The 57,671-nt window shown below is 62.1% G+C and carries 45 protein-coding genes (1 of these 45 running past the window's edge); 12 read left to right on the top strand and 33 right to left on the bottom strand.

From position 1 onward, the window contains the following. From CNX70_RS22195 to CNX70_RS22205, 3 genes are all read left to right on the top strand, one after another. Positions 1 to 150, top strand: partial view of a peroxiredoxin gene (locus tag CNX70_RS22195; RefSeq protein WP_167389708.1) — the 3' portion only. 321 nt of this gene lie to the left of the window's left edge; only the last 150 of its 471 coding nucleotides appear in the window; its start codon lies beyond the left edge, outside the window; it ends in the stop codon at positions 148 to 150. Positions 151 to 450: 300 nt separating this feature from the next. Next, positions 451 to 2,268: a PhoH family protein gene (locus CNX70_RS22200; protein WP_096237162.1), complete on the top strand. Its 1,818-nt coding sequence runs from the start codon at positions 451 to 453 to the stop codon at positions 2,266 to 2,268. A gap of 149 nt (positions 2,269 to 2,417) precedes the next feature. Then, complete coding sequence (locus CNX70_RS22205) at positions 2,418 to 3,092, top strand: site-2 protease family protein (protein ID WP_279629324.1); 675 nt, start codon at positions 2,418 to 2,420, stop codon at positions 3,090 to 3,092. Between the two features lie 27 nt (positions 3,093 to 3,119). Here CNX70_RS22205 and CNX70_RS22210 read toward each other — a convergent pair whose 3' ends face one another. Continuing rightward, complete coding sequence (locus tag CNX70_RS22210; RefSeq protein ID WP_244198913.1) at positions 3,120 to 5,531, bottom strand: TonB-dependent siderophore receptor; 2,412 nt, start codon at positions 5,529 to 5,531, stop codon at positions 3,120 to 3,122. A gap of 60 nt (positions 5,532 to 5,591) precedes the next feature. On the opposite strand from CNX70_RS22210, the gene yidD reads away from it, so the two are divergent. From yidD to CNX70_RS22225, 3 genes are all read left to right on the top strand, one after another. After that, positions 5,592 to 6,029 carry a membrane protein insertion efficiency factor YidD gene (gene yidD / locus CNX70_RS29325; RefSeq protein ID WP_096237164.1) on the top strand — a complete coding sequence of 146 codons (438 nt, stop codon included), beginning with the start codon at positions 5,592 to 5,594 and terminating at the stop codon, positions 6,027 to 6,029. A gap of 363 nt (positions 6,030 to 6,392) precedes the next feature. Further along, the gene (locus tag CNX70_RS22220) at positions 6,393 to 7,334 is read left to right on the top strand and encodes a bestrophin family protein (protein ID WP_096237165.1); all 942 of its coding nucleotides are present in this window, start codon (positions 6,393 to 6,395) and stop codon (positions 7,332 to 7,334) included. An 82-nt stretch (positions 7,335 to 7,416) separates the two neighbouring features. Beyond that, positions 7,417 to 7,617 (top strand): heavy-metal-associated domain-containing protein, encoded by a 201-nt coding sequence (locus tag CNX70_RS22225; protein ID WP_096237182.1) that lies wholly within the window; start codon positions 7,417 to 7,419, stop codon positions 7,615 to 7,617. A gap of 468 nt (positions 7,618 to 8,085) precedes the next feature. On the opposite strand, the gene cueR is transcribed toward CNX70_RS22225, so the two are convergent. From cueR to CNX70_RS22260, 7 genes are all read right to left on the bottom strand, one after another. Continuing rightward, positions 8,086 to 8,505 carry a Cu(I)-responsive transcriptional regulator gene (gene cueR / locus CNX70_RS22230; RefSeq protein WP_096237184.1) on the bottom strand — a complete coding sequence of 140 codons (420 nt, stop codon included), beginning with the start codon at positions 8,503 to 8,505 and terminating at the stop codon, positions 8,086 to 8,088. A gap of 1 nt (position 8,506) precedes the next feature. Next, the gene (locus tag CNX70_RS22235; RefSeq protein ID WP_096237186.1) at positions 8,507 to 10,912 is read right to left on the bottom strand and encodes a heavy metal translocating P-type ATPase; all 2,406 of its coding nucleotides are present in this window, start codon (positions 10,910 to 10,912) and stop codon (positions 8,507 to 8,509) included. A 72-nt stretch (positions 10,913 to 10,984) separates the two neighbouring features. Then, positions 10,985 to 11,716 (bottom strand): FecR family protein, encoded by a 732-nt coding sequence (locus tag CNX70_RS22240; protein ID WP_244198914.1) that lies wholly within the window; start codon positions 11,714 to 11,716, stop codon positions 10,985 to 10,987. A gap of 19 nt (positions 11,717 to 11,735) precedes the next feature. After that, entirely contained in the window at positions 11,736 to 19,685 is a 7,950-nt protein-coding gene (locus CNX70_RS22245) for a YDG domain-containing protein (protein WP_096237189.1), read from the bottom strand. 27 nt (positions 19,686 to 19,712) lie between these two features. After that, positions 19,713 to 21,299: a ShlB/FhaC/HecB family hemolysin secretion/activation protein gene (locus CNX70_RS22250; protein ID WP_096237191.1), complete on the bottom strand. Its 1,587-nt coding sequence runs from the start codon at positions 21,297 to 21,299 to the stop codon at positions 19,713 to 19,715. A gap of 116 nt (positions 21,300 to 21,415) precedes the next feature. Next, positions 21,416 to 23,647 (bottom strand): CHASE2 domain-containing protein, encoded by a 2,232-nt coding sequence (locus tag CNX70_RS22255; RefSeq protein ID WP_244198915.1) that lies wholly within the window; start codon positions 23,645 to 23,647, stop codon positions 21,416 to 21,418. A 17-nt stretch (positions 23,648 to 23,664) separates the two neighbouring features. Further along, positions 23,665 to 25,287, bottom strand: a complete 1,623-nt coding sequence (locus tag CNX70_RS22260) for a GAF and HD-GYP domain-containing protein (protein WP_096238621.1) — start codon at positions 25,285 to 25,287, stop codon at positions 23,665 to 23,667. Between the two features lie 199 nt (positions 25,288 to 25,486). On the opposite strand from CNX70_RS22260, the gene CNX70_RS22265 reads away from it, so the two are divergent. Further along, positions 25,487 to 26,383 carry an MBL fold metallo-hydrolase gene (locus CNX70_RS22265; protein WP_096237194.1) on the top strand — a complete coding sequence of 299 codons (897 nt, stop codon included), beginning with the start codon at positions 25,487 to 25,489 and terminating at the stop codon, positions 26,381 to 26,383. A gap of 168 nt (positions 26,384 to 26,551) precedes the next feature. Here the strand turns inward: CNX70_RS22265 and CNX70_RS22270 are convergent, their stop codons facing one another. The 7 genes from CNX70_RS22270 to rpsF form a co-directional block, all read right to left on the bottom strand. Further along, positions 26,552 to 27,562 carry an inorganic phosphate transporter gene (locus CNX70_RS22270; protein WP_096237195.1) on the bottom strand — a complete coding sequence of 337 codons (1,011 nt, stop codon included), beginning with the start codon at positions 27,560 to 27,562 and terminating at the stop codon, positions 26,552 to 26,554. Between the two features lie 42 nt (positions 27,563 to 27,604). Continuing rightward, positions 27,605 to 28,231, bottom strand: a complete 627-nt coding sequence (locus CNX70_RS22275; RefSeq protein ID WP_010400015.1) for a DUF47 domain-containing protein — start codon at positions 28,229 to 28,231, stop codon at positions 27,605 to 27,607. Positions 28,232 to 28,324: 93 nt separating this feature from the next. Next, positions 28,325 to 29,710 carry a replicative DNA helicase gene (locus tag CNX70_RS22280; protein WP_071076107.1) on the bottom strand — a complete coding sequence of 462 codons (1,386 nt, stop codon included), beginning with the start codon at positions 29,708 to 29,710 and terminating at the stop codon, positions 28,325 to 28,327. Positions 29,711 to 29,856: 146 nt separating this feature from the next. Beyond that, entirely contained in the window at positions 29,857 to 30,312 is a 456-nt protein-coding gene (gene rplI, locus CNX70_RS22285) for a 50S ribosomal protein L9 (protein ID WP_034783456.1), read from the bottom strand. 27 nt (positions 30,313 to 30,339) lie between these two features. Then, positions 30,340 to 30,630: a 30S ribosomal protein S18 gene (gene rpsR, locus CNX70_RS22290; protein WP_010400024.1), complete on the bottom strand. Its 291-nt coding sequence runs from the start codon at positions 30,628 to 30,630 to the stop codon at positions 30,340 to 30,342. Between the two features lie 25 nt (positions 30,631 to 30,655). After that, positions 30,656 to 30,955, bottom strand: coding sequence for a primosomal replication protein N (gene priB, locus CNX70_RS22295; protein ID WP_034783455.1), 300 nt, complete (start codon positions 30,953 to 30,955; stop codon positions 30,656 to 30,658). Between the two features lie 20 nt (positions 30,956 to 30,975). Beyond that, a complete protein-coding gene (gene rpsF / locus CNX70_RS22300; RefSeq protein WP_034750499.1) occupies positions 30,976 to 31,365 on the bottom strand; it encodes a 30S ribosomal protein S6 in 390 nt (129 codons plus the stop codon). 276 nt (positions 31,366 to 31,641) lie between these two features. Here rpsF and lexA point away from each other — a divergent pair, with 276 nt between their 5' ends. Next, positions 31,642 to 32,277: a transcriptional repressor LexA gene (gene lexA / locus CNX70_RS22305; protein ID WP_071076106.1), complete on the top strand. Its 636-nt coding sequence runs from the start codon at positions 31,642 to 31,644 to the stop codon at positions 32,275 to 32,277. A gap of 66 nt (positions 32,278 to 32,343) precedes the next feature. Here the strand turns inward: lexA and CNX70_RS22310 are convergent, their stop codons facing one another. The 16 genes from CNX70_RS22310 to leuC all read right to left on the bottom strand — a co-directional run bounded on the left by CNX70_RS22310 (position 32,344) and on the right by leuC (position 50,336). After that, positions 32,344 to 33,585 carry a cystathionine gamma-synthase family protein gene (locus tag CNX70_RS22310; protein ID WP_096237197.1) on the bottom strand — a complete coding sequence of 414 codons (1,242 nt, stop codon included), beginning with the start codon at positions 33,583 to 33,585 and terminating at the stop codon, positions 32,344 to 32,346. Between the two features lie 109 nt (positions 33,586 to 33,694). After that, entirely contained in the window at positions 33,695 to 35,218 is a 1,524-nt protein-coding gene (purF, locus tag CNX70_RS22315) for an amidophosphoribosyltransferase (protein WP_071076105.1), read from the bottom strand. 38 nt (positions 35,219 to 35,256) lie between these two features. After that, entirely contained in the window at positions 35,257 to 35,745 is a 489-nt protein-coding gene (locus CNX70_RS22320) for a CvpA family protein (RefSeq protein ID WP_096237198.1), read from the bottom strand. A 20-nt stretch (positions 35,746 to 35,765) separates the two neighbouring features. Then, a complete protein-coding gene (locus CNX70_RS22325) occupies positions 35,766 to 36,776 on the bottom strand; it encodes an SPOR domain-containing protein (protein WP_096237200.1) in 1,011 nt (336 codons plus the stop codon). Between the two features lie 24 nt (positions 36,777 to 36,800). Then, a complete protein-coding gene (gene folC / locus CNX70_RS22330) occupies positions 36,801 to 38,099 on the bottom strand; it encodes a bifunctional tetrahydrofolate synthase/dihydrofolate synthase (protein WP_096237201.1) in 1,299 nt (432 codons plus the stop codon). A gap of 135 nt (positions 38,100 to 38,234) precedes the next feature. Further along, positions 38,235 to 39,107, bottom strand: a complete 873-nt coding sequence (gene accD, locus CNX70_RS22335; RefSeq protein WP_010400390.1) for an acetyl-CoA carboxylase, carboxyltransferase subunit beta — start codon at positions 39,105 to 39,107, stop codon at positions 38,235 to 38,237. 197 nt (positions 39,108 to 39,304) lie between these two features. Beyond that, on the bottom strand, positions 39,305 to 40,102 hold the full coding sequence (gene trpA, locus CNX70_RS22340; RefSeq protein WP_096237203.1) for a tryptophan synthase subunit alpha: 798 nt from the start codon (positions 40,100 to 40,102) through the stop codon (positions 39,305 to 39,307). Between the two features lie 86 nt (positions 40,103 to 40,188). Continuing rightward, on the bottom strand, positions 40,189 to 41,451 hold the full coding sequence (gene trpB, locus CNX70_RS22345; protein ID WP_096237204.1) for a tryptophan synthase subunit beta: 1,263 nt from the start codon (positions 41,449 to 41,451) through the stop codon (positions 40,189 to 40,191). Continuing rightward, positions 41,444 to 42,127 (bottom strand): phosphoribosylanthranilate isomerase, encoded by a 684-nt coding sequence (locus CNX70_RS22350; RefSeq protein WP_096237206.1) that lies wholly within the window; start codon positions 42,125 to 42,127, stop codon positions 41,444 to 41,446. The genes trpB and CNX70_RS22350 overlap by 8 nt, the downstream gene beginning before the upstream one ends. Before the next feature lie 22 nt (positions 42,128 to 42,149). Further along, the gene (gene truA, locus CNX70_RS22355; protein WP_096237208.1) at positions 42,150 to 42,980 is read right to left on the bottom strand and encodes a tRNA pseudouridine(38-40) synthase TruA; all 831 of its coding nucleotides are present in this window, start codon (positions 42,978 to 42,980) and stop codon (positions 42,150 to 42,152) included. Positions 42,981 to 43,026: 46 nt separating this feature from the next. Beyond that, entirely contained in the window at positions 43,027 to 45,504 is a 2,478-nt protein-coding gene (locus CNX70_RS22360) for a motility hub landmark protein FimV (RefSeq protein WP_425269205.1), read from the bottom strand. A 283-nt stretch (positions 45,505 to 45,787) separates the two neighbouring features. Then, the gene (asd, locus tag CNX70_RS22365; RefSeq protein ID WP_096237210.1) at positions 45,788 to 46,915 is read right to left on the bottom strand and encodes an aspartate-semialdehyde dehydrogenase; all 1,128 of its coding nucleotides are present in this window, start codon (positions 46,913 to 46,915) and stop codon (positions 45,788 to 45,790) included. Positions 46,916 to 46,960: 45 nt separating this feature from the next. Then, positions 46,961 to 48,031, bottom strand: coding sequence for a 3-isopropylmalate dehydrogenase (leuB, locus tag CNX70_RS22370; protein ID WP_096237212.1), 1,071 nt, complete (start codon positions 48,029 to 48,031; stop codon positions 46,961 to 46,963). Between the two features lie 11 nt (positions 48,032 to 48,042). Further along, positions 48,043 to 48,690: a 3-isopropylmalate dehydratase small subunit gene (gene leuD / locus CNX70_RS22375; RefSeq protein WP_096237214.1), complete on the bottom strand. Its 648-nt coding sequence runs from the start codon at positions 48,688 to 48,690 to the stop codon at positions 48,043 to 48,045. Positions 48,691 to 48,741: 51 nt separating this feature from the next. Further along, on the bottom strand, positions 48,742 to 48,864 hold the full coding sequence (locus CNX70_RS22380; RefSeq protein ID WP_010400408.1) for an entericidin A/B family lipoprotein: 123 nt from the start codon (positions 48,862 to 48,864) through the stop codon (positions 48,742 to 48,744). 68 nt (positions 48,865 to 48,932) lie between these two features. Further along, positions 48,933 to 50,336, bottom strand: coding sequence for a 3-isopropylmalate dehydratase large subunit (leuC, locus tag CNX70_RS22385; RefSeq protein ID WP_096237216.1), 1,404 nt, complete (start codon positions 50,334 to 50,336; stop codon positions 48,933 to 48,935). Between the two features lie 329 nt (positions 50,337 to 50,665). Between leuC and CNX70_RS22390 the strand changes: the two genes are divergently transcribed. After that, positions 50,666 to 51,727, top strand: a complete 1,062-nt coding sequence (locus CNX70_RS22390) for a S41 family peptidase (protein WP_157751230.1) — start codon at positions 50,666 to 50,668, stop codon at positions 51,725 to 51,727. Between the two features lie 258 nt (positions 51,728 to 51,985). Here the strand turns inward: CNX70_RS22390 and CNX70_RS22395 are convergent, their stop codons facing one another. Continuing rightward, positions 51,986 to 53,866: a chemotaxis protein CheA gene (locus tag CNX70_RS22395; protein WP_096237220.1), complete on the bottom strand. Its 1,881-nt coding sequence runs from the start codon at positions 53,864 to 53,866 to the stop codon at positions 51,986 to 51,988. Further along, positions 53,866 to 54,723: a protein phosphatase CheZ gene (locus tag CNX70_RS22400; RefSeq protein WP_096237221.1), complete on the bottom strand. Its 858-nt coding sequence runs from the start codon at positions 54,721 to 54,723 to the stop codon at positions 53,866 to 53,868. The genes CNX70_RS22395 and CNX70_RS22400 overlap by 1 nt, the downstream gene beginning before the upstream one ends. Positions 54,724 to 55,189: 466 nt before the next feature. Between CNX70_RS22400 and CNX70_RS22405 the strand changes: the two genes are divergently transcribed. From CNX70_RS22405 to CNX70_RS22415, 3 genes are all read left to right on the top strand, one after another. Next, positions 55,190 to 55,657 (top strand): universal stress protein, encoded by a 468-nt coding sequence (locus CNX70_RS22405; protein WP_096237223.1) that lies wholly within the window; start codon positions 55,190 to 55,192, stop codon positions 55,655 to 55,657. A 159-nt stretch (positions 55,658 to 55,816) separates the two neighbouring features. Then, a complete protein-coding gene (locus CNX70_RS22410) occupies positions 55,817 to 56,461 on the top strand; it encodes a response regulator (RefSeq protein WP_034750556.1) in 645 nt (214 codons plus the stop codon). Between the two features lie 326 nt (positions 56,462 to 56,787). Continuing rightward, positions 56,788 to 57,594 carry a Crp/Fnr family transcriptional regulator gene (locus CNX70_RS22415; RefSeq protein ID WP_034750901.1) on the top strand — a complete coding sequence of 269 codons (807 nt, stop codon included), beginning with the start codon at positions 56,788 to 56,790 and terminating at the stop codon, positions 57,592 to 57,594. The last annotated feature ends 77 nt before the right edge of the window (positions 57,595 to 57,671 follow it).

Raw genomic sequence — 57,671 nt, forward strand, 5'->3', positions numbered from 1 at the left:
ATGAAACAGATGTATGGCAAGACGGTCCGTGGCGTTGAACGCAGCACGTTTGTGATTGACGCCCAGGGCCGATTGGTGAAAGAATGGAGAGGCGTGAAGGTCGCAACTCACGTGGAAGAAGTGCTGGAATTCGTGGCGCGTCTGAATTGATCATCTGTTCTGATCGCATGCGCGTTGTCGGCATCCAGCCAGCTTGGTTAGACATTAGCTCAACCGCAGTTCAGTTCACGGTACCTATCGCCATTTTGAGTCAACGAAGCGCCTCCACCCACTCCGCCAGGCGGGCCTGCTGCCCGCCGATGGCGTCCATGACCAGCCATGTTGCCGGCCTCCCGGCAGTCTCTCGTCCTGTAGCATTGTTGTTCCCCCGCATCCACCCCATGAGAAGTGCCGCCAGAAGCTGGCTGCCCATGGGCGATTCATTCCAGAAATTTTTTGATTGAGATCCTGATGCCACTCCCAAAATTACCGAGCAAGCCAGCCACCATCCTGGCCACCCAAGATTACCCAACCGCAGGCGCAGCGCGCCCGGCCACCAAAACCCCGGCAGCCAAGAAAGTGGCTGCACCGATCATTGAAGCGGCGATCGCCGAAGTTGCCAAGCCGGTCCGCAATGCGGCCACGAAGATCAAGCAAGTGGCGGCCCTGATGGTCGCCAAGCCGGCACCTGCGCCGGTTGCGGCCGCGCCTGTCGCCGCGCCGGCAGCCATACCTGCGCCTGCGGCGAAAGCCAAGCCGGCGGCAAAAGGCAAGGTCACGCCGATCAAGCCCGTCCAGCAAGCCGAGCAGCCGCATCCCGCCAAGCACAAGGCGGTCGAAGTGCAGCTCAAGTCGTCCGCCAGCCGCGCCGCCGACCAGCGCGGCATCAGCAAGCTGTTCGTGCTCGACACCAACGTGCTGATGCACGATCCATCGTCGCTGTTCCGCTTCGAGGAACACGATGTGTACCTGCCGATGATGACCCTGGAAGAGCTGGACAACCATAAAAAGGGCATGACGGAAGTGGCGCGCAACGCACGCCAGGTCTCGCGCACGCTCGACGCCCTGATCAGCAACACGGACGACGACGCCATCGAACACGGCATCTTGCTGTCCAAGCTGGGCAACAAGGATGCCAAGGGCCGTTTGTTCTTCCAGACGCGTTTGCAAAGCGCCGACCTGCCGGCAGGTTTGCCAGTGGGCAAGGCCGACAACCAGATCCTCGCCGTCGTGCGCTCGCTGGAATCGGAACAGGAAGGCCGCCCCGTCGTGCTGGTGTCGAAAGACATCAACATGCGCATCAAGGCGCGCGCCCTGGGCTTGCCGGCCGAAGATTACTTCAACGACCATGTGCTGGAAGACACGGACTTGCTGTACTCGGGCATCGTGCAACTGCCGGACGACTTCTGGAACAAGCACGGCAAGGACATGGAATCGTGGCAGGAAAGCAAGAACGGCTACAGCTCGACGTTCTACCGCGTGACGGGCCCGTTCATTCCATCGCTGCTGGTCAACCAGTTCATCTACCTGGAACCGAAAAACGGCGAAACGCCGTTCTACGGCCAAGTAAAACAGATCAACGGCAAGACGGCCGTGCTGCAAACCCTGCGCGACTTCAGCCACACGAAGAACAATGTGTGGGGCGTGACGGCGCGCAACCGCGAGCAGAACTTCGCGCTGAACTTGCTGATGAATCCGGAATGCGACTTCGTCACCCTGCTGGGCCAGGCCGGTACCGGCAAGACCCTGCTGGCCCTGGCCGCTGGCCTGGCGCAAGTGCTGGAAACCAAGCTCTACAATGAAATCATCGTTACTCGCGTCACGGTACCGGTGGGTGAAGACATCGGTTTCCTGCCAGGCACGGAAGAAGAAAAGATGTCGCCATGGATGGGCGCCTTCGACGACAACCTGGAAGTGCTGAACAAGTCCGACTCCGATGGCGGTGAATGGGGCCGTGCGGCAACGCAAGACCTGATCCGCTCGCGCATCAAGATCAAGTCGCTCAACTTCATGCGCGGCCGCACGTTTGTGAACAAGTTCCTCATCATCGATGAAGCACAGAACTTGACGCCGAAGCAAGTCAAGACCCTGGTCACGCGCGCCGGTCCCGGCACGAAGATCCTGTGCCTGGGCAACATCGCGCAGATCGACACGCCGTACCTGACGGAAGGCTCCAGCGGCCTGACCTACGTGGTCGACCGCTTCAAGGGCTGGACCCACAGCGGCCACGTCACCCTGGCCCGCGGCGAGCGTTCGCGCCTGGCTGACCACGCCAGCGAAGTGCTGTAACGTGCTGTAACTTAAAGCGGGCGGCGCAAGCTGCCCCAGTCATTCGAAGCCCCGGCTGCAGCGATGCAGGCGGGGCTTTTTTCATGTGCGCGACTTTTTCCTGCGACATGGTCTAATACTGCTCTCTTTCCTCCAGAACAGCGTATCCGATGCCTCCCGCCTTTCAGTTGCTGCTTTGCCTCCTCATCTTCATGTTGATCCACATTTCCGTCATGGCGGCCTGCGCCAGGCTGTTCGGCATCACGGTGCGCAGCATCAGCTACGGCGTGGGCCCGACCTTGCTGAGCTGGGGGAAAGTACACGTCAAACTGCTGCCCTTGGCCGGCAATGTGGTGCTGAAAGATACGCGTGAAGAAACGCTGTATGACGACGACCCCTGCCTTGACACCTATAACTTCCAGCCGCTGTGGAAGCAGTTCGTGTTGCCGCTGAGCGGCGTGGTCGTCTTGCTGGCCTTGTCGCTGGGCATCATGGGCGCCTCGGGCTGGAACAGCTTTGTCGCCGCCTTCGGGCAAATCGTCCACGGCGCGCTGGCGCCGCTGTCGACGGCGCAGGAATTGCTGGGTGAAGGGGAAACGTTTGCCCGTACGCACGGCTTTGCGCTGGTATTCGCCCTGTTCTCATTGAAACTGTGCGCCTTCAACCTGCTGCCGTTCGCCGGCTTGAACGGCGGGCAGGCGCTGCTGGCCATCGCACGCGGCGGACGCGCTTTTGTGGCGTGGGAAGAAACGCTGACGAAATGGATGCTGTTGCCGGGGCTGGCGATCTTGCTGGCGTGGGTAGTGGCACTGGCCGTGTATTGCTGGCGCATGCCGGGGCTGTAATCGCACGGCCCCGGCTCTGGCTACCGTCTAGAAATACACCTTCAGGCTCAACAGGGCTTCGCGTTCCGCGCCACGGAAGATGCCGCCAAAGTATTTTTTGTCGAATACATTGCCGATATTCAAGGCCAGGCGGTAACGCGCCGTTTCGTAGGCCACGGCGATATCGGCCAGCGTGTACGGATCATTCATGTACAGCGCGTTGGCGGCGCCATTGTAGGGAGAACTGCCACGGTAACGCAGACCGCCGGCGAGCATCAGGCCGGGCACGGCCATGGGCCGGTAGTCGAGCCAGACGCTGGCCGCATGACGTGTCGTCTGCAGGGTCTGGCGGCCGATTTCATAGGCGTGGTTGCTCTTCGTCGTGCGCGGGTCAAGATAGGTGTAGCCGGCCAGCACGCTCAGCTCGGGCAAGAGTTTGAACGTGCCTTCCAGTTCCAAGCCCGTCGAACGCACCTCGCCCGTCTGTATCGACGCACGTGGGTGCAGCGGATCTGGCGTCGTGACATTCGTCTGCGTCAGATCAAACAACGACGCCGTCAGCATGGTCGATGTACCCGCAGGCTGGTACTTGATACCCAGCTCCACCTGCTTGCCCTTGCGTGGCTGAAAAGCTTTGCCGTCAAAGTCGCGGCCCGTGGCCGGGTCGAACGACGTGGCATAGCTGGCATACGGCGCCACGCCATTGTCGAACAGATACAGCACGCCGGCACTGCCCGTGGTGGCATGCTCGTCGATGCGCGTCGTCGCGGCATTGACCTGCGTGCTGCGCGCACGGTCGTGGCGCAGGCTGGCGTTCGCCACCCATGGTCCCAGTTTGAACTGATTCAAGGTGTAGATGCCCGTCTGCTTGAGGTCAGTATCCGTATGGTCGAGTTCAGGCACGGCGATCGCCTGATGGTACACCGGCAAATAAATATCCAGGTTCGGCACGTCCCAGCCGAAGCCCAAACCGTCATTCTCCTTGTATTTCAGGTAATCGATGCCCGCCACGAAACGATGTTCGATCTCGCCCCAGCGAAAGTCCTTTTGCGCGCGGCTGTCCACCGTCCAGGTCCTGCCGTCCACTTTTTCCGCCAGACTGCCGCGCGTGGCCGTGCGGCCGTCCGCCAGCAAAGCCATGGCGTAGATATGCTGGTAATCGACCTTGATGGTGGCATAGCGCAAGTTTTGCGTCAGCTTCCAGCCATTCCCTGTTGCATGCTCGAACATATAGCCCAGGGCGCGCGTATCGCGGTCGAAAGAGTCGAAGGACGGATCGCCCGCCGTGCGGCTGACGGGCAAGTCCTTGATTTGCGGATAGACAAACAGGCTGGGCCACCATGGTTTCGGCGTGCCCCGCTCTTGCGAATACGTGCCCAGCACGGTCAGGCTGGTGCGCGCCGAAAGGTCCCAGCGCAGCGAGGGCGAGATGGAAACGCGGTTGTTCTTCGACTCGACGGGACGGTCGTTGGCATCGCGGCCCGTCAGCGTGACGCGGTACAACAAGTCATCCTTGCCCGCGACGGCGCCGCCCAGGTCGGCATTCATCTGATAGCGTTGGTAGCGCCCTGCAGAAACGCCCACGCTATTGACGTGGTCGGCACTCGGCAGCTTGGAAGTGACGTTGATCATGCCGCCCGGACGGCCCTGGCCGTAGAAGACGGACGCGGGACCCTTGATGACTTCGACGCTGTCAAGGTCTTCCATTTCGCTGTTCCAGGAACCATAACTGCCCGCCGACAACAGCTTCAAGCCATCCTGGTAGTACGAGCTGCCATCGCTGAAGCCGCGGATGGTGGCGCCCGACATGCGCACGTCGGCGCCCGTCACGTCCGTCAGCACGCCCGCCGTATAGGCCAGCGCTTGTTCTATGCTTTTCGGTGCCTGCGTCTTGATCTGTTCACGCGTGACGACGGAAATGGCGCGCGGCGTCTCGATCAATGGCGTGCCCATCTTGGTGGCGGCCACGCTGATGGGCACATAAGCGCGCGACACCGTGCCCTCGCCCGCGTCAGCCGCCGCCTTGACGGTAATCAATGGCATGACGGCGTCGGGCGCCTTGCTGGCCACGGCAGGCGCGGCGCGCAGCACATAGCTGCCTGCCTCCAGTTCGACTGCCTGCAAGCCCGTGCCCGCCAGCAAGGCCGCCAGGGCAGCCTGCGGCGTGTACTGGCCTTGCAAGCCGGCCGTGCTCTTGCCGCTGGCCTGGTCGGGCGTGTAACTGAGCAAGACATTCGCGGCGCTGGCCAGGCTGCGCAGCGCGGGCGCCAGCGGACCGGCAGGGATGCTGTAGGCCAGGCGCGTAACGCCAGCCTGCTGGGCATTGGCTGCTTGCGCCTGCGCCAGGACTGGCATGGCAACGTATAGCGCCAGGCTGCACACGGCCAGCGACACGGCACGGGCGATGGGAAGGACTTTTGGTGCAGAAATATGGTGGTGTTGCTTGCGACTGACGGACATGGTGTAAAGCCTCTCTGGTGACTGCTGAAATGGTTCCCCTACTTAGCAGGTGCCTTGAGAATGCGAATCGGTCAGCCTTGGCGCGAAAAATCCTGCCCCTGCTGGCGCAGCGGCTTTGAGCCGCTATTATTTTTTGGATACTTATCGTATGCTCGCACCACTGTCTTGACGCCATCAGCAAAAGGAGCTGGCATTTTCTCATTCGACACCTGCGGCAAGCACCTGGCCCTGTGGGCGATCCGCGCCTACCAACGCTATGTATCGCCCCGGAAAGGCTTTAGCTGTGTCTACCGCGTGCTGACGGGGGGCACTAGCTGTTCCAACTATGGCTACCGCGTCATCGCACGCCACGGCTTGCGCCCGGGACTGGTGCTATTGCAACGGCGCTTGTGCGCCTGCGGCGCAGCGCGCGCCGCCAGGCCCAGGCGGGGTATTGCGACTGCGACGTACCCTTGGTCGACTGCGCCTGCGACTGCGCCGACGTGGCAAATGTGCTGAGCTGCAATTGGCCGGGTCGCAACAAACATACAAGCTGGTTTCGAAACAGCTATACAACAAGCGAGACATTGAAACAGCAGCAGGCAGCACACCGCAAGAAGCTCAGGCAGGGACAGGATCCAAATAGCTGAAATTCACACAAATAATTACAAATGAAATATTCATTCATGAAGTGAATAACCGCTATCACCACTGTGAATTGGCTGGAAACAGGTCTGCGGCCTATACTCAAGCCGTTTCCCCTACATTGTTTCCCATGCACACCCTGCTCAGCCCGCACACACAGCGGGCTTTTTGTTCCCGGTATTTGCCATTCTGTCTTTCCCCCCTTGCCAATCACCAGCCCCAAACCGGGAGCACAGCATGATCGTGCGCGAGCGTCCTTCGGCGCTAAGGCTGTTCCTGGTGGTGCGCGGCTCCGTCCTGCCGCGCATCCGCACCACTCTCATCGTCAACACCCTGATCGCCACCCTGGTCACCTGGTGCCACGGCACGCTGTTCGACCACAAGATCATCCTCACCACCATCCCGTTTACCCTGATCGGCTTGCCGCTGGCCATCTTCCTGGGCTTTCGCAACACGGCCGCCTACGACCGCTACTGGGAAGCGCGCAAGCTGTGGGGCGAACTGGTGTTGCGTAGCCGTAATTTCTCGCGCCAGTGCCAGACCATGATCCGCAGCGATACGCCAGCCCACGCCCGGCTGGGCCTGGACGATGTGCGCGTGCGCATGATCTACCGCACCATCGCCTTTTGCCACGCCCTGCGCCACCAGCTGCGCGACACGCGCGGACCGGACGACTTGCAGCCGCTGCTGCGCCCGGCCGAATGGGAAGCGGCCTGCAAGGCCTCGAACCCGTCCGACTACCTGATGCTGCAGATGGGCCACGACCTGGCCGACTGCGTCCGGCAAGGCCGTATCGACAGCATCCTCACCGCACAGATCGATAACACGGTCTCGGCCATGGTAGCGGCGGGCGCCTCGTGTGAACGCATCCGCAGCACGCCGATACCCTTCTCGTATTCGCTGCTGCTGCACCGCACGGCTTATCTGTACTGTTTCCTGCTGCCTTTCGGCCTGGTCGACTCGCTGGGCTTCATGACGCCGTTCGTCGTCGCCATCGTCGCCTATACCTTCTTTGGCCTCGATGCCCTGGGCGACGAGATCGAGGAACCGTTCGGCGAAGATGCCAACGACCTGCCCCTGTCGGCAATGTGCCGCGCCATCGAAATCAGCTTGCGCGAATCCGTGCAGGATGAGCATGTGCCGCCACCCATGCAAGCTGACGATTTTCTGCTGAATTGATCCGTACGGCAGCTTTTCCCTTGACCTTACCATCGGGGGAAGGCTTACAGTGGAAGCACTTAATCATTCAAGGAGTGCTTGCATGTATCAGTTACAAGTTGAAAACATGAGCTGCGGCCATTGCATCGGCTCGGTCACGAAAGCGGTGCAAGGCGTCGATCCTGCCGCACAGGTGCAGATCGACCTGGCCAGCAAGCGCGTCACGGTGGAATCGCCCGCCGAACTGGGCGCCATCAGCGCCGCCATCGTCGAGGCGGGCTACCCCGTCACCAGCGCGCAATAACAGCAGTGGCATCCATAAAACAGCCGGCCTTCGCGCCTAATCCCGTTCAGATAGCGCCCCTACGCGACCAGTAGAGCTGCAAAACGGATTAAAGCCCCAACCGCCCGCACAGGTGTACCGGGCCAAGCGAGCCTGAAAAATGTCGAGGGCAAGGCGCAGCGACGAAGACAGTACGCATGTACGGCGAGGAGCTGCAACGCCGCCATCGGCATTTTCTCGGGCTCGCGTCTCCGGCCCGCCATTTTTACGTTTTTACGCCTGACACCTTTGCCTTTAAATGCGTCGGACAGCTTAACTGAACGGCATTAGGCCTTCGCGCCGGCTGTTTCTGTTTACCCGCCCAGTTCCGGATAGTGACGGAAAAGGCCTTCCTGATTGAAAGCAATCCTGGGTTTCAAATATGCGGCCGTGCCCCGGTATCGTGGGCCGGTGACGGTGCATACGCCAAACTAGCCCCTTGGATTTATCTCAATGGCAACAGGCTTTCGCTTCCGTATCGCCGGCCAGCCCCAGGCTTTGCAGGATGGGACAATCGGGCCTGTCATCGCCATGGCACGATTGCGCCAGGTGGGCCAGGGTGTCGCGCATTTCCGTCAGTTCGGCGATGCGCTTGTTGAGCTCGGCGACGTGGGCCAGGGCGATGCCTTTCACGTCCGCGCTGGCGCGCTGATCGTTTTGCCACAGCGACAGCAGTTCGCGGATCTGTTCCAGCGAAAAGCCCAGGCCCCGCCCGCGTTTGATAAAACGCAAGGCGTGCAAGTCGTTCGGCGTGTAGATGCGGTAGCCCGCGTCGCTGCGCGCGCTGGGTTTGAGTAAGGTAATGCTTTCGTAGTAGCGTATCATTTTTGCCGATACGCCCGTTTCACTGGCTGCCTGGCCGATATTCATGCTATGACTCCTTGGTATGCGCGCTGCCTGCATGACTGCGGGCTTTCCAGCGGCGCAGCAACAGGGCATTGCTGATCACGCTGACGGAACTGAAAGCCATCGCCGCGCCCGCCACCATGGGGTTGAGCAGGCCGAAGGCAGCCAGCGGAATGCCGATCATATTGTAGATAAATGCCCAGAACAGATTCTGCCGTATCTTGCTGTAAGTGCGGCGCGAGATATCGATGGCGTCCGCCACCAGGGCCGGATCGCCACGCATCAGCGTGATGCCGGCCGCATGCATGGCCACATCGGTGCCCGTCGACATGGCGATGCCCACGTCGGCTGCCGCCAGCGCAGGCGCATCGTTGATGCCGTCGCCCACCATGGCCACCCTGGCGCCCGCGCCTTTCAGTGCGGTGATTTTAGCGGTTTTATCGGCCGGCAGCATTTTCGCCGCCACCGTGTCGATGCCCAGCAGCTTGCCGACGGCGTCGGCGCTGCCCTGGTTGTCCCCGGTCAACATCACCGTGCGGATGCCCAGGCTGTGCAGATGGGCAATGGCCGCCTGCGCATTCGGCTTGACCTGGTCGCTGAAGGCAAATAGCCCCAGCAATTGCGTACCCGAGGCCAGCCAGGAAATCGTGTTGCCCGTATTTTCCAGAGACAAGGCCTGTGCCGCCAACGGCGTCATGTCCACGTGCAATTCCTGCATCAGGCGCGAGCTGCCCAGTTTCAATTCCAGGCCATCGACCTGGGCCGCCAGGCCGCGGCCCGGCAAGGCCGACAGGCCCGTGGCTGGCAAGGGTTCGATATGGCGCGCGCTGGCCGCATCCAGCACGGCGGTGGCCAGGCTGTGCTCGCTACCACGCTGGATGCTGGCCGCCAGTTGCAGCAGCCGTGCATCGTCGATACCATGCGCATGCAGGGCCGCCAAGGCAGGCTTGCCCACCGTCAGGGTGCCCGTCTTGTCGAACACGACGGTATCGACGGCGTGCGCCACTTCCAGCGCTTCCGCATCCTTGATCAGGATGCCGTAGCGGGCGGCCACGCCCGTGCCGGCCATGATGGCCGTCGGCGTAGCCAGGCCCAGCGCGCATGGGCAGGCGATGACCAGCACGGCCACGGCATTGATGATGGCATTTTCCAGCTCGCCGGTCGCAAACCACCAGCCCAGCATGGTCAGCAGCGCCAGCACCAGCACCACGGGAACAAAAATCGCGCTGACCTTGTCGACCAGATGCTGGATGGGCGCCTTGGCCGCCTGCGCGTCTTCCACCAGGCGAATGATGCGCGACAGGGTCGTCTCGCCGCCCACGGCTTGCGTGCGCACCAGCAACAAACCATCGGCATTGATGGCGCCGCCCGTGACCTTGTCGCCCGGATGCTTATCGACCGGCAAGCTTTCACCCGTGATCAGGGATTCGTTGACCTGGCTGGCGCCTTCCACCACCACGCCATCGACAGCCACCCGTTCACCGGGGCGGATGACCACCAGGTCGCCCACCTTCACCTGTTCCACGGGCAAATCGATCTCGACGCCGTCGCGGCGCACGCGGGCCGATTCCGGACGCAACACTTGCAGCGCGCGGATGGCCGAGGCCGTCTGACGCTTGGCGCGGCTTTCCAGCCATTTGCCCAGCAACACCAGAGTGATGACGACGGCTGACGCTTCGAAGTACAGGTGCGGCAAGATCTCGCCCGCCGCCAGCCATTGATAGACGGACAAGCCATATGCGGCGCTCGTGCCCAGCGCCACCAGCAAGTCCATATTGCCGCTGCCGGCGCGCGCCGCCTTCCAGCCCGCCTTGTAGAAGCGCGCGCCAAAGTAAAACTGCACGGGTGTGGCCAGCGCGAACTGCAGCCAGCCTGGCAGCATCAGATGGATGCCTGCCCATTCCAGCAGCATGGGCAACATCAATGGGAAGGCCAGCACGGCCGCAAAAGCCACTTTCATGCCGTCGCGGTTGGGCACGGCGGCAGGCGCGCCGGCCTGGCTGGCGGCGGGCAGCGTGGCGGCATAGCCAGCCTTGTCGATGGCGGCAATCAGGGTGCCCGCTGTCACACCGCCCGTCACCTTGATGCGTGCGCTTTCCGTGGCCAGGTTGACACTGGCGGCCAGCACGCCCGGCACCTTCAGCAAGGCTTTTTCCACCCGGCCCACGCACGAGGCGCACGTCATGCCGGCCACCAACAGGTCGATGTCCGTGCTGGCCAGCGCATAGCCGGCCTTGTCCACCGCCGCCTGCAAGGTAGCCAGCGGAACGTTCTGGCTGGACGCCACCCTGGCCGTATCGGTGGCCAGGTTGATGCTGGCGCTGGTCACGCCCGGCACGGCCGCCAGCGCTTTTTCAACGCGGGCCACGCACGAGGCGCAGGTCATGCCTTCGACCGTGAACGATTGCACATAAGGGGAAGCTGGCTGCATGGCGCGGATCCTGTAGACGAGAGATGATGTCTACAGGATCGTCCCTACCATGATGGGAAGGTCAAGCGAAACTTAGCGTACTTCGCAGTCGACGTTGTTCGACTTGCCCGGCGTGGTATTGCTGGCGCTCGGACCCGTGCTGGCATTGAACACCGGCGGCAGCGTAAACGGAATCCCCGGATTGGTCGGCAGCAGCACCGGTGGCTGCCGGAAATTCGGCGTATAGCCGAACTGGCCAGCGCTGAAATTGAGCGTGCCGCCTGGATTGCTCACCACGATTTGTCCGGTGGTCACCGACGTGTACAGCCCTGGCGCAAGGGTCGCCCCTGGCGGCGATCCCGTTTTGGGTAGCGACGAGCCTGGTACCGCATAGCCACCGGCACCGATATACTCGGCAGTGAAATACGTGCCGCGAATGCCGATGGTGGCGACCGGCGTTTTCAGGGAAAACTTTTCCTTGCTGCGCTTGCCCAGCAAACCCGACAGCGAACGCAAGCCTCCCTTGACCAGGTTGAACGAGGCCTGGTCGCCCTCGGGATGATCGGCCTGGTAGGCGAACTGCTCGACCACGAAGGTGGTACTTGGCTTCAGAGTGATCTCGCTGTTGTCGATGAATTTCACCAGGGCATAGGTGTTTTTCTCCGTCACCAGCGTATCGCCCGCCTCCACCTCGGACTTGAGCGACAATATCTTGACCTTGCCGTCGGCCTTCTTCGCCATCATCGGCCCGCTCAGCTGCGTCACCGTGCCCGCCACCTGGGCGAACGCATGCAGGCTGATGCTCATCAGCACCAGCCATAGCATGGCGCCCGCCAGCATCGGCCTAGTTGCAAAAGGTCTTCTTGATACCATTTTGAGGATCATCTGTTGCTTCCTTCGTCGATTCTTTGGATGTAGCGCCCGCCAGCAGCGGCGCGGTCACGTTGTTGGGCGTAGTGAGTTGGTTGAGCGGGTTGTATTGCTCGCTGAGCGCCGGCAAGGTATTGACGGCGCGGATGATGGTGCTTGGCGGCACCACGGGCGTCGTCACCGGCTGGGCCACCAGCACCGAGGCCGGCACGTTGACCCGGCCATTCGGCGCCAGCAGCGACACGGGCGCGCCGCGGCTGTCGATGCGCACGGTCCCGGCGGCGGTCAGGTCGCCGTTTTTCGCCAGCACGGCGATGCCGCCCGTGGCCTGCACATCGAGCCTGGCTGCGCCAGCAAAGGTGACGCTGGTACCGGCCGTGACCGCGATGGCGCGTGCCGCATTGACGCGCGCGCCGTCGCCGAAGGCCACATCCGTGCTGGCGTCGACGGTGACGTCGTTGCCGATGATGGCGCCCTGCACATTGACGGGGCTGTGTGCGATCAGGCTCACATTGCCGCTATTGGCATTGATCGCATGGCTCTCGATGCCGCCCGTGCTTTCGATGCGCACATCGCCGGAACCGGTGGACAGGCCGCCCAGCACCAGCACGTCAGGCGCACTGTTATTGGTCAGGGCAATGCCACCGGCACCCCTGTTGCCGGCGCTGAAGTGCTTGACACGGTTGCCGGCGTCGTTCAGCACGGTACCGGTTTGCGATTGCGTGGCCAGGCTGCTGGCAACCACGGCGCCGCTCTGGCTGATAGCGCCCGCGTTAGCGTTCAGGCTGATGGCATTGGCGGTCAAGGCCGCGAAACGCAGGTCGCCGGCGGCCTGGGTCACGGCCAGGTTGCCGCCGATATGGATGGTGCCGGCGCTCTGGCTGAAGCTGTTGCTGACCGTAACATTGCCCAGGCCGCCCAGCAAGCCGCCGGTCTGCGCATAGTTGGCCACCGTCAGCGCATTATTGACCAGCAGGCTGCCGCCGGTGAGATTCAGGCCGCCGCGCGAGCTCAAGCGATCAAGCACGGTGTCGCCGGCCGCCGCCGTGTACACCACGTTGCCGGTGCTGGCCGCGAAATCGGCCGCCAGCACATTGGCGCCGCTTGGCGCCACGCCGCCTTCCCAGTTGGCGGCGTCGCTCCACAAGCCACCGGCCGCGCCGATCCAGGTCGACAGGGCGCGCTGGGCAATGCTGGCCTGCGCGACGCCGCCGGTCGAGGTCAAAGCGTAGTTGCCGGCATCCGCGCCCGACAGGCCAAAGCCGCTGACATTGACCGTCTTGCCGCTGCCATAGTTGCGGTCGGCAAACGTGCCGCTGCCGCCCACCAGGCTGACGGCATCCTGGCCGATCACGCCCGCCACGGTGCCGCTGACATTGGCCAATTGCGTGCCATCGTACACCTTGTCACTGGCGCTGACGCTGGCCAGGGTCAATGCCGCGCGGGCAATAGTGGCCGTGGTCGCGCCAGTCGTGTCGCCCAGGCGGTAGTTACCAGCATCGTTACCGGACAGGCTGGCATTCTGTACCGTGATCGTCTTGCCGCCGCCGGCATTCTTGTTGGCGAAGGCCGCGTTGGCCGATGCGCTCAGCGCATCGCCGGCGATGCGGTCGTCGCTGATCGCCACCTGCGCGCCGGTCACGCCGTCATACACCTTGTCGACACCCGTATAGCCCAGGTTCAGCGTACGCTGCGCGATGCTGGCCGTTGCCGTGCCACCGGTCGTGCCCAGGGTGTAATTGCTTGCGTCAAGGCCGGACAGGCTGGCGTTTTGCACCGTCACGACTTTGTTGCTGCCGGCATTCTTGTCGGCAAATGCGCCGCTGGCCGTTGCCGTCAGCACGTCGTTGGCGATACGGTTGTCAGTGATGGCGAGCGTGGCGGCGGTGTTGCCGTCATAGGTCTTGCCTGCGGCCGCAAAGCCCAGCGCCAGCTCACGCTGGGCAATGGTGGAGCTGGCAGCGCCGGTGGTCGAGGTGAGTACATAGTTGGCCGCATCGGTGCCGGACAGGCTGGCGTTTTGCACCGTCACGACTTTGTTGCTGCCGACGTTCTTGTCAGCGAATGCGCCGCTGGCCGTTGCCGTCAGCACGTCGTTGGCAACACGGTTGTCGGTGATGGCGAGCGTGGCGGCGGTGTTGCCGTCGTAGGTCTTGCCCGCGGCCGCAAAGCCCAGCGCCAGTTCGCGCTGGGTAATGGCGGCGCTGGTGGCGCCGGTGGTCGAGGTGAGCACATAGTTGGCCGCATCGGTGCCGGACAGGCTGGCGTTTTGCACCGTCACGACTTTGTTGCTGCCGGCATTCTTGTCGGCGAATGCGCCGCTGGCCGTTGCCGTCAGCACGTCGTTGGCGATACGGTTGTCGGTGATGGCGAGCGTGGCGGCGGTGTTACCGTCGTAGGTCTTGCCTGCGGCCGCAAAGCCCAATGCCAGTTCGCGCTGGGTAATGCTGGCGCTGGTGGCGCCGGTGGTCGAGGTGAGTACATAATTGGCAGCATCGGTGCCGGACAGGCTGGCGTTTTGCACCGTCACGACTTTGTTGCTGCCGGCATTCTTGTCAGCGAATGCGCCGCTGGCCGTTGCCGTCAGCACGTCGTTGGCGATACGATTATCAGTAATCGTCAATGACGCGGCGGTGTTGCCGTCATAGGTCTTGCCTGCGGCCGCAAAGCCCAGCGCCAGTTCGCGCTGGGTAATGGTGGCGCTGGTGGCGCCGGTGGTCGAGGCCAACACATAGTTGGCAGCATCGGTGCCGGACAGGCTGGCGTTTTGCACCGTCACGACTTTGTTGCTGCCGGCATTCTTGTCCGCAAATGCGCCGCTGGCCGTTGCCGCCAGCACGTCGTTGGCGATACGGTTGTCGGTGATGGTGAGCGTGGCGGCGGTGTTGCCGTCATAGGTCTTGCCTGCGGCCGCAAAGCCCAGCGCCAGTTCGCGCCGGGTAATGCTGGCGCTGGTGGCGCCGGTGGTCGAGGTGAGCACATAGTTGGCCGCATCGGTGCCGGACAGGCTGGCGTTTTGCACCGTCACGACTTTGTTGCTGCCGGCGTTCTTGTCAGCGAATGCGCCGCTGGCCGTTGCCGTCAGCACGTCGTTGGCAACACGGTTGTCAGTGATGGTGAGCGTGGCGGCGGTGTTGCCGTCATAGGTCTTGCCGGCCGCCGCAAAGCCCAGCGCCAGTTCGCGCTGGGTAATGCTGGCGCTGGTGGCGCCGGTGGTCGAGGTGAGTACATAGTTGGCCGCATCGGTGCCGGACAGGCTGGCGTTTTGCACCGTCACGACTTTGTTGCTGCCGGCATTCTTGTCAGCAAATGCGCCGCTGGCCGTTGCCGTCAGCACATCGTTGGCAACACGGTTGTCGGTGATGGCGAGCGTGGCGGCGCTGTTGCCGTCATAGGTCTTGCCGGCGGCAGTGAAGCCCAACGCCAGTTCGCGCTGGGTAATGCTGGCGCTGGTGGCGCCAGTAGTCGAGGTGAGCACATAGTTGGCGGCATCGGTACCGGACAGGCTGGCGTTTTGCACCGTCACGACTTTGTTGCTGCCAGCATTCTTGTCAGCGAATGCGCCGCTGGCCGTTGCCGTCAGCACGTCGTTGGCGATACGGTTGTCAGTGATGGCGAGCGTGGCGGCGGTGTTGCCGTCATAGGTCTTGCCTGCGGCCGCAAAGCCCAGCGCCAGCTCACGCTGGGCAATGGTGGAGCTGGCAGCGCCGGTGGTCGAGGTGAGTACATAGTTGGCCGCATCGGTGCCGGACAGGCTGGCGTTTTGCACCGTCACGACTTTGTTGCTGCCGGCGTTCTTGTCAGCGAATGCGCCGCTGGCCGTTGCCGTCAGCACGTCGTTGGCAACACGGTTGTCGGTGATGGCGAGCGTGGCGGCGGTGTTGCCGTCGTAGGTCTTGCCCGCTGCCGCAAAGCCCAATGCCAGTTCGCGCTGGGTAATGCTGGCGCTGGTGGCGCCGGTGGTCGAGGCCAGCACATAGTTGGCGGCATCGGTACCGGACAGGCTGGCGTTTTGCACGGCAACCACTTTGTTGGCACCGGCATTCTTGTCGGCAAATGCACCGGACGCTGTTGCCGTCAGCACATCGTTGGCAATACGATTATCGGTAATCGTCAATGACGCGGAGGTGTTGCCATCGTAGACTTTATTGGCGCCGGCAAAGGCCAGGTTCAAGGTGCGTTGCGTGATCTCGGCCGTGCCGATGGCGGTGGCAGCCAGGCTGTAGTTGCCCATCGCGCTGCCGGACAAGGTCAGTTCGCTGAGATTGACGGCCTTGCCGCTGCCGGCGTTCTTGTCGACGAACTGCGCGCTGCCGGTCACGCCCACGGTATCGCCGCTGACCGTGTTGCCCAGGCTGAAGGTCGCGTTGGCAAAGCCGAGCTGACCGTCATACACCTTGCTGCCGCTTAAAATAACGCTGAGGGCGCGCGGCGTGATGGCCACGGTGGAGGTACCGGCATAGCTGATATCGTATTGGGTCGACCACAGGCCGCCCAGCGCATAGTTGCCGACATTGCGAGCGTTGCCGTAACTGGCCGTACCGCTGGCTGCCAGGTCGCCATTGAGCAGTCCAATATAGCTGAGCTGGCCGACGCTGGCCACCTGGCCATCATAGACCCGGCTGGCCGCGCCGCTGGCGGTTACTGTCAAGGGTGTGAGGAAAGCCTTCAGCAGCGGCGTGGTATGGCCATCGTAGATGCGCCAGATGGCATTCTCGCCAAAATTGAAGCCGCCGAAGCTGCTTTGCTGCTTCATTTCGGCCGTACTGCGCCCGGTGGAGCCGCCGTAGTCGTTCACGGTGCCGGCGCTTTGCGCGTCGAAAAAGGCAGGCCCCACAACCGCGCCCGAATCTGCGCGTCCGACCACTGCACCCACCGTGCCCGACGCAAAACCGCTGCCCGATACGGTACCTGCGAAATACAGGCGGCTGGCGCTGCTGCCCGCCACGCTCCAGCCAATCACACCACCCAGATTCTGCTGGCTCGCCGCGCTATTGGCGGACAAGCCGATGGCGCCGGTCGCATAGGCGTCTTCGATAGTGCCGCCATTGCGTCCGACCAGGCCGCCGACACTGGCGCCGCCGCCCACGGCACCGGTGGCATACGCTTGCGAGATGGCGCCATTGTTATCGCCCACCAGGCCGCCGACCCGTTCGCCGGAAGCCGTGACGCCGCCGGTGGCGTACGACACGGCAATGCGGCCCTGGTTGATGCCCGCCAGGCCGCCGACGCCATCCTGGCCGGCCACGCTCATGCTGCTGTGCACCTGCTCTATCGTGCCGCCCGCAGCGACCACGCCGGCCACGGCGCCCACATTGTTGTTGCCGCTGGCATTGCCACCCAGCAGGTTCAACTGGCGCACCGTGCCTGTCGTGCCGTTACCCAGCTTGCCGAAAAGGCCGGTGTTCAGGTTACCGTTCGGCGCGCTCTCACCGTGGATTTGCAAGCCGCTGACGGCATAGCCGGCGCCGTCCAGCACCCCGGAAAAACCGCCCGAATCGCTATGCGCGATGGGACGAAAACCGGCGCCGTCATTCCAGGCGCCCGTGCCGCTGGCGTCGATATTACCGGCCAGGCGATAACTGTTACTCAGGTCCAGGCTGGCGATGCCTTGCAAGCCATACACGTCGGCGATGACATACGGTGCGCCCGCGCTGCCGTCGCCGTTTGTAGCGCGCAAGAAACTGGCGCCGGGAGCGATGATGAAATTACTGGCTGAAAAGGTTGGCAGGCCGGCCGTATTTTGCGTCCAGGTGCCGCTGGCCAACCTGAAGGTCGCCCCCACATTCACGGCGCCCGCCGCACTGACTGTCGATCCCGCAGTGAGCCTCAGGCTGCCGGCCACAGCGAGCGCATGATCGATCGCGATGGCGCCGCCCGTCACCAGCTGCAAAGTAGCCGGCCCCGTGGCGCCGCTCGCCACCGTCACCGCCTGGTCGACGCCGATGGCGCCTGTCATGGCGGCATGGCCGAGCGTGAGATTCGCTGCGGAAATGGCATTCAGGTCGGCGCTGGACAGGCTGAGTTTGCCAAGCGCCTTGCTGCCGAGATTGATTTCACGGTTGGCCGACTCCGCGCGCAAGGTCACCGCAGCGCCGCCCGCCGCACCGCCGTAGGCCACGCCGCCCTGCAAATTCATGTTATCGGCCTGCAACAGCAATGTCTGCCCCACCGCCGTGCCGACGATCTGTCCGCCGCTGCCATCGAGGACGATGCGTCCGTCGAATTTGTTGGCGCGCAGTTCCGCATTGCCGCCGCCGACATGCAAGCTGCCCGCCACGCCGAAGACGATATCGGCGCCCGTCAGCGCAACGCTGCCACCCTGGCTGGAAAGGGCCGCATCGATATGCAAGACGGCCGAGCTGCCTTGTGCCGTGGCGCCGCCATTGTCGTTGGCCGACAGGATCAGCGCGCCGCCATTGGTGGTAATGGCCTGGTTGACGTTGATGCTGTTGCCAGCCTGCGCCGTGAGTCCCACGCTGGCCTGAGTGATGGCGACGGCTGCGTTGAAGTTGATGTCGTGCTGCGCCTGCAGCACCACATTGCTGGTGGCCGCCGAAATCAGGCCGGCACCGATAGTGGTGGTGCCCGTCGTCGGCGCATCCGTAAAATCGTTGACGCCGCTCAGCGCGCCGCCATTGCCGGTGACCACGTCGATATCGTAGGGATCGAGCAGCCAGTCGCCCGTCTTGCCGCGCGCCGCGCGGGCGCGCGTATCGACCCTGGCGCCGTCGACGGCCAGGTAGTGCCCCGAGGTTTCCACGAAACCGCCATCGCCCGAGGCCGCGCCGCCGCGCGCCGAAATGCTGCCGAACACGCGCGCCGTCTCGTTGCCCCAGACGATGACCTTGCCGCCGTCGCCGCTTTGAATCGCGTCGGCGGCTATGCTGGCATCCTTGCCGACGGCCACCTGGCGCGCATTGGCAATCGCCACGTTTTTGCCCTGGTAGTCGCCGCCCAGCAGGACCGTACCGCCCCCAAGGGCGCCGCTGGCGTCCACTTTGGCGTTGCCTTGCATGCCGACCTGGTCGCCCAGCACGGTAATCTCGCCGCCCTTGCCCACCGCACTGGTGGCGCTGGTGACGCTGCCGTTTTCCAGCAACGTCTTGCCGCTGGCCTTCAGCACGATCTTGCCATTTTCGCCGAGCATCGCGCTATTGGCGTTGAGCACGCCACGCTGGTTCAGCAGCGCGCCGAGCATGCCGATGCGCCCGCCCTGCGCCACGATCTGGCCCACATTGATGGCCTGGTCCGCGGGGGCAGACAGCACCACGCGCAAGTCGGGGTTGGCGGCGTCGGCCAGTTGCACACTGTGGCCGGCGGCCAGCAACACGTCACCGTTCGGCGCGGTGATGATGCCGCTGTTTTCCACGTTCGGCGCGATCAGCAGAATCTGCCCGCCGCTGGCGGCATGGATGGTTCCCTGGTTGATAACGGCGCCGGCCTGCTCGCCGGCATTGAAATGCATCTTGCCGGCCAGGAAATCCTGGTTCGACAGCGCCAGGCTGGACGCCACCAGGCCCGCCACGTCGACCCGCGCATCACGGCCGAACAGCACGCCGTTCGGATTGATCAGGAAGACCTTGCCGTTCGATTGCAGGGAGCCGAGGATCTTGCTGGGGTCTTGTCCGGTGATGCGGTTGAGTACGCTACTACCGGCATTTTGCTGGAGAAAACGCGTGATTTCGCCCGGATTGACGGAAAAGCTCTGCCAGTTGATGATGGTATTGGGCGTGTTGGTGATCGTAAACAGATTGCCCTGCTGGTTGAACGTGGCCTGGCCATGCACCACTTGCGGCAAGACCGGATTGGCGTGGGCGGCGCTGAAACAGGCGGCAATCAGGAGCGCCAGCGCGGTGCGGCGCAGCGGCGGCTCGACAGGGCCGCCAGCAGGCACGCTGCGCAGTGGTTTTTGTTGGGTCATGGTGTTTTATCCTTGGAACTCAGTACATCAGTACGACAGCGCAACTCTGAAATGCAGGCGGTTGGCGTCGCGGCGCCCCGTCTGGCCGGGGTTGACCACATGCGCATAGTCCAGTTGCAGGTTGGCGTAGCGGTTCAGCAGGATGCGCAGGCCCAGGCCGGTTGAACCGATCGCCATGCTGTCGATTTCGCCGGGCAAGGCATGATTGCGGCGCACCCAGCCCGTGTCATAAAACGCCAGCGCGCGGCACTGGTAGCCGCCATCGCCGCACCAGTTCGGTGTGTACAGTTCCAGATTCAGGTTGGCGCCGGAATCGTTCGCCACTTCGCGTTCCAGGAAGCCGCGCACGGTGGCCGCGCCACCGACGCCGAACTGCTCGCCCGGCACCAGCGCATCGGGCGTGTACTGGCCGTTGAACAACGCGCGCCATTGCCAGTCGTTGTCCAGCACCTGGGCATGACTGGCGCTCAGGCGCAAGGTGCTGTAGCCGGCCTTGGCGCCGAAACGTGCCAGCGTAAAATCCTGCTGGCTGCCATTCTTGCCGCCGGGAATATTGCGCGCCAGGGTCAGGCCCACGCTGGCCTCGCCACGTGGCAAGCTCCAGGCGCCGATGTAGGCGATGCTGACGGGATGCACCGTCACATCGGTGCCCAGCTCCATGCCGAAGAACTGCAGGCTGTTGCGGTAGGCCTTGAAGTCCAGGCCATACACCAGCTTGGGTTCATAGTTGTCGCGCTTGCCGAAGTTCTGGTTGTAGCGCGCGCCGGCGGTGGTGCCGCGGCCACTGACGGCCAGGTCGAAGATACCGGCCGCGACGCTGCCCGAATCGACGTTCGAATAACTGGCAAAAAAGTCCAGCGAGTCGCCCAGCGCATACAGCGGCACATGGTAGCCGAGGCCGTACACACCGACCTGGTTGGCGTGCTCGATCGAAGTGGTGTATTGCAGACTGGCCACATGATCGCGGCCCCACAGGTTGGCATGCTGCAGCACCACGCTGGCGTGGGTCTTGCCGGAGTCCTTGCTGCCGGTATTGTCGAGGTTGAGCGTGGCTTTCCAGGCGCGTTCGTCCGCCACCGCAATGCTGGCGTCGAGCGTGCCGTCTGCCTCGCCGGTAGCCAGCTTGACTTCGAGCTTGCGCGCCGGATTTTCATTCGCCAGCTTCAGGCTTTGTCCCAGGGCCGGCATGTTCGGCGTCTGCCCTTCGAGCAGCGCCGGCAAGGCGCGCCGTACATTGGCGTCATCGACATACTGGTTGCCGCTGATGGCCACCTTGCCAAGCTGCATCTGCAACACTTCCAGGCGCACGGCGCCATGCGCCAGCTCCTGTTCCGGCAAGGCCACCTGCACCAGGGTGTAGCCGCGCGCGCGGTAGGCGTTTTCCAGCGCCTCGACGGCTTGCTGGATGGCGCCAAAGTCGCGCTGCCGGCCGGCGAACGGCGCCACCAGCGATTGCACCAGTTGCGGCCCCAGCAGGGTATCGCCGCTGACCTCGTAGCGGGCGATATCAAACAGCGGGACGGCACTGTCGGCGGCGGGGGTTTGGGCGTTTGCGCATGCCGCGCAGAACAACAGCGCGGAACCTGCAAGCAGGCGCACCAGACGATAATTCATGAGAGAGAGTTCTTGTGGTTGCATGGCCAGCCAGGCGCGGCTGGGCCATCAATTAATTAAAAACAAAGTTTAGACGGATTTTGATTTCCAGTCAGAAATATCTCCGCTGGCGATGGTTACTTGGTCTGGAAGTTGGTCACACCATCCCAGTCTTCGCCAGGCGGCGTTGCGCGATACTGGCGCAGGCGCGCGCAATACAGCCGGCGCAGCCCATCGTCCGGCAGTTCCGACAAGATTGCCTCTGCGCCATCCCAGTCGCGCGCACGCAGCAGTTCCAGCACGCGCGACCAACGCGCCAGCAGCGCCAGTTCGCCGGCATCGGCGTCGGCCAGCAAGCAGCGCGGCTCGAAAATGGCCACCGGTTCGGTCTTGCCCTTGACCCGCACGCGGTCCAGTTCGCGGTAGGCGAATTGCGGCGCCTGCGCACGCGTGAATTCGCTCACGGCGATGCCCACGCCATACACCTTGGTCATGCCTTCCAGGCGCGCGCCCAGGTTGACGGCGTCGCCCATCACGGTGTACGCGCGGCGGATGCGCGAGCCCATGTCGCCCACATGCATCACGCCACTGTTGAGGCCGATGCCGATCTGCAGCGGCGGCCAGCCACGCGCCTGGAATTGCTGGTTCAACCGACCTGCGCTGCGCTGCATCAGCAGGGCGCTGGCCACGGCACGGCCCGCATGGTCGGGAAACGCCACCGGCGCGCCCCAGAACGCCATCACGGCGTCGCCGATATACTTGTCCAGCGTGCCGCCGTGGCTGTCGCGGATGTCTTCCGACATGGCCGTCAGGTACAGGTTGATATATTCGCGCAACTCCTGCGGCGTCATCTGTTCCGAAATGGCCGTAAAGCCGCGCACGTCGGCAAACAGCACCGTCAGCTCGCGGCTCTCGCCATCCATGCTGTAGCGGCCGGGATTGTCGGCCATCTGTGCCACCAGTTCCGGCGCCACGTACTGGCCGAAGCGCGCCACCAGCGCCCTGCCCTTGCGCACTTCGAAAAAATAGCCCCAGGCCAGATTGGCGACGAACAGCGCCGCGATCAACAGCAGCAACACGGCAACATCGAGCGCCGCGTCGAAGTAGCGATACAAGCACCAGTTCAGGCCCAGCGCGCCGGCCAGCGCCGCGCCGGCCAGCAACACGGCCGCCGCCGGCGTGGCCAGCGCCAGTGCGCCGCCGAGCAGCAAGCCCACCAGCACCACCTGGCCGAACTCGATCGCCAGCGCATAGTCGGGGCGCGACTTGAAATGGCCGTCAAGGATGGATTTGATCAGGTTGGCGTGCACTTCCACACCGGGAAACTCGGCATTGACGGGCGTGGCGCGAATGTCGTTCAGGCCGGCGGCTGTGGTGCCCACCAGCACGATGGCGCCGTACAGCACGTCCGTCGGCACCGCCCCCATCAGCACGTCGGCCGCCGACACATAGCGGAAGGCGCCGCCGTCCGGGCCGCCCTTGCCGCGAAACTCGATGGTGGTGGTCAAGGCTTCGCCGACCGGAATATCGAGGCGTCCGCGCGGCGTAAATACGGCGATGCGGTCCAGGCCGCCGTGCTCGCGCTCGGCCTCGGACAACTTGTCGGCGGTCTGGCCGAACACGGGCGCGATCGCGCGCGCCTTCAGATACACGCTGGCCGTGGCCAGCGACAGCGACGGGTAATACGCGTCGCCGATGCGTTGCAACAGGGTCGATGAGCGCAGCACGCCGTCGCTGTCGGTCAGGGCCGTGAAGATGCCGGCCCCTTGCGCCGCCTGTTGCAGCTGCGCCAGGTTGGCTGCATAGCCGGGCGACGTAAACGCCGTCACCGTGCGCCCATTCAGATCAAGCACGCTAAACGCCGGCTTGGGCAGCATGCCTTTCTTTTGCCGGTCCGACACGCTATAGCCCAGCACCACCGGCTGGCCGCGCATCGCCTCGGCAAACAGGGCGTCGTAATCCATCTGCGGTTTCAGGCGTTCCAGCTGGTCACTCAAGCCCGGCACGCCGGCCAGTTCGCCCTTGGCCAGTTCGGCCAGCACGCCATAGCCGGAACTGCTGTCGGGTTCGGGAAACGAGATATCGAAGCCGAGCGCCGCCACGCCATAGTGGCCCGTCAATTGCGTCACCAGCCGCGCCTGGACGTCGCGGCCCCAGGGATAGCGGCCGATCTGGTTCAGGCTTTTTTCATCGATATCGACGATCACGATGCGCTTGTCGAGCTGCGGCGCTTCGGCACGCATGCGCATGTCGCCCAGCATGGCGTCCAGCCGGCCCAAGGTATCGACGCCGAACAGGCCGATGCTGGCGCAGGCGGCCAGCAGCGTCAACAGCGCGCCCAGCAGCAGCCGGGCGCCATGCTTTTTCATGACCGCAAGCGAGCGCATCAGGGCACGTAACCGGGAATGGCCGCCTCGTCGACGGCATCGATCTGGCTCGGATGCAGGTGCTTTTCAGCGAAGACCAGATAGACTTTGCTGCGGATGAAAACGTCGAACAGCTCCGGGTCGATATGCCCGTTCAGGCTGAAATTGCCAAGGATGCGCAGCGATTCGGACAGCGACTTGCCCTTCTTATACGGCCGGTCGCGCGCCGTCAAGGCCTCAAAAATGTCGGCAATCGCCATCAGGCGCGCCGGCACCGACATCTGCTCTTTCGTCAGCCCGCGCGGATAGCCCTTGCCATCCATGCGCTCGTGGTGGCCGCCCGCATATTCGGGCACCTTCTGCAGGTGCTTGGGCCACGGCAGCGCTTCGAGCATGCGGATCGAGACGCTGATATGGTTGTTGACGATGGCCCGCTCGGCCGCCGTCAGGGTGCCGGCGCGGATGGTCAGGTTTTCCGTCTCGTCGGCGTCGAGAAAATCGCGCAGTTCGCCATCGGCCGCGCGCCAGCGGCGCCGGGCGATCCGCCGCACTCTTTCCTGGTCGGCCTGTGCCATGCTCTCGCCGCCGATGTTGACCGTGCGGATGAAGTCGCGCTCCTCACGCAGGGCCGCCTGTTCCAGCTCCAGCGCGCGGGCGATGGCGTCCTTCTGCTGCGGCTGCGCCGCCTGCTGGCGCAGGGCCGCGATCTCGGCATCGCGCAGCAGCACTTCGTAACGCGTGTCGATCAGGGCGATCCGATCAAAAATGGTTTCCAGCTTGGTGGCCTTGTCGACCACGTGCACGGGCGTGGTGATCTTGCCGCAATCGTGCAGCAGGCCGGCCAGCCACAACTGCTTGCGCTCGTTGTCGCTGAGCCGGAAATCGGCCAACGGACCAGTCTCGGTCGCATGCGCGGCGTCGGCCAGCAGCATCGTCAGCTCGGGCACGAACTGGCAATGCCGTCCCGTGTAGGGCGACTTTTCATCGATGCCGATATTGATCAGGGTAACCAGCGATTCGAGCAGCTCCTCCAGCTGCGAAATGAGCAGCTGATTCGTCAGCGCCACGCCCGCCTGCGCGGCCAGGGCCTCGATGAAGCGCTGGTCGGTGGAGGAAAAGGGGCGCACCTGGCCTGTGTCGCCATCCTTGGCATTGACCAGTTGCAGCACGCCGATCAGATCGCCCTCGTGGTCGCTCATGGGCACCGTCAGGATCGATTGCGTGTGATAGCCATGGTGACGGTCAAAGTCGCGCATGCCGGAAAAATTGAAGCCCTCGTCGTGGTAGACATCGGCGATATTCACGCTGCGGCGCATGTTCGCCGCATACGCCGCCACCGAGGCCAGGTTGGGCTGGCCCGCGCCATCGAACAGGGGCACGCCCGGCAAGCCCATGTCGGTCCCCTGCGCGATGCCCAGGCTGTCGTTGACGCTGATGTCGAACGCCAGCTGGCGGCCATCGGCCATGGGCCGGTACAGGGTGGCGCCATCGGCACCGCTCATGCTTTTTGCCAGCAGCACGATGCGCTGCAACAGCGGTCCGATATCGCGCCCCTGGCCACCGAGGCCGTGGCCGAGCGCGACACTGAGTTCGGTCAATTGCTCCAGTCGGTGGGCGATTTTCTCAGGGTGCAGCTGAGGCATGTTGATGGCAATCAGGTAATGGGCAAGCAAAAAAAGGGGAAGTCGGCAAGCGCCAGTGTAACGGCCACCCAGCGCACTGTACATTACTAAGTTACAACAAAACGAAATAACTTTCCGTATTGCAACATACATAAATGTTGCCGCCAATTTCATTAATTAGAATAGAATCAACAATAATTACACTGTAACAAGGTACTGAATGAAATTCACGTTCAGGGGCGTGCGCGGCTCCATCCCCTCCCCCGGCCCGCGCACGGCGCGCTATGGCGGCAATACCACATGCATCGAAGTACGCACCAACGACGATAGCCTGATCATTCTCGACGCGGGCAGCGGCATCTTCTCGCTGGCGCAGCAACTGCCGCCCGGCCTGCCCGTCGATGCGCACGTCTTCATCACGCACAGCCACTGGGACCACATCCACGGCCTGCCCATGTTTTCTCCCCTGTTCGTGGCCGGCAACCGCATGCGCCTGCACGGCGCCTACGATGCCGTCGCCGGACGCGGCATCGAACACGTGATGGCGGTGCAGCTGCAAGGCAGTTATTTTCCCGTCAGCGAAGCGGCCATGGCGGCCAGCATCGACTACCGCACCCTGGCGCCCGGCGAAACCGTCGAGGTGGGAGGTGCTTGCGTGCGCGGCGCGGAAATGAACCATCCGGTGGTCAACCTGGGCTACCGCATCGACTGCGGCGGCGCTTCGCTGTTTTTCAGCGGCGACCATGAACCATTCTACAACCTGCATCCGCCCGGCCATGCCGAGCATGCGGCCTGCGCCGAGCGCAATGTGCAGCGCCAGGCCGGTATTGACGCAGTGGTCGCCGGCGTCGATGCGCTGATCATGGATTGCTCGTACACGCGCGAGGAATACCCGGCCAAGCAGGGCTGGGGCCACGGCACCTTTGACGCCGCCTTCGACCTGGCCCTGCGCTGCGGCGCGCGGCGCCTGTACTGCACCCACCACGAGCCAACCCGCAGCGACGAGCAGCTCGAAGCCGTGTTTGCCGACGTGATGGGCCGCTATGCGAGCCGCCTGGGTGGCTTGCAAGTGTTCCTCGCCTGCGAGGGACTGACGGTGGAACTGGCAGGCGCATAAAAAAAGGAACCTTGCGGTTCCTTTTTTTGAATGTGTTCAGTTGGCCCAAGGCCCTCTGAAAACCGTAGCGAGCAAGCCCGATATCGGATTGAGTAGCGCAGCTGTACTTTAGTACAGCGAGCAACGGAGATTCGATAGTGGGCTGCGCAGTAGGTTTGCAGAGGCGCCTTACATGATGTGGTGGCCAATCCACCATGCGACTGCGGCGACAAAGGCCGAAGCGGGAATCGTGAAGATCCAGGCCCAGACGATGTTGCCCGCGACACCCCAGCGCACGGCCGACATTTTTTGTGCCGAGCCGACGCCGACGATGGCGCCCGTGATGGTGTGTGTGGTCGACACGGGAATGCCCAGCGCCGTCGAGACGAACAGGGTGATGGCGCCGCCCGTTTCGGCGCAGAAGCCGCCCACGGGTTTCAACTTGGTGATTTTCTGGCCCATGGTCTTGACGATGCGCCAGCCGCCGAACAGCGTACCGAAGCTGATGGCCGTGTAGCACGAGATGATGACCCACAGCGGCGGCATCTCGTCGGCCACGTTCGAGTAGCCGGCGGCGATCAGCAGCATCCAGATGATGCCGATGGTCTTTTGCGCATCATTGCCGCCGTGGCCCAGGCTGTAGGCGGCTGCCGATACCAGTTGCAAACGGCGGAACCATTTATCGACCTTGCGCGGCGTCGAGCGCACGAAGATCCAGGACACCAGCAGCATCATGATCGAGCCGAACACGAAGCCCAGCACGGGTGCGATGACGATGAAGGCCACGGTTTTCCACAGGCCGGCCGCGACCAGCGCGCCCGTGCCCGACTTGGCGACAGCGGCGCCCACCAGGCCGCCGATCAGGGCGTGCGAGGACGACGATGGAATGCCGTAGTACCAGGTAAACAAATTCCAGAAGATGGCGCCCATCAGCGCGCCGAAGATCACGTACTGGTCGATCACTGTCGGGTCAATGGTTCCTTTTCCCACCGTGGCGGCCACGGTCAGCTGGTGGAACACGAAAATGGCGACGAAGTTGAACGTGGCGGCCATGGCAACCGCGGTCTGCGGTTTCAATACGCCCGTCGAGACCACCGTGGCGATCGCGTTGGCGGCATCGTGGAAGCCGTTCATGAAGTCAAACAGCAGCGCGAGGGCGATCAACAGGCCTAGCACGTAGATGCTGATTTGTATGGTCATTGTAGTTTCTTTTCTGATTCTGGTTCAGGACAGGCCCAACGCTTACGCGTTTTCGACGATGATGCCTTCGATAATATTGGACACATCTTCGCAACGGTCGGTCACGGTTTCCAGAATTTCGTAGATCGCTTTCAGCTTGATCAGGTTACGCACGTCCGGTTCGTCGCGGAACAGTTTGGACATGGCGGCGCGCATCACGTGGTCGGCGTCCGATTCCAGGCGGTCGATTTCTTCGCAGATGGCGACGATCTTGCGCGAGTTGTCCATGTTGTGCAGCATGGCGACGGCGTCGCGCACTTTTTCGGTACAGGCCAGCACCAGTTCGGCCAGGCGCTTGGCTTCCGGCGTGACGGCTTTCAGGTCGTACAGCGAGACGGTTTGCGCCGCATCTTCCAGCAGGTCGAGGATGTCGTCCTGGCGCGTGATCAGCTGATGGATGTCGTCGCGGTCGATCGGCGTGATGAAGGTCTTGTGCAGCATTTCCACGGTGGCGTAGGTGACTTTGTCCGCCTGTTTCTCGATGCTTTCGATCGCATGCACGCGGTTTTCCAGGTCATCGAAATTGGTCATCAGGCCGAGCATTTCTTTAGCGCCCTTGACGCACAGTTCCGCGTGCTGGTTAAACAATTCAAAAAACTTGCCCTCAGTGGGCATCAAGCGTCCAAACATGTCATTCTCCGTTAAGCATTGAGTCGTGTTATTTACTACAGAAAGCCGCCCCGTATGAGGGGGCGGCCAATGGAATATCAGTGCTGCTGAGTCTTAGTCGCCTTGGTAAAGCGCCAGGCCACCACTGTAATTGCCAAATTTGGTGTACTGCCCCATGAAGGTGAGGCGGATGCTGCCGATCGGACCGTTACGTTGCTTACCGATGATGATTTCGGCCGTTCCCTTGTCTGGCGAGTCGGGGTTATACACCTCGTCACGGTAAATGAACAGGATCACGTCGGCATCCTGCTCAATAGCGCCCGATTCGCGCAAGTCCGACATCACGGGACGCTTGTTCGGCCGCTGTTCCAGCGAGCGGTTCAGCTGCGACAACGCGATCACGGGACAACCGAGTTCTTTCGCCAGGCCTTTCAAGCCCCGTGAAATCTCGGAAATCTCCGTGGCGCGGTTGTCGCCCGGGCTATTGGCCGACATCAGCTGCAAGTAATCGACGATGATCAGGCCCAGCTTGCCGCATTGACGCGACAAACGGCGCGAGCGGGCGCGCAATTCGATCGAATTCAAGGCCGGCGTTTCATCGATGTACAACTGGGCGTCGTTCATCTTTTGAATCGCATTCGTCAGGCGTGGCCAGTCTTCGTCGTTCAGGCGGCCCGTGCGCAGGCGGTGCTGGTCGAGCTGGCCGACGGAGCCAAGCATACGCATGGCCAGCTGGGCGCCGCCCATCTCCATCGAAAACACGGCCACGGGCAAGCCGCTGTCGATGGCCACGTTTTCGCCGATGTTGACGGAAAACGCCGTCTTGCCCATCGAAGGACGGCCCGCCACGATCACCAGGTCGCCCGGCTGCAGACCGGAGGTCATGCGGTCAAGGTCGATGAAACCGGTGGGCACGCCCGTGATTTCACTCTGGTTGTCGCGGCTGTACAGCTCGTCGATACGCTCGACCACCTGCGTCAGCAGGGGCTGGATGGCGGTCCAGCCCTGGGCGCCGCGCGCGCCTTCTTCGGCGATGGCGAAAATCTTCGATTCGGCCTCGTCAAGCATCTGCTTGACTTCCTTGCCTTGCGGGCTGAAGGCCGTGCCGGAGATATCGTCGGCGACGGTGATAAGTTTGCGCAGCACGCCGCGGTCGCGCACGATCTCGGCATAACGCCGGATGTTCGCGGCCGATGGCGTATTTTGCGCCATGGCGTTCAGGTAAGCGAGTCCGCCCACATCATCGGCCTTGCCGAGCTGGGTCAGGGTTTCAAAAACAGTAATGACATCGGCTGGCCTGGAGCCGTTAATCATCTTGACGATTTGCTCGAAGATGATGCGATGGTCATAGCGATAGAAATCCTCCGCATGCATGAAGTCGGCGATGCGGTCATACGCTGCATTGTCGCGCAACAGACCACCGATAACGGATTGTTCTGCTTCGATCGAATGCGGCGGAATACGGAGGGAATCCAGTTGCGGATCAGAGGGGGCGTTCATGGCGCGAATTATACCCGCTTCGGCGTCCGGGCAAAAAAAAAGGGCTGAAAATCAGCGAAAAATACACGAAAAAAAGGCCACAAAAAAGCCGGGCGAACCCGGCTTTTCATCGTGCGGCAATGCTTGCGGGCCAGGCCCGCAGACAATTACGCGTTCGCGTCTGGTACGACAGCGATAACAACTTCCACGACCACGTCGGTATGCAGAGCAACCGAAACGTTGTGCTCGCCAACGATCTTCAGCGGGCCGGTAGGCATGCGGATTTGTGCTTTTTCAACAGCAAAACCTTGCTTGGTCAGCGCTTCAGCGATGTCGAAGTTGGTGACGGAACCGAACAGACGGCCATCAACACCAGCTTTTTGAGCAACTTGAACGGTCAAGCCGCTCAGTTTTTCGCCCTGGGCTTGCGATGCGGCCAGTTTGGCGGCAGCAGCTTTTTCCAGTTCGGCGCGCTTGACTTCGAATTCAGCCACAGCGGTTGCCGTGGCACGACGTGCCAGGCGTTGCGGGATCAGGAAGTTACGTGCGTAACCGTCTTTGACTTTGACGACTTCGCCGAGGTTACCGACGTTAACAACTTTTTCTAACAGAATGATTTGCATAGTTCTTCTCCAGGAATATCTGACCGATTAAGCGTGGTGCAGATCGGTGTATGGCAGCAGCGCGAGGAAGCGAGCGCGCTTGATTGCGGTGTCGACTTGGCGCTGGTAGTGCGCTTTGGTACCGGTCAGGCGTGCTGGCATGATCTTGCCGTTTTCTTGGACGAAGTCTTTCAGCGTGTCGACGTCTTTGTAGTCGACTTGCTCAACGTGAGCTGCGGTGAAGCGGCAGAACTTCTTGCGTTTGAACAACGGATTTTGCTGTTTGCGTTTTTCTTTAAGCTTGAGCTTATTTTTGTCGAACTTTTTACCGAATGCCATGTCAGGCTCCTGTATCTAAAATGCGCTAGTCAGAATTGACTGCACTAAAATCAATGATGTGAAACACCAAACTCTTGCTGTTGCGGCTCTTCCTGGCCAGGAAACCCGTGAACTGATACACCCCACCCAAGCTTGCCTGGCTGAACCGGCCTGAAATTTCGCCAGCGGCTAGCGCGGCAACATCAAACTCGGTCAAACGGGCAATCCCTGCTTCCATCTGCTGCGAACTGTGTTGCAATACTGCATTCACAATCGGCAGCCCTGCCGGGGTATAGCGCAATATTTCGCGCTCGGCAATGATGGCGGTTACTTGTAGCTGGTTCAGCGCACGATCCTGGTCAAGAATTAAGCTGCTGCTGCGGCAGGAGCGGCTGCTGGTGCTTCGGTGCGGTGGCTTTTGGCCGCGTCTTCGCGTTGTACCGATTTCATCATCGGCGAAGGAGCTGTTTCAGCTTTCTTCATTTTAACGGTCAGGTGACGCAACACGGCATCATTGAATTTGAATGCTGTTTCCAACTCGACCAGGGTCTCGTTGTCGCATTCGATGTTCAGGCAGATGTAGTGTGCTTTAGGCAGCTTTTGGATCGAGTAAGCCATTTGACGGCGGCCCCAATCTTCCACGCGGTGAACCGAACCGCCGCGGGTGGTTACGCTGGCTTTGTAGCGTTCGATCATCGCGGGCACTTGCTCGCTTTGGTCCGGATGGACGATAAATACTATTTCATAATGACGCATGCAAACTCCTTCAGGTCGGATTGATAATCGCCCACCCCGGCGTCAAGACGGGTGTGGGAAGGTCAGCCGAAGATTATAACCGCCTTTTGCAAACGTTTCAATCATTCCTTCAACAAGCGGCCCGCGCACGGGGCAGGCCAGGCGTTTTTTCCTGCCCATTCCAGTATTTCGCACGAAATTCGCGCAAATAACCGAAATCCCCTTGCATAGTGGGCGATACTGTACAAAAATACAGACTGTTCATATAGACAGCATTTTAGTATGCACCCACCGCTCATGATCAAGCTGACAGCACGACAAGAACAAATCCTGAACCTGATCAAGGACGCGATTGAAAACACGGGTTTTCCTCCCACCCGTGCCGAAATCGCCAATGAACTGGGTTTCAAATCGGCCAATGCGGCCGAAGAACATTTGCAAGCCCTGGCCCGCAAGGGCGCGATCGAGATTTCGCCCGGCACCTCGCGTGGCATCCGCCTGATCGGTGCGGCGGCCGAAGCGCCGGCATCGAAAGTGCCGGCAGCACTGCTGATGTCGCTGCCCCTGATCGGCCGGGTGGCGGCAGGCTCGCCCATCCTGGCACAGGAAAACCTGGAAGCGAGCTACAACGTGGACCCGGCCCTGTTCTCGGCCAAGCCCGACTTCCTGCTGAAGGTGCGCGGCTGGTCCATGCGCGACGCCGGCATCATGGATGGCGACTTATTGGCCGTCAAGAAGGTCGACAGCGCCAAGAACGGCCAGATCGTCGTGGCCCGCATCGGCGACGAAGTCACCGTCAAACGCTACAAGAAAACGGGTTCCGTCATCGAACTGCTGCCGGAAAACCCCGACTTCAAGGTCATTACCGTGTCGCCGGAAGATGAGTTTGCATTGGAAGGTTTAGCGGTAGGCTTGATGCGCAGCTGGCATTAAACCACCGCATGTAAGAAGGGCCGCAACAGCATGACTGTTGCGGCCCTTTTTTATTGTCCAGGCGTTTTATGCATCCAGGGCACTACGGAAATCCTCGAGCAAATCGGCTTCATCCTCAATACCCACCGACACGCGGATCAAGGACTCGGCAATGCCCATGCTGGCGCGGCGTTCGGCCCCCATCTCGTAAAAGATCGTGTGGGCGACGGGAATGACCAGGGTGCGCGTGTCGCCGAGATTGCTTGCCGGAATAGCCAGATTCAGGCGATTCAGGAAATCGAAGCAATCGATGCCCTCTTTTAATTCAAAGCTGAACAGCGAGCCATAGCTGCGGAACAAGTCCGTCGCCAGCGCGTGCTGCGGGTGCGACGCCAAGCCCGGGTAATGCACTGCCGCCACGCGCAGGTCGGCGGCAAGCATGGTGGCCAGCGCCAGGGCGTTGGAGCAGGTGCGGTCCATGCGCAAGGCCATGGTTTCCGCGCCGACGGCGATATGGTGCGCCGCTTCCGGGCCCAGCGATGCGCCGAAATCGCGCAAGGCCTTGGCGCGGATTTGCGCGATGCCCCACTGCGCTGGCGCCGCCTTTTTATAATTGTCGAAAATGTTCGGGTACTGCGTCCAGTCGAACACGCCTGTGTCCGTCAAGCTGCCGCCCAGCGCATTGCCGTGGCCGCCGATGGATTTCGTCAGCGCATTGACCACCAGGCCCGCGCCCACCGCTTTCGGGCGGAACAGGTAAGGCGTCGTCATGGTGTTGTCGACGATGTACAAAATGCCGCGTTCCTTGCACAAGGCGCCAATCTTTGCCAGATCGGCGATCTGCGTGCGTGGATTGGCGATGGTTTCCACGAACACGATGCGCGTGGCCGGCGTGATGGCGGCCGCCACATTGGCCACCTCGGTGGCGTCGACGAAGGAGACGGCGATGCCCTGCCCCGTCACCGTCTGCCACAGGCTGTTGGTGTTGCCAAACAAAAAGGCCGACGACACCACATGGTCGCCCGCGCGCAGCAGCGACTGCACCACGGCGCCGATGGCGCCCATGCCGGTCGCGAAACACAAGGTGGCCACACCATCTTCCATCTTGTTGACCTTGTCTTCCAGCGCGGACACCGTCGGATTGCCCTGGCGGCCGTAGCGAAAACCGGGCTCCTTGCCCTGGAACACGGAAGCGAGCTGGCGTGCGTCGCTGTAGCCGAAGGCGACGGAGGTGTGCACGGGTTTGTGCAGCGAGCCGTGCTCGATACCCTTGCGGCGGTCGTTATGCAGGATGGTGGTGGTAAAGCCGTAGTTTTTTTTGGTGGTCATGGTGGAAGTTCCGGATATTCAATTTGCCGCTTAACCCCAAGGCAAATGCCGGGGTCAGACCTGAAGGTCTGACCCCGAAAAAAAGCCCGGCATCGGCCGGGCAGGTTACTTATGCTTCTGTCGTCGCCAGGTTCAGGTTCAGCTGGGAACGTGGCGTATCTTCCGGCGCTGCCGCCTTCGGATGGTGGCGCGCATATTCCAGGCGGTCCAGATACTCCTGCGACACGTCGCCCGTCACGTACACGCCATCGAAGCACGAGGCCTCGAAGTTCGTCAGTGCCGGGTTGACGTCGGCAATCGCCTGCTTCAGCGCGCCGATATCCTGGTACACCAGATAGTCGGCCGTGATTTCGCGGCACACTTCTTCCGTCGTGCGGCCATAGGCGATCAGCTCGTCGCGCGTCGGCATGTCGATGCCGTACACGTTCGGGTAGATCACCGGTGGCGCAGCCGAGGCGAAGATGACTTTCGTCGCGCCCGCTTCGCGTGCCATCTGCACGATTTCACGGCTGGTGGTGCCGCGCACGATGGAATCGTCGACCAGCAACACGACTTTATCCTTGAATTCGGACGGGATCGCGTTAAGCTTCTGGCGCACGGATTTCTTGCGCGCCGCCTGGCCCGGCATGATGAAAGTACGGCCGATGTAGCGGTTCTTGATGAAGCCTTCGCGGTATTCCAGGTTCAGCGCCAGTGCCAGCTGGATGGCGGCAGGACGCGAGGAATCGGGAATCGGCATGACCACGTCGATATGCACGTCCGGCAATTCGGCACGGATCTTTTCAGCCAGGTATTCGCCCATTTTCAGGCGCGTGGCGTACACCGAGGCGCCGTCGATGACGGAGTCGGGACGGGCCAGGTAGACGAATTCGAACACGCACGGATTCAGGCTGGCATTGTCGGCGCACTGGGCGCTGTGCAATTTCTTGTCGGCATCGATGAAGACGGCTTCGCCGGGACCGATGTCGCGCACGAAGCGGAAGCCCATGCCTTCCAGGGCCACGGATTCGGAGGCGATCAGGTATTCGGGGCCTTGCTCCGTTTCATTGATGCCCAGGCACAGCGGACGGATGCCGTGCGGGTCGCGGAAGGCCAGCAAGCCCACGCCGGCGATTTGCGCCACGGCAGCGTAGCCGCCCTTGACGCGGCGGTTCAGCACGGTGATGGCCTTGAAGATGGCTTCCGGGTCCAGGTTCAGGCCCGTCGTCGCTTCCTGGATTTCATGCGCGAGCACGTTGAGCAACACTTCCGAATCGGAATCGGTATTGATGTGGCGGCGGTCATTTTTGAACATTTCCTGTTTCAACTGTTCCCAGTTGGTCAGGTTGCCATTGTGCGCCAGGGTGATGCCGAACGGCGCATTCACATAAAACGGTTGTGCTTCCTCTTCGCTCGACGAACCGGCCGTCGGGTAGCGGCAATGGCCGATGCCCGTCGTGCCTTGCAGCGAACGCATGTTGCGCGTACGGAAGACGTCACGCACGAGGCCATTGGCTTTGTGCATGGAAAACATACTGCTGTGATTGGTCGCAATCCCTGCCGCGTCCTGACCGCGATGTTGCAAGAGCAACAATGCATCATAGAGCAATTGATTGACAGGTTGATGGGAAACGACGCCGACGATGCCACACATGGTGTGCTCCTAAACTGTGCTACTGATTTTAAAAAAATTCAAAATTTCACATGCTGCGCGTAAGCGGCAGGCAGATAAGGCTTGATGGCACGCGCGCCCTGCTCCGCGAACGGGCTGAGCAGCGCATTTTTCCAGAATGACTGCTGCGGTATGGAAGTCATGCCGCACAAGATGACGGTGGTCAGCACAATCACCAGGCCGCGCGCCACGCCGAACAGGCTGCCCAGGGTGCGGTCGGCCAGGCTCAGGCCCGTCACCTTGACCAGTGCGTCGACCGTCATGGACAGCAATCCCATCAAAATGCGCACGCCGATGAACAGCACCACGAAGGCCAGCAACAGGCGGACAGCTTCGCCCGGCACGGCTTCCGGCAGGAATTTCGCCAGGGTGGCGCCATACGCGTTGGCGATGACGAAAGCCACGATCCAGCTGACCAATGACAGTATTTCCTTGACCAGGCCGCGCATCATGCTGATCAGCACGGACGTCACCAGCACGAACAGCACCAGGTAATCGAAGATCGTCACGACCGTTCAGCCTTGCAACATCACGCCGGCACCAGGCTGCCGCCCAGGCCCAGCTTCTGCAGCTTGGCGCGGGTCTTTTCGGCGTCTTCACGGCTGCCGAACGGGCCCACGCGCACGCGGATGCGCTCGCCCGCCGGGCTGGAGACTTTCTGCGTATAGGACTTGATGCCCGCTTCGCGCAGCTTGTCCTGCAATTCATCGACCTTGTCCTGCGTCGCCAGGGCCGCCACCTGCACCACGAACTTGCCGCTACCGGCGTCGTGTGCCTTGTCTTGTGCTTTCTCTTGCGGCCTGTCCAGCGCCTTGCCTTCCAGAATCGCCATGGCGCGCGCGGCATCGTCGGCCGATTGCGCCGGCTTGGCAGGCTTCGGTTCAGGCTTGGCTTCCGGTTTTACCTCATGCTTGGGTTCCGGCTTCGATTCCACCTTGACCTCGTGCTTCGGTTCCGGCTTGGCTTCATGTTTCGGCTCAGGCTTCGGCTCGACCTTGACCGGCTTGGGCTCAGGCTTGGGCTCGGGTTTCGGTTCCACATAGGCCGGCTTGGCAGGCGCCGGCTGGACGGCGGCCAGCACGGGCGCCGGTACCGCTGCTGGTGCCGGCGTGGGCCTGGCCGCAGGCGGCAGGGGCGCGTCGATAATTTCCTCGGACTGGTCCAGGCCATTCTGCGCAGCCGCCTGCGCGGGCGCGGCCGGCACGGGTGCCGGCGCAGGCACTGCAGCCTTTTCTTTCGAGGGAATGTCGATGGCGATATCGTTGAATGGCGCTTTCGGCTCGGAATCGAGCAGCATCGGCAAGCCGACAGCCACACCCAGGGCCAGGGCGATGGCCCCGACCAGGCGGCGGCGGGCGCGCTTTTTCTCAGGCAAGACCGGGTCCGGCGCTTCCTTGCCGCCACGGCGCGAACCGCCGCCACCGGAGGTGTTGGCGGCGCGTTTGCGGGTCGGCGACTGTGCTTCGCCAGGGACATAAAAGCCGCTGTCTTCGCCAGAGGATTCTTGCTTGTTTTTAAACAGTTTCGAGAACAAGCCCATGCGTGATTTTCAGTCGAGTGCGTTTCAGTGAAGTGAGGATTTTCGGGCCTTCATCACGCCGGCGACGGTGAGGAAAGAACCAAAGACCACAATTCTATCATTCTCACCGGCCCGGCTCATTGCATTTGCAAAAGCTTGTGCCGGATCATCGAAAATAGACACAGTATGCTCACTGCTGTCGGGCTTATCTTCGAGCATGATCTGCACCTTGGCCGCCAGTTCGGAAGCCGTGGCGGCGCGCGGCGACGGCAAGCCCGCCAGGCACCAGTGGTCGACATGTTCGCTCATCGCGGCCAGCACGCCATCGATATCCTTGTCGTGCATGGAACCGAACACGGCATAGGTGTATGGGTGAAACCCCATGTTGCCCAGGTTCTGGTTCAGCGCCGCAGCCGCATGCGGGTTGTGCGCCACGTCGAGGATCACGCTGGGGCGGCCAGGCAAGACCTGGAAGCGGCCCGGCAATTCCACCGTCACCAGACCCGTGCGCACTTCCTGCGCGCCCACGGGCAGTTTCAGCCTCAGCACTTCCAGCGCGGCCAGCACGGCCGTAGCATTCAGGATCTGGTTGGCGCCGCGCAAGCTTGGATACGCGAGCGAATTGCGGCGCTGCTCGCGCCCGCCATAGTTCCACTGCTGCTTGTCGCCCGAATAATTGAAATCACGGCCCATCAGCCACAGGTCGGCGCCGATGGCGGTCGCATGGTCGATCAGCGACTGCGGCGGCACGGGGTCGCTGCAGATGGCCGCCTTGCCTGCACGGAAGATGCCGGCCTTTTCAAAGCCGATCGCTTCACGCGTGTCGCCCAGGTAATCCGTGTGGTCGATGTCGACGCTGGTGACGATGGCCACATCGGCGTCGATCACGTTGACGGCATCGAGGCGCCCGCCCAGGCCCACTTCCAGGATGGCCACGTCCAGCTTGGCCTGCGACAGCAAATGCAGGATGGCCAGGGTGGTGAATTCGAAATACGTCAGCGGCGTGTCGCCGCGCACGGCTTCGACGGCATGGAAGCTGGCAACGAGCTGTGCGTCGCTGGCCATCTCGCCCAGCACGCGCGCGCGCTCGTTGAAATCGAGAAAGTGCGGCTTGATGTACAGCCCCACTTTGTAGCCGGCACGCAACAGCACGGATTCCAGCATGGCGCAGGTGGACCCCTTGCCATTCGTGCCCGCCACCATGATCACGGGGCAAGTAAACGCCAGTTGCATGCGCGCCTTGACGGCTTGCACGCGGTCCAGGCCCATGTTGATCTGGGTTTCCGAATGACGGATTTCCAGCATGGCGAGCCAGTCTGGCAATGACGTAGGGAGGTTTTGCATGGGAGACTTCTTGAGGTAAGGATGCGCGAGGCAAAGAAACAGCTAACCCTAAACAACATCTGGGGTCGGACCCTTAGGGTCCGACCCCAGCGGCTCACGGGTTCGGGCAAATGGACATTACTCCATTCAATACAATTACGCCAAGACTTCCACAGCCTGGTTTTGCAACAAGGCCAGCAGACGGGCGATTTCTTCGCGCATCTTGCGGCGGTCGACGATCATGTCGACGGCGCCCTTGGTGACGAGGAACTCGGCGCGCTGGAAGCCTTCCGGCAGTTTTTCGCGCACGGTGTTTTCAATCACGCGCGGGCCGGCAAAGCCGATCAGCGCTTTCGGCTCGGCGATCACCACGTCGCCCATGAAGGCGAACGAGGCGGATACGCCGCCCATGGTCGGGTCGGTCAGCACGCTGATGAATGGCAGTTTCTTTTCCGACAACTTGGTCAGCATGGCCGTGGTTTTCGCCATCTGCATCAGCGACAGCAAGCCTTCCTGCATGCGCGCGCCACCGGTGGCGGTGATGCAAATGAACGGCACTTTCTGTTCCAGCGCGATTTGCGCGCCGCGCACGAAGCGCTCGCCCACGACGGAACCCATGGAGCCGCCCATGAATTCGAATTCGAAGCACGCCACGACGACTGGCAAGCTCATGATGGCGCCGCCCATGACGACCATCGCATCCGTCTCGCCCGTCGCTTCCATGGCGGACTTCAGGCGGTCCGGGTATTTCTTGCTGTCCTTGAACTTCAAGGTATCGACAGGCAGGATTTCCTGGCCGATTTCATAGCGGCCGCCCGCGTCGAGCAGGCTGTCGAGGCGCTCGCGCGCGCGGATGCGCATGTGATGGTCGCATTTCGGGCACACGTGCAAATTCGATTCCAGGTCCGTACGGTACAGCACGGCTTCGCACGACGGGCACTTGACCCACAGGCCTTCCGGCATGGTCTTGCGTGCGGCAGCATCCGAACGCTGGATGCGCGGTGGCAGCAGTTTTTCCAACCAACTCATATTTTCTCCTTGGGCCCTTGTAGGGGTAGCGTCGGTGGACGCCCCCGGCAGACGGTAAACGGCGACGCCCCGCAGGGCGCCACCAAAAATTTTATCTATTGCACAATAACAGGCAAATCAGTGGCCGAAGTGTAGCCGTTTATCGCCGGGCTGTCGAACTTTGCCGTCAACGCATCTTACGTAAACGGCAAGCTTGCTCAGGCATCCAGGGCGGCACGGATGCCCGCCGTAAAGCTGCGCACGGCGTCCACCGCGCCGCCTTCCGGCGCATTTTCTATCTCCTGGATGATGCGGCTGCCGATCACGACGGCATCGGCCACCTTGGCCACGGCCTTGGCCGTGGCACCATCGCGGATGCCGAAGCCCACGCCGATAGGTAATTTTACATGCTGGCGGATGGCCGCGAGACGTTCCGCCACCTGTTCCGTATCAATGTTACCCGCACCCGTGACACCCTTGAGCGACACATAATAGCTGAAGCCGCCGCCAACCTTGGCCACTTGCGCGATGCGCTCTTCGGTCGAGGTGGGCGCCAGCAGGAAGATCAGGTCGAGGCCGGCTTCGCGCATGGCGGCCCCAAACTCCTCGCACTCTTCCGGCGGATAGTCGACGACGATGGCGCCATCGGCGCCGGCCGCTTGCGCTGCCGCAATAAAAGCGGCGCTGCCGATGCGCTCGATGGGATTGGCATAGCCCATCAGTACCACGGGCGTCGTCTGGTTCGTTACACGGAATTGGCGCACATAGCCGAACACATCGTGGATGCCGACATTGAATTTCAAGGCCCGTTCGCAGGCGCGCTGGATGACGGGGCCTTCGGCCATGGGGTCGGAAAACGGCACGCCCAGTTCCAGTATGTCGGCGCCGCCCTCGACGAGCGCGTGCATCAGGGGCACGGTGGCGTCAGGGCCGGGATCGCCGGCGGTGATGAAAGTGACCAGGCCGGTCTTGTTGTTAGATTTTAAATTGGCAAAGGTGGTGGTGATACGGGACATGGGGAGCTTTCTTTATCGGTGGGGGATGTCGGATTACGCGCTTGCGCGCTAATCCGACCTACGCGTTATTGAGAATTGACAGTTGCTTAACTGAAATTCAATCCCATGCGCTCCGCCACGGTATGCATGTCCTTGTCGCCACGGCCCGACAGGTTGGCCAGCACGATCTGGTCTTTCGGCAAGGTGGCCGCCAGCTTGGCCGCGTAGGCCAGCGCGTGCGACGATTCCAGGGCCGGGATGATGCCTTCGATATGGCAGCAGTCGTGGAACGCCTGCAGCGCCTCGTCATCCGTGATGGACACGTATTGCGCGCGGCCCAAGTCTTTCAACCACGCATGTTCCGGCCCCACTCCGGGATAGTCCAGGCCGGCCGAGACGGAATGCGTCTCGATGATCTGACCGTTTTCATCCTGCAGCAGATAGGTGCGGTTGCCATGCAGCACGCCCGGGAAACCGGCCGCCAGCGAGGCCGAGTGCTTGCCCGTATTCAATCCTTCGCCAGCCGCTTCCACGCCGATCAGTTTCACATCCTTCTGGTCGATATACGGGTAAAAGATGCCCATGGCGTTCGAGCCACCGCCGATGCAGGCCACCACATAGTCTGGCTGACGGCCCGTCATTTCCGGCATCTGCACCAGGCATTCCTCGCCGATCACGGACTGGAAGTCGCGCACCATCATCGGGTAAGGGTGGGGACCGGCCACGGTGCCGATGATATAAAAGGTGTTTTCAATGTTGGTGACCCAGTCGCGCATGGCTTCGTTCAGCGCATCTTTCAAGGTCTTGGAGCCGGATTCGACCGGTACGACGGTGGCGCCCAGCAATTTCATGCGGTACACGTTCTGCGCCTGGCGCTTGACGTCTTCGCTGCCCATGTAGACCACGCATTCGAGGCCGAAGCGGGCACAGATGGTGGCCGTGGCCACGCCATGCTGGCCCGCGCCTGTCTCGGCAATGATGCGCGGCTTGCCCATGCGTTTGGCCAGCAAGGCCTGGCCGATCACGTTGTTGATCTTGTGCGCGCCCGTGTGGTTCAAGTCTTCGCGCTTGAAATAGATTTGCGCGCCACCGGCCATCTCGGACCAGCGCTTGGCGTGGTAGATGGGCGATGGACGGCCGACGAAATGCTTGAGCTCATAGCGGAATTCTTCGAGGAATTCCGGGTCGACGCTGTAGCGGGCGTAGGCATCCTTCAGCTCGGCCAGCGCATGCGTGAGCGTTTCGGCAACAAAGGCGCCGCCGTACGGGCCGAAGTGGCCACGCAGGTCAGGAAAAGGATAATCGGTGGCGTGGAACAATGCGGCGGCGGCGCCGGGCGCGGCGCTGTGGTCATTCGTGTGGTCATTCATGGTGGTTTCCTCTGGCAATGATGGCATCGGCATCCTGCACCGCAGCGATAAACGCGCGGACTCTGGATGCGTCCTTGATGCCCTTGGACGCTTCGACACCACTGCTGATGTCGACGGCGTAAGGGCGCACGCGCACCACTGCGTCAGTCGCGTTTTGTACGCTCAAGCCACCACTTAAAACGACCCGAGGCGCGAGTTCTTCTGGAATGAGGGACCAATCAAATACCTTTCCTGCACCGCCGTAGGCATCCACATAGGTATCGAGCAAGAGGCTCGAGAACAAGGGACTGGCGGCGCGATAGCGCTGTTCGTATTCTAGCAAATCTTCACGGGAGGTGTCGGGTTTGACGCGGAACACTTGCGTGAACGGCATATTGACGGCGCCGGCCAGCGCAGCGCTGTGTTCCGGCGTCTCGTCGCCATGAAATTGCAGCAGAGATAACGGCGCCACGGCCCTGGTGGCCCGCACCTCTTCCACGGTGGCGTTGACGAACAGGCCCACCGTCGTCACGTAGGGCGGCATGGCGGCGATCAGGGCCGCCGCCTGCGCGGGCGTCACGTAGCGGGGGCTTTTCGGATAAAACACGAAGCCGATGGCGTCGGCGCCCGCCGCCACGACAGCCTGGATGTCTTCAACGCGGGTCAGGCCGCAGATCTTGATGCGTGTGCGAGACATGCTATTCCTTTATTGATGCAGATCAAAACCAGGGCAAGGCGCTGCTACTATCTTGCGGCAACTCCCACTTGGGATCGTAATCGATCTGCGCCAGGTACAAGCCGTCCGGCATGAAGGTGGGCGCGGCCGCGTGGCGATCCTTACTTTCCAGCAAATGCCCCAGCCAGTCCGGCTTTTCCCGTCCCGTGCCGATGTAGACGAGCGAGCCGACCAGGTTGCGCACCATGTGGTGCAAAAAGGCATTCGCCGTAATGGTAAAAATGACGCAATCGCCGCGCCGCTCGATGCGGATGTCGTGCATCAGCTTGACGGGCGACTTGGCCTGGCATTGCGCGGCGCGAAAGGCCGTGAAGTCGTGCCAGCCCAGGAGCGGCTGCACGGCCTGGCGCATCAGTTCCACGTCCAGCGGACGGAAAAAGAAGCCGGCACGCCCTTCCACCAGCGGCGAACGGGTGGCGTTGTTGTACAACACATAATGATAGGTACGCGCGCGCGCGCTGAAGCGGGCGTGAAAGAAATCGTTGACGGTGGGGTCGCCGGCCAGCTCCTTGGCCCAGCGCACGGCAATCGATTTCGGCAGGAAGGCGTTGACGCCGCGCACCCACGAGTGCACGTCGCGGTTCAGTTCCGTATCGAAATGCACCACTTGCTCAAGCGCATGCACGCCCGTGTCCGTGCGGCCGGCGCAGGTGGTGGCCAGGCGCACGCGGGCAAACTGCTCCAGCGCGTTTTCCAGCTGGTCCTGCACCGTTTGCCCGTCTTCCTGTTTCTGGTATCCATGCCAGGCCGTGCCATCGTACTGCAGGCCGAGGACGATACGCTTGAATGGCGTTGCTGTCGTAATATTTTGCATCGGAGCATTATACCGGCGCGGCAGCCTGCCGCGCCGGCGGGTATTGCTAGCTGAGGAGAGCTCTCATGGTGTTCGCCTTGGCAACTTGTTCCGCGCTGCCGCCTTTGATGACCTCATCGATCAGCTCGCGCGCGCCTTCCTTGTCGCCGATTTCCTGGTAAGCGATCGCCAGGTCCAGCTTGGTATCCATTTCCATGTGGATGGCCGACAGCGGGTCGTCCACGCCCACGCTGGCCGTCTTGCCATCGTTGAGGTCCAGGTCGATGCCGGACAGGTCGAATTCTTGCGCGGGCGGTATGGCTTCCGGCAAGGTCGCTGGCGTTTGCGCATCGTCGAACAGGCTGTCGAGGGAAGGCTCGGCCGCCGCCACCGGCGCGGCAGCAGGCGCCACCGGCTCGTCGAGGTCGAAATGGGCCAGATCCACATCCTTCAACGGGTCGGGCAAAGGCGTCAAACCGGCGCCCACGCCATTCACGGGGCCGGCTGGCGGCTCCAGATCGAGGCCGAAATCCATGCTGGCGTCATACTGCGCATCGTGCGCGGGGGACTGCGGCTTGCTGTCCGGTCCCGGCATGACGATCGGGTCGCTGGTCGAGACGGGCTCGAAATCGAGGCTGTCGAGGTCAAAATCGAGAGGATCGCGCGCATCGCGGGCGCTCACGGAGGAAACTGGCTCTGCCGGCGCCAGGTCGGCCGCTGGGGCAGGCAGGTCGTCGGGCAAGTCCATGCTCTGGCCGCGCAAGTCGTCGCCGGCACCCTTGCTCAGGCTGACGACTGCATCGTCTTCCGTATCGCCATACAGGGGGTTGGTGGGATCGAGCGCCAGGCCCAGCGCGGCCGCCTGCGGCCACTCCTCGCCCTGGCCCCGCGTCAGGCTGTACAACTCGCTGGCCTGGTCTTCAAACGCGCGTACGTCGTTGCGGGCCGAATAGATTTCCAGCAACTTCAGGCGCGCCGCATGGCGCTCCGGGTGGATGCGCAAGGCTTCCTTGAGGATATCTTCCGCCTGGCCATCGCGGCCGTAGGCAATATACACGTCCGCTTCGGCGACGGGGTCCGTTTCATTCGCATCGAGCATGCTGGCGCCCGCCGCCGCGGCCACGCCGGCAGCGGCGGCGCCCGTGCCGAACAGGTGGTTGCTCGCTTCGGACTGCTGGTCTTCCGGCGCCAGGCCCGATGGCGGCGTCACCGGCGCTTCCGGTTCCAACACGGGAGCCACGTTCTCTGGCGCAGGCGGCACGTCCTTGCGGCGACGCGCGACCACCAGCGCAGCCACGGCGGCCAGCAATGCGGCGAGGCCGATGCCGATGGCCCCCAGGTGGTCGCTGATCTTGTCGGTGATGGTCGGTTCCAGCGGCGATGTTTTTTTCACCAGCGGCACCGGTTTCGCCTTGGGTACGGGCGGCTGCGCTTCGGCAGGCGCGCTGGCGATGGCGCTGGCCGGTGAGTTTGCCGATGCACTGGCAGCGACCTCGGCCGGTTTGGCGGGTGCCGGCGCGCTCTTGTCGGCCATGGCCTTGCTCTTGACCGCCATCAATTTTTCCAGGTCGCTGACGTTCTTTTCCAGCTCCTTGACACGCGCGGCCGCTTCATCGACCTGTTTCGCCTTGGCAATCTTGTCTTCCTCGCTGGCGACAGCGCTCTTGCCGGCCGACTTGGCCGCCGGCTGCGCCTTCGACAGTTTCAGCTTGTCTTGCGACTCGCTCACGGCCGTCGGCTTTTCCTGGACCTTGGTCGCGCCGATCTTGCCAGCCGTGCTTTGCGTCGGCTGCGCCGCCTTGGCCGGCTTGCTTTGCGATACCTGCCCCGCCAGCTTGTTGCGGTAGGCTTCGAAATCGATGGCGTGCGCCGTCACGACGCCCTTCGCTTCGGCCGCGTCGGTGGCGCGCACCGCATCCGCGCCCGGCACGGCCAGGATGCGCCCGGCCTGCATGCGGTTCATGTTCTCGCCCCTGAAGGCATCGGGATTGGCGCGGTACAGGGCGACGAGCATCATGTCGAGCGACACGCCCGAGGGTTTCAGTTCGCTGGCGATGCGGCTCAGGGTGTCGCCCGCCTTGACCTTGTATTCGCCAGCCGGCTTCTTGCGTGACTCTTGCGCCGCCGTCGGCTCCACATTGCGCCCGGCCCGGCCAGGTTCGGCCGGGGCCGTCACTTGCGCGCCGCGCGTCTGGCGCGCTTCGGGCGTGTCGAGCACGAATGCATATTCGCGTACCTGGCGCCCGCTCTTGCTGCTCAGTTCCAGCAGCAAATCCACCATGGGTTCGGCCACCGCTTGCGCCGAGCTGATGCGGATGAAGGACTTGCCGTTGCGGCTTTCCACGGCAAACGTCAGCGCATTCAGGGCCGGATTGAATTCCACGTTGGCCTGGCGATACGCATCCGGCGGCGCCAGCTTGGCCAGCAGGCTTGAAGCCTCGCCTGGCTTGACGGCCGATAATTCGACCTCGGCGCGCAGCGGCTGGCCGGCAGCGGACAGCACCGTAATCTTGCCCAGCTCGGCTGCGGATACCGCCGGTGACAACAACACCGCACAGGCGACAGCGCTGCTGAGTGTTTTAATGGCAAGGGAGGCGACCCGGGGACGAGTGTGTACAGGCATAGTTGGCGGCATCTTAGTTGACATGGGAAAACTGTTACTTTTCCAGAGGTATCAACATATCATCATGCCCAGAGCTATGCAAGCTCCGCATGGTTGAGCCTTGACGGGCTCAGGACGAAAAAAAAGCCGGGAAAACAGCCCCGGCTTGATCTGCATCAGCGATTTATAGCTGATTTATTGCTGATTTATTGCTGATTTATTGCTGTTAAGCGTCCAGCAAAATACGCAGCATGCGGCGCAGCGGCTCGGCCGCGCCCCACAGCAATTGGTCGCCCACGGTGAAGGCGGACAGGTATTCGCCGCCCATGCTCATCTTGCGCACGCGGCCCACAGGAATCGTCAGGCTGCCCGTGACAGCTGCCGGCGACAGGTCGCGCACGGACGCTTCGCGCGTGTTTGGCACCAGCTTGACCCATTGATTGTTGCTGGCGATGATGTCGTTGATTTCATCGAGCGGCACGTCTTTTTTCAGCTTGATGGTCAGCGCTTGCGAATGGCAGCGCATGGCGCCGATGCGCACGCACAGGCCGTCCACAGGAATTTCCCTGGTGCCGAAATCGATGCCGCGACCGAGGATCTTGTTCGTTTCCGCGCCCGCTTTCCACTCTTCCTTCGACTGGCCGTTGCCCAGGTCCTTGTCGATCCACGGGATCAGGTTGCCGGCCAGCGGCGCGCCGAATTGCTTGATTTCATCCGGGGAATAGCCGTGCTGGGTGGCCAGCACCTGACGGTCGATTTCCAGGATGGCGGAAGCGGGGTTCTCCAGCAGCGCCTTGACGGAGCTGTTGATGGTGCCAAACTGCGTCAGCAGTTCGCGCATGTGCTGCGCGCCGCCGCCCGATGCCGCCTGGTAGGTCATCGACGTCATCCAGTCGATCAGGTCGTGCTGGAACAGGCCGCCCAGGCCCATCATCATGCAGGAAACGGTGCAATTGCCGCCGATGTAGTTCTTGACGCCCTTGCCCAGCGCATCCTTGATGACGTGCAGGTTGACGGGGTCGAGCACGATAACGGCGTCTTTTTCCATGCGCAAGGTCGATGCCGCATCGATCCAGTAGCCATTCCAGCCGCTGGCGCGCAGCTGCGGGAAGACGGCACTGGTGTAGTCGCCGCCCTGGCAGGAAATGATGATGTCGCACTTGGACAGTTCGGCGATGTTATTGGCATCCTTGAGGATGGTTTCATTCTTCGCCATGGCCGGCGCCGCGCCGCCCGTGTTCGAGGTGGTGAAAAACACCGGTTCGATATGGGCGAAATCGCCCTCTTCCTGCATGCGCTGCATCAGGACCGAACCGACCATACCGCGCCAACCTACCAAGCCAACTAATTTCATTACCATTCCTCAAGATGAGACGGCGACTGCCGTCATTAGACTATTTTATCCCAGCGCTTTTACAACTGCATCACCCATCGCCTCGGTACCGACCAAGGTGGTGCCCGCTTCATGGATGTCGGCCGTGCGCAGCCCCTGCGCCAGCACTTTTTTCACGGCCGCCTCGATGCGGTCTGCCTGCTCTTCGCGGTGCAGCGAATAGCGCAACATCATGGCGGCCGACAAAATCGTCGCCAGCGGATTGGCAATGCCCTTGCCCGCGATATCGGGGGCCGAGCCGTGCGATGGCTCGTACAAGCCCTTGTTGTTGGCGTCCAGCGAAGCGGACGGCAGCATGCCGATCGAGCCCGTCAGCATGGCGGCCGCGTCCGACAAGATGTCGCCGAACATGTTGCCGGTCACCATGACGTCGAATTTCTTCGGCGCCCGCACCAGTTGCATGGCCGCGTTATCGACATACATATGATCGAGCGCCACGTCCGGGTATTCCTTGTGCACGTCGATGACGATGTCTTTCCAGAACTGGAAGGTTTCCAGCACGTTCGCCTTGTCCACGCTGGTGAGGCGCTTGTCGCGCTTTTGCGCCGCCTGGAAGGCCACGTGGGCGATGCGGCGGATTTCGCCTTCCGCATAGCGCATGGTGTCAAAACCTTCGCGCTGGCCCTTGAACGGACCGTCCGGGCACTCGCGCACGCCGCGCGGCTGGCCGAAATAAATGTCGCCCGTCAATTCGCGGATGATCAGGATATCGAGGCCGGAGACCACTTCCGGCTTCAGGGTCGAGGCGCCCGCCAGTTCCGGATACAAAATGGCCGGACGCAGGTTGGCGAACAGGCCCAGGTTCTTGCGCAAGCCCAGGATCGCTTGCTCCGGGCGGAACTGGCGCTCCAGATTATCGTATTGGTAGTCGCCCACGGCGCCGAACAGCACGGCATCGGCTGCTTTCGCCAGCGCCAGGGTGGCTTCCGGCAAGGGGTGGCCATGGGCCGCATAGCCGGCGCCGCCCACGGGCGCTGTTTCCAGCTCGAACGATTCGCCCAGCACGTTCAACACCTTGACGGCTTGCGCGACGATTTCAGGACCGATGCCGTCGCCGGGTAAGATTGCAATTTTCATATTTTTATCGATTAGATGACGTTGGCGAGCCAGGGCTGACTATTTAAGTGACGCTCTTCGAAGGCGCGGATATCGTCCGCATGGCGCAGAGTCAGGCCGATATCGTCGAGGCCATTCATCAGGCAATACTTGCGAAAGGCGTCGATCTCGAACGGGTACGAGACGCTACCATTGCTGGTGCGCACGCACTGCTGTTCCAGGTCCACCACCAGCTTGTAGCCGGGGAAGGCCTTGACTTCATTGAACAGGTGCTCGACCTGGCTTTCCGACAGCACGATGGGCAGCAAGCCGTTCTTGTAGCAGTTATTGAAGAAGATGTCGGCAAACGAGGGCGCGATGATGGCGCGAAAGCCATACTGATCCAGCGCCCACGGCGCGTGTTCGCGCGAGGAGCCGCAGCCAAAGTTCTTGCGCGTCAGCAAAATGGACGCGCCCTGGTAGCGCGCCTCGTTGAGCACGAACTCGGGGTTCAGCGGGCGGCGGCTGTTGTCCTGCCCCGGCTCACCATGGTCGAGATAGCGCCATTCGTCGAACAGGTTGGGGCCGAAACCACTGCGGTGGATCGATTTCAGGAATTGCTTCGGGATAATCGCGTCGGTGTCGACGTTGGCGCGGTCCAGCGGGGCGACCAGGCCTTCGTAAATCGTAAATTTATCCATGCTGTCTCTACTCGGTAGGACGAGCGGCGCACTGCGCCGGCACGTCACGGTTTATTTTCCGCCGGCGCCAGTGACGACCTGGCCGACTTTCTGCACATCGCGGCCGATGCCGGAGACGGTGTTGCAGCCGGACAAGATGACGGTGGCGATGAGGAGGGCGAAGAGTTTTTTCATGATGATTTCTTGATAGTAAGTAAGGGACCGGAAACGCTAGTGTACGCCAGCGGCGCCGGTCCCTGCCCTCATCGCAAGCCCCGCACGTCGACAAAGTGGCCGGCGATACCCGCCGCCGCCGCCATCGCGGGCGACACCAGATGAGTACGGCCGCCCTGCCCTTGCCGGCCTTCGAAGTTGCGGTTCGAGGTCGAGGCGCAGCGCTCGCCAGGTTCCAGACGGTCTGCATTCATGGCCAGGCACATGGAGCAGCCCGGCTCGCGCCACTCGAAACCGGCATCCTTGAAGATGCGATCCAGGCCTTCGCGCTCGGCCTGGTCCTTGACGAGACCGGAACCGGGCACCACCAGCGCCAGGGTGACGTTCGAAGCGCGGTACTTGCCGCGCACCACGGCAGCGGCCGCGCGCAAGTCTTCGATGCGCGAATTGGTGCAGGAACCGATGAAGACCTTGTCGATGCGGATGTCTTCGATGGCGGTATTCGGTTTCAGGGCCATGTAGACCAGCGCCTTTTCCATCGCATCGCGCTTGACGCTGTCTTTTTCCTGGTCAGGATCGGGCACGCGGCCATCGATACCGACCACCATCTCGGGCGAGGTGCCCCAGGTCACTTGCGGCACGATGTCTTGCGCGTTGAGGGTGACGACCAGGTCGAAGCGGGCGCCCGGATCCGAATGCAGGGTGCGCCAATAGGCCACGGCGCGTTCCCAGTGCGGACCGGCCGGCGAAAACGGACGGCCCTTGACGTAATTGATGGTGGTGTCGTCCACGCCGATGATGCCGGCGCGCGCGCCCGCCTCGATGGCCATGTTGCACACCGTCATGCGTCCTTCCATCGACAGGGCGCGGATGGCCGAGCCGCCGAACTCGATACAGTAGCCCGTGCCGCCGGCCGTGCCGATCTTGCCGATGATGGCCAGCACGATATCCTTGGCCGTCACGCCGGCCGGCAAGGCGCCGTCGACCTGCACCAGCATGGATTTGGATTTCTTTTGCAGCAAGGTTTGCGTGGCCAGCACATGTTCCACTTCGGACGTGCCGATGCCGTGCGCCAGCGCGCCGAAGGCGCCGTGCGTGGAGGTGTGCGAGTCGCCGCAGACCACCGTCATGCCGGGCAGGGTCGCGCCCTGTTCAGGGCCGATCACGTGCACGATACCCTGGCGCTTGTCGTTCATGTTGAAGTAGGTCAAGCCGTAATGCTTGGCGTTCTTGTCCAGCGTTTCCACCTGCAAGCGCGAGACCGGATCGGCAATGCCGTCGATGCGGCTGGTGGTGGGCACGTTATGGTCGGCCACGGCCAGGTTGGCGGAAATGCGCCACGGCTGGCGGCCCGCCACGCTGAGCCCATCGAAGGCTTGCGGGCTGGTGACTTCGTGCAGCAGGTGCCGGTCGATGTACAAAATTGTCGTGCCATCATCTTCGGCCCGCACAACGTGGGATTCCCAGAGTTTGTCGTAAAGCGTCTTCATCATGATTTATGCAGCGTTGCCACAGCCTGTTTAAGTGATCAAGTGATACCAAGTCGTACGGTGATCCACAAGGATTATGCCATATATTGACCAACACAGAACCGAAACAGGCAAAAGCGTGGTATTGGCGATACAAAGTTTGGCCAAATTGTTAGATATGAGCTGGAAATTGCCGATATCGGCACATTGGCGGCATGCCGGCCTCATCCTCAGGCGGGCTGCCGAACGAGTCACGGCGCGACCATAAATTGATATTTTTTCCTCAATCTTTCGTGTATTGTATTGCGATAACAATAACCGGCACATACGCGCCACCCGACTTGGGAACCTCGATGAAACTGAACTTGTTGGCGCTGGCCGCCCTGACCATGGCCGCGCTGCCCTTGGCCGGCGCCAATGCGGCGGCGGCCACGCCGGGAGAAACCTGCGCGCAGGACTTGCGCGCGATTGCGCCTTTCCTGCTGGAAAACGACACGGGCGCGCGCCAGCACCTGAAGCAAAAGGGACAGGTATATTTCGACCTGACGCTGGCAACCGCAAGCGATGCCGCGAAAAACACTAACGATGAGCCTGCTTGTGATGTAGTACTGGCCAATTACCTGAGTAATTGGCGCACAGGCCATCTGCAAATCGTGCCCAGCACAGCATTGAAGCACAGCAAACCGGCGCCGCCCTCCACGCCAACAGCAGATACTGATCAAAGAGAGCCGTCGCTGCAGCTCCTGTCACCTCGGACCGCGTTACTGACACTGCCCAGTTTTTTTCCTCGGTACAGCAAGGCAATCGCCGATCTACTGACAAGCAAGCGCCACGATCTTGCCACCCACCCCAACTGGATCATTGATGTCAGGCTCAATAATGGCGGCAGTGATAGCACTTATGCGCCACTACTGCCATGGATCAGTTCAGGCGAGGTCGTCAGCGTGGGTGGTGAATGGCTGTCCACGCCAGCCAATATCGCCGGACAGGAAGGTATCTGCGCTCTGTTCGCCCCCGGTGATGCCTCGTGCACAACATACAGTGAGCAAGCCATCGCCCGTATGCGCAGCGTCCAATCAGGCCAGTTCGTGACGCAGCAAGCCGATGGACCTGTCAGCTATGGAAGTTTTCCCAGAAAGAAAGCGCAGCCGGCCCGCGTAGCGGTGCTGGTCGATCGCGATTGCGCGAGCTCCTGCGAAGAATTCCTGCTAGTGGCACGGCAAAGTTTTCGAGTCAAACTGATAGGGCGCAACAGCCATGGCTCCCTCGACTACTCGAATTTGCGCCTGCATGCCCTGCCCTCAGGAATACGCCAGTTAATGTACGCCACCTCGCGCTCGGCCCGCTTGCCGCAGTTGCAGGTCGACTTGGGCGGCATCATGCCCGACATCTATCTGGCGCCACCGAAGGACTAGGCGGAGCGCGCCCAGGAAATCGTGCGCGTGCAGCGCTGGCTGGAAGGCGGTAGTTTACGCCCCGGCGGCGCTTGATTACACAATGAAAAAAGCCCACTACGCATAGTGGGCTTTCCAATGAATACAACGATACTAACAGCACCTGAGAAAACCGTAGCGAGCGGAAGGGAGAGGTGGCTAAGAAGCGCAACCGTACTCTAGTACGGTGAGCATCGCAGGCCGCCTATACCGACGCGCAGTAGGTTTTGTCAGGTGCAATCATGCAGCCATGCGCACACTTCCCCTGCAACCATCCATCAGGAACGATAGGCCCACGACCAGCACCAGCTCGCCTTCGGCCGAGCGGGCGGTACCGGTAATGCCTTCCACGGTGATGGCCGTCATCGGTTTGATCACCAGGTCGGCCGTACCATCGACGGCTGCCACGGCAAGAATGTACGGCTGTGGCGCAGCGACAACAATGCCCACGCGTTCGCTGCACGCTTCGTAACCCAGGGCGCCGGCCAGCGAACGCACGGGCAACGGACGGCCCTGGTCTTTCAGCACGGGCGCGCCGCCCACTTCCATGAAGGTTTCCGGCAATTCGACGACGCGCTGCACCACTGCCATCGGCAGCGCCAGCGCGGCGCCCGAGGTCGACACCAGCATGGTCGGCACGATGGACAGCTCGATCGGCAGGCGGATGGCAAACTTGGTGCCCTTGCCCAGCGTCGACTCGATGTGGATAGCGCCGCGGTTCTTTTCCACCGCCGTCTTGACCACGTCCATGCCCACGCCGCGTCCGGAGACGCTGGAAGCGACTTCCTTGGTCGAGAAGCCCGGCAGGAACACCAGCTGGAAGCATTCGTCGTTGCTCAATTGCGCGTTTTCGCTGATCAAGCCCTTTTGCTGGGCCTTGCTGCGCAGGAAGGCCGGGTCCATGCCCTTGCCATCATCCTGCAGCACGATCATGACACTGTTCGCTTCCTGCCAGGCCTTCAGCGAAATATACGATTTGGCAGGCTTGCCGGCGGCCAGGCGCGCTTCCGGCGATTCGACGCCATGGTCGAGCGAATTGCGCAGCATGTGCACCAGCGGATCGTACAGACTGTCGACCACCACGCGGTCGACTTCCGTCTCCGCGCCCTCGATGGTCAGCTCGACATCCTTGCCCAGGTCTTTTGCCAGCTCGCGCACCAGGCGCGGGAATTTCTGGAACAGGCGGCCCACGGGCTGCATGCGCGTGGCCAGCGTGGCCCGCTGCAGTTCCGTCGAGTAGCGCGACGCGCGTTCCAGGGTTTCCGCCAGGGTCGCCATCAGAGTGGCGGCCTGGCCTTCGAATTTGAATTGCAGCAAGCGTTCGAGCAGCACGGCAGCCTGGTTGGCAGCCTGCACCGACTCGCCGGCCACTTCCAGCAACGCGTCGAGCTTGACGGCGTCGACGCGGATACTGTCTTCCTTGACGGGCGCGGCATGGCGCACTTCCGGACGCTCGTCGCGGCGTTCCGCGCCATCCCAGGCCTTGGCGGCCGGTTTGGCAGCGGCTGCAGCGGCAGGCGCGGCGGCCACGGCGGCCGGCGCAGCGGCGACGGCGGCGGCCGGTGCGGCAGCGATCTGGCTGCCCGCCGGCACGACAGCGTTATACATGCCTTCCCAGTCCAGGCCATCAGCGCTGGCGGTGGAAACAGCGGCGGCTGGCGCCGCCACGGCCACCTCGGCAACCACCACGGCGACTTCCGCCACCACGGCGGCGGCCGGCGCGTGTGCGTCCATGCCCTTGCCTTCGATGGCGTTCGTCAGAATGTGTTCCAGCTCTTCCGGCATGGCCGGCAAGCTTTCCGGCGCGGCACCGTTGGCCAGTTCCGTCAGCTGGTCGGCGACGAAACCGGACGCTTGCAGTGCCGCCTCGATGGCGATCGGGGTCACCGGCGCGGCGCCGGTGCGCAGGGCGTCGAACAGGTTTTCCGTCAGATGGCAGGCCGCCACCAGTGCGGGCAGGCCCATGAAGCCGGCGCCACCCTTGATGGTGTGGAAGGAACGAAACACGGCATTCAGTGTTTCCTTGTTGTCAGGATCACGCTCGAGGCGCAATAAGTGCTCTTCAACATTAACCGCAAGATCCATCGCCTCAACGACGAAATCCTTGAGCATATCGTCCATTAGAATCCCAAATCCGCAAGAAGGTCGTCTACATTATCCTGGTCCAGTGCCACCGACGGCACGGATGGGCCCTGCATCAGCGGCACCGGCTTTTGCGCCAGTTTTTCGCGCACTTCGGCCGGCGCATTGTCGCGCAGCAGCTGAGCCAGCTCGTGCTCCACCGTCTTGGTGATGTTGACCACTTTTTTGATCAGCTGGCCCGTGATGTCCTGGAAGTCCTGCGCCATCATGATTTCCAGCAAGCGCGCTTTTTCCGCTTCCGTTGCCTCGGCAACGGCTTGCGCGAACTGGCGCGAATCGCCGGCCAGGGCCTTGAACTCTTCCAGGCTCAGCTTGCCATCGAACAGCGCCGTCCAGCGGCTGTCCATGTCCTTGGCTTTCTTCGACAGCACATCTTGCGCCGGCATGCCTTCGTCGAGCGTGTTGAGGACCTTGTTGGCGGCCTGTTCCGTGAGGGTAGCGACATATTCCAGGCGGTCCTGCGCGTCGACGATCTGCGACGACGCTTCCGTCAGCGCCTTGTCGTAGCCCAGTTCGCGCAGCGAATCGTGCAGCAGGCGCACGATGCCGCCCAGGCGTTCGAACATTGGCTTGTCGGACTGGTCGACAGGATCGGCCGCTTCGCCGGGCACGCCTGCGGCAGCCGCGGGCGGCGCTTCCGGCGCGGCGGCGGCTGGCGCTTCCGCTGCGGCTGGCGGCACGGCGGCGCTGGCCGACACGGAGTCGAACAGCGCGTCAAAATCGTCGTCCGCGATCACGGCTGCGGGCGCTGCGGCAGGCGCGGGCTTGGGAGCGGCCGCACTTTGCGCAGATACTTCATCGAATAATGCATCGAAATCATCAGCGGCGTTGGTCATATCCCTGCTTCTCCATAATTTGTCAAAATTCCGCCTGAACTGTGCGTTTTACAGACTGATACCCACAATTTCTCGATTAAGATGATTTGAGGCAATACCGCTGCGATGGTGCGAGTGTAGCAGGGCGCCGCCCTGTTGGTAAATCTCAAAACGCGCTTCCTGGTGTAAAGCTGGCCCACAAGAGCTTTTCCGTGAGGAAATAAGTGTTCCTGCTGTTGTATTTTGAAATACTACCATTGGCATGGGTGCAAGAGCACGCGGCGCACAAGAAATCCTGCTCGCGGGCGGCTGCGCAACAGTGTCCATGGCTATCGTTGCGGCTAAAACACGATCTTTCTGCCAATGTTGTCTATACTGAAGGTGCAATAGTATTGATAATTATCAAGTCTTTACATGAATACCATGCTGCTGCCGCGCCTACAATAAGGGACGCTGCACGCGCTGAGTCACCGCCAAAGGACCTGCCATGTATAAGAAAATTCTGATCGCCACGGACGGCTCCACCGTCTCCAACCTGACGGCCTGTGTCGGCGTTGCCTTTGCCGAACAGATGCAAGCCGACATCCTTGCCGTGTACGTGGCGCCCGAGTACCAGTACCCGGTGTACATCGAAATCATTCCACCCAGCTATCCCAGCGAAGAGGAGTACCGCATCGCCATGCGCAAGGCGGGCGCCGACCACTGGCAGCCCATTCTCGACGCGGCCGCCAAGCGGGGCCTGGAAGCGACGGGCCTGACGGCCTTTTCCGACAGCCCGGCCCTGAAGATCGTGGAAGTGGCGCAATTGCAGCACTGCGACCTGATCTTCATGGGCTCGCATGGCCGCAGCGGCTGGGGGCAATTGCTGCTGGGCAGCGTGACCAACAAGGTGCTGTCGCACTCGACATTGCCCGTGCTTGTACATAGGCTGATCAAGGAACCCCCATCAAAATAAGGGGTCACATGGCCACGCAGGCCGCCGTAGCCCATATATCGGGTAAAAGGCAACATTGCGGCCTTTTCAGTTAAAATGACAACGTTTCTCGTTTTTTAACACCTGGCCGGCCGCCACGAAACGGCCAGGACACCTTACACGCCTCCGGATTGCGCGCCTATGATACGTATTGTGATTGCCGACGACCACACCATCATGCGGGAAGGATTGAAGCGCATCCTTGACGGCGCGCCGGACATCGACATCGTGGGCGAAGCCATCGACGGCTTTGAGGTACTCAACCACGTGCGCCAGGGCGGCTTCGACCTGTTGCTGCTCGACCTGTCGATGCCGGGCCGCAGCGGCGTCGACCTGATCCGGCAAATCCGCAGCGAAGCGCCCAAGCTGGCCATCCTGATCCTCACCATGCACGAGGAAGAGCAATATGCGGTGCGCGCCATCCGCGCCGGCGCGCAAGGCTATCTGACCAAGGAAAGCGCGGGCACCCAGCTGGTGGGCGCCATCCACAAGGTGGCGTCGGGCCGCCCCTACATCAGCGCCGAGGTGGCAGAGCAGCTTGTGCTCAACATCATGATGCCGAATGAAAGCCTGCTGCACAAACAGCTGTCGGACCGCGAGTTCGAAGTCTTTTCCCTGCTGGTGGCAGGCAAGTCGATCACGGAAATCGCCAACAATCTGCACCTGAGCGTGAAAACCGTGAGTACGCACAAGACGCGCATCATGCAAAAGATGGGCATGAGTTCGCTATCGGAAATGGTGCAGTACGCTGTAGCACACCGCCTGCTATCCCCCTTCAAGACCTAAGCTGCCAGCGCGCGCGCCCGTAGGAACAATCCTACATCAACTGCCACAGCTCCTACTGCCATATTCAGCCACTGCTGATATTAATTGCATACGGTTGTTGGCATACTGAAACCAGTCATCAAGTTGCTGGGAAGTTATTTCATCACACAGCAAGTCTTCAGCGTATTGAGATTTACCCGCCTGGACGCGTGCGCCCCTTCCCTGCCCGCCGCCCTGTGCACCTTGTCATTCAACTCTGAACTACCTGTCACCAGGAGATGAACATGCTGTCCACGCAAACGCCTGAAACCCGCGCTGCCGCGCCATCGCTGCCCCCCTCCTCGCCGATGGAAGCGGGGCGCCAGCGCCAGGGGCGGCTATGGTCGAACCTGAAGGAGGTGTGCGACCTGCTGCATATCTCCAGCGCCTGCACCATCGCCGCCGATGAACTGCTGTTCCAGCACGTGCAATTCAAGACGGGCCAGCGCGTGCACACCATCGGCCAGCCCTTCGACACCCTGTACATCGTCAATTCGGGCTTCCTGAAAACCGTGCTCATCGACGAATTCGGCAATGAGCAGGTACTCAGCTTTCCCATGAAGGGCGACATGCTGGGCGTCGACGGCATCCACTCGCGCCATTACTCCTCGGAAGCGGTGGCGCTATCCGACTGCGACCTGATCCTGCTGCCGTTCAAGAAGCTGACGGCGCTGGGCCGCGTGCACCTGGAACTGGAAAATGTCATGTACGGCGTGATGAGCCGCGAACTGGTGCGCGAGCAAGCCATGATCGGCATGCTCGGTGCCCTCAGCGCCGAAGCCCGCGTGGCGCGCTTCCTCGTCTCGCTGGCCGACCGCTTCGCGCAGATGGGCTACTCGAGCAAGCTGTTCAACCTGCGCATGACGCGCCATGAAATCGGCAGCTACCTGGGCCTGACCCTGGAAACGGTCAGCCGCACCCTGTCCGCCTTCAATGAAATCGGCCTGATCTCGGTCGACCAGCGCACCATCGGCATCAAGGACCCGGATGCCCTGAAAACCCTGCGCCGCCTGCCGCCCTCGCGCTCGCGCGCCAAGCAACTGGCCGCCGCCAAGCTCAAGGCCGACACCACGGCGGCCGCCACCGCCTCGGCGCAATTGCTGGCCACGATTTAACGCCAGCCGATTAACGCCACCTGATTCCTTCAAGCTTGGCACAGGCTTGACCCGGCCAAGGCACACCACCTTGCCGG

The organism is Janthinobacterium svalbardense, assembly GCF_002327145.1.
Taxonomy (GTDB): domain Bacteria; phylum Pseudomonadota; class Gammaproteobacteria; order Burkholderiales; family Burkholderiaceae_D; genus Janthinobacterium; species Janthinobacterium tructae.

What these genes read in the sequence shown, in the direction of transcription:
- CNX70_RS22210 (WP_244198913.1), bottom strand. Translation starts at nt 5,531, where the DNA reads ATGTCCGTCAGTCGCAAGCAACACCACCATATTTCTGCACCAAAAGTC.
- CNX70_RS22220 (WP_096237165.1), top strand. Translation starts at nt 6,393, where the DNA reads ATGATCGTGCGCGAGCGTCCTTCGGCGCTAAGGCTGTTCCTGGTGGTG.
- CNX70_RS22400 (WP_096237221.1), bottom strand. Translation starts at nt 54,723, where the DNA reads ATGACCAACGCCGCTGATGATTTCGATGCATTATTCGATGAAGTATCT.
- CNX70_RS22255 (WP_244198915.1), bottom strand. Translation starts at nt 23,647, where the DNA reads ATGAAAAAGCATGGCGCCCGGCTGCTGCTGGGCGCGCTGTTGACGCTG.
- accD (WP_010400390.1), bottom strand. Translation starts at nt 39,107, where the DNA reads ATGAGTTGGTTGGAAAAACTGCTGCCACCGCGCATCCAGCGTTCGGAT.
- CNX70_RS22245 (WP_096237189.1), bottom strand. Translation starts at nt 19,685, where the DNA reads ATGACCCAACAAAAACCACTGCGCAGCGTGCCTGCTGGCGGCCCTGTC.
- leuD (WP_096237214.1), bottom strand. Translation starts at nt 48,690, where the DNA reads ATGGATAAATTTACGATTTACGAAGGCCTGGTCGCCCCGCTGGACCGC.
- CNX70_RS22395 (WP_096237220.1), bottom strand. Translation starts at nt 53,866, where the DNA reads ATGGACGATATGCTCAAGGATTTCGTCGTTGAGGCGATGGATCTTGCG.
- cueR (WP_096237184.1), bottom strand. Translation starts at nt 8,505, where the DNA reads ATGAATATCGGCCAGGCAGCCAGTGAAACGGGCGTATCGGCAAAAATG.
- CNX70_RS22410 (WP_034750556.1), top strand. Translation starts at nt 55,817, where the DNA reads ATGATACGTATTGTGATTGCCGACGACCACACCATCATGCGGGAAGGA.
- CNX70_RS22405 (WP_096237223.1), top strand. Translation starts at nt 55,190, where the DNA reads ATGTATAAGAAAATTCTGATCGCCACGGACGGCTCCACCGTCTCCAAC.
- CNX70_RS22275 (WP_010400015.1), bottom strand. Translation starts at nt 28,231, where the DNA reads ATGTTTGGACGCTTGATGCCCACTGAGGGCAAGTTTTTTGAATTGTTT.
- CNX70_RS22350 (WP_096237206.1), bottom strand. Translation starts at nt 42,127, where the DNA reads ATGTCTCGCACACGCATCAAGATCTGCGGCCTGACCCGCGTTGAAGAC.
- purF (WP_071076105.1), bottom strand. Translation starts at nt 35,218, where the DNA reads ATGTGTGGCATCGTCGGCGTCGTTTCCCATCAACCTGTCAATCAATTG.
- CNX70_RS22280 (WP_071076107.1), bottom strand. Translation starts at nt 29,710, where the DNA reads ATGAACGCCCCCTCTGATCCGCAACTGGATTCCCTCCGTATTCCGCCG.
- rpsF (WP_034750499.1), bottom strand. Translation starts at nt 31,365, where the DNA reads ATGCGTCATTATGAAATAGTATTTATCGTCCATCCGGACCAAAGCGAG.
- CNX70_RS22270 (WP_096237195.1), bottom strand. Translation starts at nt 27,562, where the DNA reads ATGACCATACAAATCAGCATCTACGTGCTAGGCCTGTTGATCGCCCTC.
- CNX70_RS22380 (WP_010400408.1), bottom strand. Translation starts at nt 48,864, where the DNA reads ATGAAAAAACTCTTCGCCCTCCTCATCGCCACCGTCATCTTGTCCGGC.
- rplI (WP_034783456.1), bottom strand. Translation starts at nt 30,312, where the DNA reads ATGCAAATCATTCTGTTAGAAAAAGTTGTTAACGTCGGTAACCTCGGC.
- trpB (WP_096237204.1), bottom strand. Translation starts at nt 41,451, where the DNA reads ATGAATGACCACACGAATGACCACAGCGCCGCGCCCGGCGCCGCCGCC.
- CNX70_RS22310 (WP_096237197.1), bottom strand. Translation starts at nt 33,585, where the DNA reads ATGACCACCAAAAAAAACTACGGCTTTACCACCACCATCCTGCATAAC.
- CNX70_RS22265 (WP_096237194.1), top strand. Translation starts at nt 25,487, where the DNA reads ATGAAATTCACGTTCAGGGGCGTGCGCGGCTCCATCCCCTCCCCCGGC.
- rpsR (WP_010400024.1), bottom strand. Translation starts at nt 30,630, where the DNA reads ATGGCATTCGGTAAAAAGTTCGACAAAAATAAGCTCAAGCTTAAAGAA.
- CNX70_RS22250 (WP_096237191.1), bottom strand. Translation starts at nt 21,299, where the DNA reads ATGAATTATCGTCTGGTGCGCCTGCTTGCAGGTTCCGCGCTGTTGTTC.
- folC (WP_096237201.1), bottom strand. Translation starts at nt 38,099, where the DNA reads ATGCAAAACCTCCCTACGTCATTGCCAGACTGGCTCGCCATGCTGGAA.
- CNX70_RS22325 (WP_096237200.1), bottom strand. Translation starts at nt 36,776, where the DNA reads ATGGGCTTGTTCTCGAAACTGTTTAAAAACAAGCAAGAATCCTCTGGC.
- leuC (WP_096237216.1), bottom strand. Translation starts at nt 50,336, where the DNA reads ATGATGAAGACGCTTTACGACAAACTCTGGGAATCCCACGTTGTGCGG.
- CNX70_RS22225 (WP_096237182.1), top strand. Translation starts at nt 7,417, where the DNA reads ATGTATCAGTTACAAGTTGAAAACATGAGCTGCGGCCATTGCATCGGC.
- CNX70_RS22390 (WP_157751230.1), top strand. Translation starts at nt 50,666, where the DNA reads ATGAAACTGAACTTGTTGGCGCTGGCCGCCCTGACCATGGCCGCGCTG.
- CNX70_RS22415 (WP_034750901.1), top strand. Translation starts at nt 56,788, where the DNA reads ATGGAAGCGGGGCGCCAGCGCCAGGGGCGGCTATGGTCGAACCTGAAG.
- leuB (WP_096237212.1), bottom strand. Translation starts at nt 48,031, where the DNA reads ATGAAAATTGCAATCTTACCCGGCGACGGCATCGGTCCTGAAATCGTC.
- CNX70_RS22205 (WP_279629324.1), top strand. Translation starts at nt 2,418, where the DNA reads ATGCCTCCCGCCTTTCAGTTGCTGCTTTGCCTCCTCATCTTCATGTTG.
- yidD (WP_096237164.1), top strand. Translation starts at nt 5,592, where the DNA reads ATGCGAATCGGTCAGCCTTGGCGCGAAAAATCCTGCCCCTGCTGGCGC.
- asd (WP_096237210.1), bottom strand. Translation starts at nt 46,915, where the DNA reads ATGAAATTAGTTGGCTTGGTAGGTTGGCGCGGTATGGTCGGTTCGGTC.
- CNX70_RS22200 (WP_096237162.1), top strand. Translation starts at nt 451, where the DNA reads ATGCCACTCCCAAAATTACCGAGCAAGCCAGCCACCATCCTGGCCACC.
- CNX70_RS22235 (WP_096237186.1), bottom strand. Translation starts at nt 10,912, where the DNA reads ATGCAGCCAGCTTCCCCTTATGTGCAATCGTTCACGGTCGAAGGCATG.
- CNX70_RS22260 (WP_096238621.1), bottom strand. Translation starts at nt 25,287, where the DNA reads ATGCCTCAGCTGCACCCTGAGAAAATCGCCCACCGACTGGAGCAATTG.
- CNX70_RS22240 (WP_244198914.1), bottom strand. Translation starts at nt 11,716, where the DNA reads ATGCTATGGCTGGTGCTGATGAGCATCAGCCTGCATGCGTTCGCCCAG.
- lexA (WP_071076106.1), top strand. Translation starts at nt 31,642, where the DNA reads ATGATCAAGCTGACAGCACGACAAGAACAAATCCTGAACCTGATCAAG.
- truA (WP_096237208.1), bottom strand. Translation starts at nt 42,980, where the DNA reads ATGCAAAATATTACGACAGCAACGCCATTCAAGCGTATCGTCCTCGGC.
- trpA (WP_096237203.1), bottom strand. Translation starts at nt 40,102, where the DNA reads ATGTCCCGTATCACCACCACCTTTGCCAATTTAAAATCTAACAACAAG.